Below are 53,462 nucleotides of genomic sequence, written 5' to 3' on the forward strand. Positions count from 1 at the left end.
ACCGAGACACCCGGGGAAGACAGATCGAGCACAGACAAGGCATCCAGCGAGAAGTCATACCGATTCGCAAAACCGTCCGCATCGCTGGGACAGGCCCATTCCTTAGCAAGATCCACATCTTCGGTGCAGTAAAACCCCGGCCCGTAGTCGTTGAACGGGCGACACAGCTCAAGGCGAGGAGTTCGTACGATATGAGGCGATCCGTGCCACAACAGCATACGCACCTCCTAGAACTTAGAGTATCACTATAGTGATAGTATCACAGAGTTCGATGCGGCGGGCGGTCATTTTACCGACAGCCCAACGACGGCGGATTGCATCGGGCAACACATGAATGGCGGGCTGCTTGCATGCGCTACAATGCCGGCATCGAACGAAACGTCTTGAGGAGCGCACCATGAGCGACGGGGCCATGATTCTATTGATCTTCGGGCTGATCGCGCTGCTCGGAGGCGGCACGACCGCCATCGTGCTGCTGGTTTCCAAGCGCGTCCGCGCGCACAAGGAGCGCACCTATACCGGCCAGACGGTGGGAACCATCGTCCGCGTGCGTCCCGGGAGCGTGGACCGCCCGACCACCGTGTACGTGCGCTACGAGGTCGACGGCGCGACGTACGAGCATCACGAGACCGTCAAGCTGACCAGCGAGGCGATCAAGCTCGGCCCCATCCCCATCGGTCAGCGCAAGCACGGCAAGATCCCCTCGCGCGTGGGCTGCACCGTACCCGTGGCGTATCTGCCCGAGGATCCGTCGAAGGCGATCTTGGTGGGGAACAGCGGGTTGATGAATGTGTAGGGTGAGCGTGCAAGCGGGCGCCTGCTGCAGCTTTGGCTGACATATCGGTCAGCTGCCCTGCCGCGTCCTGCAGGACGGATGACGGCGGGAGCGCCCCTTACGCCCCACCCCCGCCGCCTGCGCGATAATGGGATTCCGGACACGCTGCGAGCGACAGGGAGGCGGCCTATGCTGTACACGCCCGCAACCAAGCGCGCGCTGCGCTATTGCCTGGCTTGCCACGAGGGACAGCTCGACAAGACGGGCCTACCCTACGCCTTGCACCCCATCCATCTGGCGGAGCAGATGTACCGCGAGGACGAAACGTGCGCCGCGCTGCTGCACGACGTCATGGAGGACTGCGGCAAAACGCCCGACGACCTGCAGGACATCGGGATGAGCGAGCGCGTCGTGGAGGCGCTGACCCTACTCACGCACGACCCGGCACTCCCCTACCTGGACTACGTGCGGCGCCTGCGGGACAACCCCGTGGCGCGCGCCGTGAAGATCGCCGATTTGCGGCACAACTCCCAGCTTGCGCGCCTAGACGAAGTGCGCCCGCGCGACGTGGAGCGGCTGCGCAAGTACATGGAAGCGCGCGTGGTTCTTGGCGATATGGCTTACGAGCTCGTAACGCCGGCGGGATCCGTACGGGTGCTGGTGAACGGCAAGCCGTATCCGTTCGTTCTGGTTGACGAGACGTGCGAGGAGTTCACGTGTTGCCCTTCGTATGGCAAGGATTCTGGCACGGACGGCGTGCGCGTCGTCGGCGCGCCAGACGGAGCGTATCGAATGGAGATCGAGACGCTGCCGCTTGCCGTGGACGACGTCATCGAGGTCGCGCATGAATTCGGCACGGATATCGTCGACTACGGAAGTGACGAGTGGGTGGACTACGCGGTTTATGCGACGTGCGGGCATGTCATCGGCGTGGGATGCTATGTGGACGAGAAGGGCGGCGATCGGGCTCCGGGAAGCCGTTCCTTTGCCGAGGATGGCCGCGAGCGGTACGTCATCGCGCGCGACCCGGTGTCCCATCGGTTTTGCGAGCGCGAGCACGTCATTCCCATCAGGGTGGCGTGGAGGCGAGGTACGGACGCCGTGGCGGTGGAGGTCGTCGGATGGGCTGCTGGCTGGGGTGGGTGGTAGCGGACAACGAATCCTCATCCAGAGCCGTATCTCATAGCGCTATCCGTGATCGCTGCGAGACTCGCTTTGAATCTGGGGGCGCTCGTAAGCCGTCGAGCGATTTGTCCGACACCTCAATTATTGTTCCGTCTGCGCTCATAAGGTCCTCCTGCATATCCGGGTAGATGCAGCCCATGGATACAGGGCGCCTGCTCGTGTGGACACTGTTTTGAGAACTCGGCAAACACGACACCCCTTATTGTGAAGTGGAGTGAGCGTCGCACGCCTTAAATACAACCAAAGCCGCTCCCGGCTACCCTTCAGCTGATCCGCCACTGCTTGCGGAGCAAACCAGAAGGCCTTTACTTTACAATCGTAAGAGCGCTAAAGCCTTTGAATACCCTGAGGAATGATATGAAACTCGAACGAGATCTCTCTCACGACCTGCCCGAAATAGAAACAACAGGCGCCTCGACCATGCAGCAGCATGACGAGTCGCTTTCGCACGGTGAAATCAGGTCCGGCAAGCTTGCCTCTGATGTCGATGAATCGGAAATCAAACGTCTAAACGCAAAGCGCGAGGCCCTTGAAGCCGAATTCAAGCTCGAACAACAAAAGTTGGAAAGCATTAAAAGGCAGAATAAAATACAGAGGCGCAACGAGCGTAGGGATTTTCTTGCAGCAAACCTCACTCCAAAGCGAGCAATCACGATACTTGGTGCAATCGTCGTCGTTGTTCTCGTTGGCGCGTTCGCCGTATCCCAACTTTTCAAAGAAGAAACGAAACCCGTGACGATCACCTCATCACAGCTCGAGGAGATTGTCACGATCAGCAAGCTCTCGACCGCGGAATACGTCTACAACGGCATAGCTGAAGTAAAGAACGAAGACGGAGAGGTCACCCAACGAATCTACTACGGTTCGACGGTTCGAGCCGGCGTCGATATGAGCAAGATCAAGTTCGATATCGACGATGAGGCAAAGCTCGTCTACCCCATCCTCCCGGAAATCACGCTCGACGATCCGAGCGTGGACGAATCGTCCTTTGAATACATGCCCACGAATCCCGATATGAAACTCAATGACATCATCTCGGTGTGCAAGAAGGACGCACGCACGGAAATCGAGAAGAAGGGACAGATTTACGATACCGCCGAAGAGGGGCTGCGCACGGCTGTAGAAGCGCTCACGTTACCTGTACTCGAAAACGCGGACTACCGCATTTCTTGGGATGAGCCTCCGGCAGACAACGATCGGCAACCCGACAAAGCAGATGGTCAAGAGGTGACTACCAATGAGCAGTAAACACTTGCGCAAAAACCTCGTTCTCGTGTTCAGCGCGATTCTGGTTGCTGCAACCCTCCTCTGCGGCTGCCAAAACACAGAGGAACCCGAGGCCGAGAATCCCGATCTGTCCTCGAACGCCGGATATATATGCGATCTTGCCACGCTCGAGGTCTACTATCACAACGTTGCTCGGTACAATCAGGAAAGCGATTTTCCGCTCAAACTTGGCAACATCGGTTATAAGCGCATGTGGTTTGAATACAGTGGTATCGTCGAAATTGGTGTCACCGCTAGCAAAGTCACCATTTCTGAACCCGATGAGAACGGCGTCGTAACGATATATGTTCCTCAGGCAGAAATCCTAAATGTCAACTTGGACGAGAACTCAATCACCGATCCCGTCGTAGAAACCGGATGGTTCACGACCTTATCCACCGAAGAGAAAACCGAAGCTTTGAGTAATGCCCAAACCGGCATGGAAGAGGAAGCGGACAAAGACGATACGTTGAAATATCAGGCGCGCAAGCGGGCGAAGGATCTTCTGGAGTCCTATGTGCAGAACACGGGAGACCTTATCGGCAAGCGGTATACGGTTGAGTGGATAGAAGGATAGCATCCATAGTCAACTAACCTCTCTCCTCTCCACCATGAAAGGGTAAGTCGTATGAAGGCGGTTGAAGCTCAGTTTCTCTCATTGCTTGGGTCAGATCTGACGCAATTCGTTATTCCGGTATACCAGCGCGTCTATTCCTGGGACGAACGTGAGTGCCAAGACCTTTGGAATGACGTCATGCGTTCCGGAAAAAACGGCAAGCAGCACTTCATTGGCTCGTTCTTATACACGCCGCAGAGTGCCGCAACCGCAACGTCCCTGAAAAAGAAATTGCTCATCGATGGCCAGCAGCGCATGACTACGTTGTCCCTCCTTCTCGCCGCATTCTTCGAGTGGCTAGAAGAGGACGTCACTCGAGGCGGTTTTCTCGAAGACATCAAGGTAACCGCCCTGCGCAAACGTTATCTCTACAACGAGGACGACTACATCGGCGATTCGCGCTATCGCCTCGTTCTCTCTCAGGATGACCGTCCAACGCTTTTCGCCATCGTGGGAAAGACTCCCCTTCCTGACAATCCGTCCCAGCGTATCGTATCCAGCTACGAATTCTTCAGGCGCAAAATCCAAGCCAAGCACTTCGATGCCAAATCGCTTTGGAGCGGCGTAAAAAACCTTCTTATCATCGACACCGAATTGAGCGCAGAAACGGATAATGCACAGCTCATCTTTGAGTCGATGAACTCTAAAGGAAAGCCTCTCACTCCAATCGACCTCATCCGAAATTACATTCTCATGCGGCTCGATATGAACACCCAAACCACCCTTTACGAAAGCTACTGGCGTCCCATAGAGCTCATGTTTGGCCAGCAGCGGGAAGATGAGTTCAATGCGTTTATCTGGTACTGGCTTTGGCTCAAGATTCCCAAGAGAGCACCCAAGGAAAACGAGGCATATCAGGAGTTCAAGGGATACTGCGAGGATAACAAACTCGAAGATGACCCCAAAGCGCTCCTCGAAGAGTTGCGCCAGTATGCAACGCGCTATGTTCGCATGTTCATGGATAAGGAGTCGGATTCCGATCTTGCGCCAGTCTTTAGACGAATCGCGAGCTTGTGGGTCAAGCCCGTGCGGCCGCTCATGCTCTCGCTCTACGCGCTTTATGAATCTAATCGCCTGAGCAAGTCAGATTTCATTGAACTGTGTACATATCTTGAGTCGTTCCTCTTCAGACGTGCCGTGATTGGTCGTTTTACTACCGGCCTGAACAACTTCTTCGCGGGAATGTATCAAGACCTCGAAAAGGCGGAGAATCCCAAAGAATATGTTCTCGCCATGCTCCTTTCTCATACCGAAAACATGACGGCGTACTTCCCCACCGACGAAGTGTTTGCCGAAAGCCTCAAAACACGTGACCTGTATCATCGATTCTCGAAGGGACGGTACTGCCTCGAGCGCTATGAGTCGTTCTTTAATCCAAAAGAGCCCGTCCCGAGCAATTTGCAGATTGAACACGTTATGCCGCAAAACATCGAGACCTCTGCAGCTTGGCAGATAATGATCGGTAACGATTGGGCAGAAACTCACGAGGAGCTATGCAATACACTTGGCAATCTCACGCTCACCGGATATAACCAGGAATACTCAAACCGCCCCTTCGAAGAAAAGCTCAATCTTCCCAACGAAGGATTCAAATCGAGCAGCCTTCATTTGAATAAGTTCGTCGCGCAGCAAACAACCTGGAATAGGGAGACAATCGAGAAGCGAGGTGAGCTGCTCGCCAAAGAAGCCCTGCACATTTGGCCATATCCCGAGCTCGACGAATCAATCGTTGATCTCCATCGCCCCAAGAGTAAGCAGGAAAAGGGATCAAACTGGACACTCGAAGATGATCATCCGCTCCTCGCGAAAGGTGGCATTTGCGCCGGTTTCTTTGAGGAGCTTGTAGACGCAATAAGCAATGAATTCCCGGACTGGGAGATGTACGTCACAAAATACTATGTTGGATTCAAAGATAGGAAAAAGCTTCACCTATGTGTCAAGGGGCATTCGACCAAGGGAGGCTGGCTCGCGCTCGGGTTATCGCGACAAGCAGATGAATACCTAGATCCTCATGCACTTTGCCAAGACAAATCGATTGGCCCCAATATGCCTACGCGTGTCGACCTCGTGGATGATGGGCAGATTCCAGCGCTGGTGGAGCTGCTGAAACAAGAATAGGGATCAGGCGGGCAGCACGCGTTCATCCCCGGCACCGCAACCCTCACCGAGGGGCGTAACGGCTTATTCGATGCGAGCATCCCTGCCTCCTCCACGTCCATTACGTCGGCTAGCGGCTTGATGTCACGGTCGTAGTTGAACGTCTTGATCTCGAAGCCGTAAGCGACCGACCCCGTCTTGTAGCCGACTTTGCGCGTGTAGCCATCGAGGCCCGTGACCCATACAGGGCAAACGCCAGCCTCGTCTCATCATATGTCCAGCTGGCACGACCCGCCATGGCGCCCATCTCCTCGGCTCAAAGCGGCGCGATTGTTGCGCCGCTATCTCATTGCTCCCAGGATAGCGCATGGGGCTAATCCATTCCGAAATACGATGAGGCGAATCGGGGTACGAGGCGATCTGAACTACCAATTCCCGTCCAAAACCGCCCTACTCCTCATCGAGCGCTGCCATCGCATCCCTAACGGTGCGGTAGGGCCCGAACAGATTCTCACCCGTCGCGACATCGTCCATCGCGGCAAGCGTCTCGGAGCTGAACCCATGAGGACTCGAAGGCCCAACCGGACGATCATGCTCCCCGTCATCCACCAGCAGCACGTCATCCCGTTCCGCTGCCAGCTCGCGCAACGCGTCCGTAAACCCACTCACGCTGAAGAGCGCAAAAACGTCTTGCCTCTCGCCTTTCTTCCATGGCACGCGTGCCACCTTGTCTTCAAGATCACGCAGCACGTTGATACCAACCGGATCCTTCCAGAACTTGCACTCACCCCACACGGCACGTCCCTCGCCCACACTGAGGCCCGCAACGTCGATCTCGGTATCACCCGACCACCAACGCCCGATGCGCTCCGGAATAAAACCCAGCATGCCCGAGTCGGCCATATCCCATAACCGGTCTCGACAGACGTCCTCGTATACAAATGCTACGTGACCGTCGACAAAATGCTCACGGATACGCTTTTCGACCGCAGCCGTACGACCCGTCTCCAGATAGCTCAGATTGGGCAGCAGGAACCTGAACCAAAACTGGAGGAAGTTGTCCTTTATGAAATAGAGGCTCTTCTTGCTCTTATCGGGGTCGCTCTCCGTAACCGGCACCTGACGCTCCAGGACATCCAACTCGATGAGCGTCTTGAGATACTTATTCAGGCTCGTCTGCTTCATGCCGAACGCACGCGATATCTCGTTCGGCCGATGCGCGCCGCCCGCAATCGCGCGGATAAGCGCGAAATACGTACCCACGTCGGGTACCTCGCGCTGGAGCAGGAAATTCGGCTCATCGTAGAGAAACCCGTTGCGATCGAGTATGTTCGCGGAAATCGCAGCGAAGATATCGTCCTGGTCTTCGAACAGCTCGATGTACTTGGGAACACCACCGGTCACGGCATAGCGCTCCACCAGCTCGCGCGTCGAACGCCCCGGCAGGAACTCGCGGTAATGCGAAAATGGAATCTGCCCCATCCTGATTTGCGCCGTCCTGCGTCCATACAGGGGGCTTTCCTCAGACAGCACCTGATCTTTCATGAGCGAGATGAGCGACCCGCACAAGACGAGCATGACATTTGCGTCTTTGAGCATCGTGTCCCAGATGCGCTGAAAAACCGAGGGATACGCCGGGTTCGCCTTGCCGAGGTATTGGAATTCGTCGATGACGATCACCGCGCGCTCATGCGTCGAATCGCACGATTGCGCGAGTTCGCGGAAGATGTCCTCCCAGCGCGTGATGCGCGCGGAGCGCAGCAGGTCGCTCTGCAGGAAGTCCGCCGCGACCGCTTGGAAGCTTTCGAGGTTCTGGAGCTCGGGCTCCTCTGTCGCGAGGTAATACAACGCGCGTTTGTCCCGAATGAAACGCGAGATGAGCTCGGTCTTGCCCACCCGACGTCTGCCGTAGACAACAACGAAGGAGGATTCCTCTCGCGCATATTCGCGCTCAAGGGCCTGCAACTCCCGCTCTCGATCAACAAAGGTGCGCACTGCAACCTCCCTTGCGGTAGGCATTTTGCAAAGATTATTCTGTACAGAATTATTCTATTTGGAATAATCTTCAGCTTCAAGTGTCTATCGTCGGAGTATGATGCATCGGGCAGCGAGCGGGGAGGCACTCCCTACGACCAAAGGGGTTGAACGGAACACGTCCCCGATCAACCCAGTGGAACTTTCTACTGACAGCTGGAACTCTGTACTGACACGGAAAACTCCCAGCTGACACAACTCGGCAGAAACACCTCGTTTGTGTCAGCTGGGAGTTTTAACTGTCAATAGTGAGTCTCGGCTGTCAATAGTGAGCCCCGGCTGTCAGCACTGAGCCGAAGCGCCCCGGCAGCCCAAACGGGTTGAAACGAACACGTCCCCAACCAACCCGTTACTTGTCGCGGAACGCCAACATCTCGCTGTAGTCCGTGTCGCGCGGGCGACGACGGTCGGGGTCGCGGAAGAAGTCCGCAGCAAGTCGGCGGATCACGGGCGAGAGGGCGATCAGCGCGATGAGGTTCGGGATCGCCATGAGGCCGTTGAAGCAGTCTGCGAACTCCCACACCACGTCGAGATTCGCCACGCAGCCCGCGAACACCATGGCAACATAGGCGACCTGGTAGAGGCGCACGGCCACGCGACCCGCCTTAGGCACGCGGCGGAACAGGTACTCGACGCACTTTTCGCCGTAGTAGTACCAGGCGATGAGCGTCGCGAACGCGAACAGCATGAGGCCCACCGTCACGATGTACTCGCCGAAGGGAATGCTCTGCCCAAAGGCCTCCGAGCTCATGGCACCCTCGGACATCATGGGGTCGGCGCACCACAGCCCCGAGGTGATGATCACGAGGCCCGTGACCGTGCACATGACGATGCTGTCGAAGAACACCTCGAACGTACCCCACAGGCCCTGACGCGCAGGGTGGTCGGTGTCGGCGGAGGCGTGCGCGATGGGCGCCGAACCCATGCCCGCCTCGTGCGTGAACACGCCGCGCGACATGCCCACGCGGCACGCGTACATGACCGTGGCGCCCAAAAAGCCGCCCGTGGCCGCCGTGCCCGTGAAGGCGTCGCGGAAGATATGGGCGATCGCCGCGGGAATCTCGGCGGCATTGACGACGAGCACCGCCGCGGCGCCGACGAGGTAGAAGATGGCGGCAAACGGCACGAGCTTCTCGGTGATCTGCGCGATGCGGGTGATGCCGCCGATGAGCACCAGGCCCGCGAGCAGCGCCACCACGGCGCCGATGACGGGCAGCGGCACGCCGAAGGTCGCGTTCACGCTGCCGGCGAGCGAGTTGGCCTGCACGCTCGCGCCGATACCGAACGACGCGAGGAAGCCGAAGATGGCGAACAGCACCGCAAGCCAGGTGACGCCCAGGCCGCGCGAGATGTAGTACATGGGACCGCCCACGATTTCGCCCCGCTCGTTACGCGTGCGGTAGGCGACCGACAGCGTGACCTCGCAGAACTTGATGACCATGCCTGCCAGCGCGGAGAGCCACAGCCAAAAGATCGCGCCTGGGCCGCCCGTGGCCACCGCGAGCGCCACGCCCACGATGTTGCCGGTGCCGAGCGTCGCGGCAAGCGCGGTGCACACCGCTTGGAACGGCGAGATGGTGCCCTCCCCTGCCTCAGATGGGTCGGCGCGCTGGAAGAGCGTCTTGGTGGTGTAGCGCATCACCACGTTGAAGCGCGTGAACACGACGCCCTTGGTGATGAAGAGCAAAAACATGCCGGTGCCGAGCATCAGCACGACCATGGGAACGCCCCACAGCACGTTGGTGTTCAATGCAGCGATAGCGGACATGAAGTAATCGAACATACGGTATCCCCCCGACGGTGGCGCACGTCGGCGCCGCTGTTTGGGGGCTTACTTTACACCCCCTGTGTTTCCAACACATGTCGGGAGCAGCTTGGAAATCTGGCTGCAAATGTCCCAAAAGGGGCCAGGGGAAAATTGGGACAGGGCGACCAAAGACGCGGGCCATGTCCCAAAAGGGGCCAGGAGAAAAATGGGACATCCCTCCCCGCGAAGGCGCCCCTCGCGTGCGACCGCGCACCGTCCGTCCCCTCCCCGCGCGCGGTCACCGGCAAGCGCCTCACGCGGTCTCAATTTAGTCATACTATTATGACTATCTATCAGCACACCGAAAGGAGCTCACCTATGGGACGTCTTGCAGGAAAGGTCGCCATCGTCACCGGCTCTACCAGCGGCATCGGCATCGGCATCGCGCGTCTGTTCGTGCGCGAGGGCGCCACGGTCGTGGTCTGCGGCCGTCGCAAGGAGCGCGGCGAGCAGGTCGTGGCCGAGATCACGGCCGACGGCGGCACCGCGAGCTACCACTACCTGGACCTCACGGACCTCGATACCGTCAAGACCCTCATCGACGACACCGCGGAAACCTACGGCCACCTCGACATCCTGGTCAACAACGCCGCCAACGTCGGCTTGGCCGACGGCTCGGTCGAGGAGCTCACCCTCGAGATGTGGGACGCCATCTTCGCGAGCGACCTGCGCGGCACGTTCTACGCCATCAAGTGCGCCCTGCCGCACCTCAAGGCGGCCGGCGGCGGCTCCATCGTCAACATCGGCTCCATGGCGTCGTGCGGCGGCGACCTGGGCGCCACCGCGTACGCGTGCGCCAAGGCCGGCGTCGACATGCTCACCTCGAGCGTGGCCCTGCAGTACGGCAAGGACAACATCCGCTGCAACTGCGTGCGCCCCGGCCTGATCGTCACCCCGCAGAACGAGGACGTCGTGCCCCAGATGCTGCGTGACATCTTCCTGTCGAACATCGAGGTCAACCGCTACGGCAACCCCGAGGACATCGGACACGCCTGCGTGTACCTCGCCTCCGACGAGGCCGAGTTCGTGACCGGCCAGGTCTTCAACGTCGACGGCGGCATGAATTCGCACGCCCCCACCGTCGCCCAGTTCCGCGCCGCGGGCTCCCGCACGTGGTAGTAGCATAGGAACACCCGACCTATCGCGAACCCGGAGAGCCCATGTCCCAACAGCGCGCCGACCACGAACACGACTACGCCCGACTTGCCTACCGGCTGCAGGTCCTCTTTGACGACCTCGTGATATCGGGCTATCGGGACTCGTTTCGCGGCGAGCTGGGGCGCACGCAGGCCGAGTTGCTCGCACGCCTCTGCGAGCACGGACCTGCGTGCGCCCAGGACCTGAGCCGGGCGCTCCACATCCCCAAACAGCACGTCTCACGCATCGTCGACGCCTTTGCGCGCGCCGGGATGGTGAGCATGACGCCTTCGACGACCGACCGTCGCTCCAAGGTCATCGACGTTACCGACGAGGGCCGCTCCCTCATCGACCGCCACGTGCAGGAGAGCGGCGAGCGCTACCTTACCCTCATCGAACGGCTCTCCGACGACGAGCGGACAGAACTCGCCGACGCCATGACCCGCCTGATCCGCCTGTTCGAAAAGCTCAGCTGACGGGCACCGCTGCGCCTCATGCCCAGCGGGACCCTGTCCAAAAGGAGCCAGGAGAAAACTGGGGCATCGCCAACAGGCGGAGCTCCGTGCCGATACGGGACTCCGCGCTGACAGCCGGTGCCCTGTACTGACAGTCGGGACTCCGTACTGACAGGTAGAACTCACTACTGACAGTGAGAACTCACTACTGACAGCCGGAACTCCGTACTGACACAAACGGGGCGTTTTAACCAAGTTCTGTCAGTACGGAGTTTCCGCTGTCAGTACGGAGCCCCAATTGTCAGTACGGAGTCCCCCATGTCAGCACAGAGTCCCAGCTGTCAGTACGGAGCCCGGCAAGCCGCCGAGCACCTATCCGCCCGCAAATCTCACCCGAGCACGGACGCGCCGAACGGCAGCAGCGAGAGTTTCGCCATCTTGAAGCTCTGCAGCCCGAATGGGATCCCGATGATCGTGATGCAGTTCAGCACGCCGGCGATCAGATAGGCGATGCACATCGGGATGCCGGCGAAGATCACCCAGAACACGTTCGCCACAAACGACGGCGCACCGCCACCGTACTCGATCGTCTTGCCGAACGGTGCGAGGGTGAGCGTCGCCATCTTGAAGCACTGCAACCCCAGGGGGATTCCCACGACGGTGATGCAGAAGACGATTCCCAGCAGCAGCCAGCCGATCGCCGTCCAGATGCCGCCGAGCAGAATCCAGATGATGTTGCCGAGAAGGCTCATCGCCCACCCCTCCTTTGCCGCGCGCGGACGGCACCGTCGCCGCCCGCGCGCCTGTGTTCCATACGCCACGATTATCTCAAACGACCCCCGGACGTCGGTGAACGCCTCGTGCAGCGGACCTTGCATTTCCCTTAAGGGAAGCTCGGCGGCACTCGGCAGAACTCGCCCGTGCTCGGCGCGCGCCCGGGCAGGCCCACACCCGTCCACACTCGTCCACGCTCGCCCGCGCTCGAACTACGACCGCCCGCCACGTGTGCGCATGTCCTCGTCCAACCCGAAGCGCCACGCTTCCGACAGCGGCGCCGAGGGCTCCGCCGCACGAGCCAACCCGATCGCCGTCGACATCGCCTGGTAGACGACCCCGGTCCCCTGTTCGTCGGCCAGGTAGTCAGCCGCGTACTCGCGCGCGATGCCCAGCCGCTCGGCCTCCGCCGCCGCATCGATGTTCGCGCCGATGAACAGGAACTCCCAGCCGCGCTCGCGATGCTCCTCGATCATGTGCTTGACGCGCGGGTAGGTGAAGGTTCGGCTCGCGTTTTCCATGCCGTCCGTCGTGATCGCGAACAGCACGCGGTCGGCGCGGTACTCGTCCGGCAGAATGCTCTGCACAAGGTCGACGTGTTTGATGGCGCCGCCCACCGCGTCCAGCAGCGCCGTGCAGCCGTAGCAGCGATATTGCTTACGCGTAAGGCGCGGCACCTTGCGGATGTCCACGCGGTCGTGCAGCACGCGGCTCTTCTCGTTGAACAGGATGGTCGAAACGGTCGCCTCGCCGGGCTCCTCGCGGTTCTCGGCGATCATGGCGTTGAAGCCGCCGACCGTATCGGGCTCCAGCCCGCTCATCGACCCACTCGCGTCCAGGATGAAGACGATCTCGGTTCGGTTGGGGCGCTTTTTGTCGTGGCGATCGCGGCTCTCGTTCTCCTCACCCGAACGCTCGATGCGCTCCGCGCGCGTCTCCCGCTCGTCATGCTCGTGCTTGCTCATGGTTGCCTCCTCGGTGTCGGGGTTTCCTTTTGACACTTTGGAGATTACCGAGCGGACACGCATGGCAGGTAAACCGCCAGGCGACAAATCACGCGCGGGCTACTTCGCGAGCGAATGCCCAGCCCAGAGCCGGCAAGCGGAGCGGAAGGCGCGAGCACGCGCCCCCGACGACGGCACCGGCAAGAACCGAGCCCCTGCCTTGATCCAGGTGGCATCCGAGCCCCTACATCGACACCGACAGCACCAGCGCTCCTACATCGACGCCAACAGCGCGCAAACCCCCTACATCGATCCCAGCAACGGCTGGTCGTAGGCGAACAGTGCCTCGTTGACGCGGAAGATGTCGTAGACGCCGCGGTCGATGAAAAACTCGATGATCACGTCGAACTTGCTGCTGCGCGACAGCGTGAGGCCCGCGCGCGACAGCAGGTCCTGCGTCTGGTCGTAATCGAGCTCGAGTGCGAGTGCGAGCGCCACCGCCGTGGGCTTGGTGGGCCGATAGCCCGCGTTCGCGCGAATCTTGGCGAACAGTTGCCGACTGATGTTGGCGCGCTTGTATACCTGCGCGTCCGTCATGCCGCGCGCATCGATGAGGGCGAGCAGGGTGGTCGAGAACGGCTCGTCCAGATGGTCGAGGAGATCGGCCAGATCGGCGGGTTGCGACTGGGGCTCGGATCCAAACGACATGTACTCGAGTGCAGCCGCGGTATATGGGGACGAGGGCGCGGACATCTGGGCGGACGGAGCAGGAGCCGTCGGGGCCAGCGCCTCGTCTTCGAGCACCCAATCCGGCAGGCTCTCCCGCTCCTCCATACGACGACGGATATGGGGGCTCGCCTCAACATAGGCGTCGTCGATATACTCCTGCAGATCGGCGAACAGGCTGCCGCCGGCGCTGATCACATCGCGGCTGAACACCACGAGCGTCACCCGGACGTCATCATCAACGCGGTCGAGGAAGGCCGCCGTCTCCTCGCGCGCGATGCGCAACGCCTCGGCCTGCGGGTACCCGTAGATACCCGCCGAGATGAGCGGATAGGCGACCGAGCTCGCCCCCAGGCGCTCGACCTCGGCGAAGATGCTTTGGTAGCACGACCTGAGCTGCTGCTCCTCGCCGTGCGCGCCACCGCGCCATACCGGCCCGACCGCGTGCACGACCCACCGGCACGGCAGGTTGAAACCGGGCGTTGCAACCGCGCTTCCCGTGGGACACTGGCCGATCGCGCGGCACGCCGCGTCCATGCGATCGAAGCCCGCCACGGAAAACAGCGCGCCGCACACGCCCCCGCCCGGCGCCAGCTGCTCGTTAGCGGCATTGACCAGCACGTCGGCGCGGACGCGCGCGATATCGTTGCGCTCGATGGAAAACGGCACGGCAGGCTCCCCTCACTCGCTACGCACGATTGTACCCGCGCCCGAGTCCTCGCGATGTCCCCGAAAAGGGCCAGGAGTGTTTTGGGACATCCTTGCATCCGGAACTCAGTATTGACAGTGCGGACTCTCTATTGACAGTTGGAACTCCGTATTGACACAAACGGGGCGTTTTAGCCAAGTTCTGTCAGTACAGAGTTTCTGCTGTCAGTACTGAGTCCCCCGTGTCAGTACGGAGTCCCGGCTGTCAGTAGTGAGTCTCAGCTGTCAGTACGGAGCCCCGACGTCAGTACGGAGTTCCCAGTCGCGAGCTTCGACCGCCAGAAAGACGGCGCCCCGCCCGGCACGAAAGCCGAACGGGGCGCCGCGAGATGGGTTGGACGGAACACGTCCCCGATCATCCGATGGGTTGGACGGAACACGTCCCCGATCATCAAAGATGGGTTGGACGGAACACGTCCCCGATCATCGAACACGTCCCCGATCATCCACCTAGCGCGTGTAGTACGTGTCCTCCAGCGGCAGCTTGGTGCGGTAGACGCCGTCGAGCGCGTAGTAGGCGCCCGCCACGGCCTGGGCCGTGGGGATCGTGGCGATCTCGCCGATGCCCTTGGCACCGTAGCCCACGGGCAGTAGCTCGTCTTTCTCCACGTAGATGGCGTTGATGAACGGGATGTCCGTGGAGCGGAAGAGCCCCAGCGTACCGAACTTGGCCTGCGGGACGCCATCGACGAGCGGGAAGTCCTCGGTCAGCGCGTAACCCATGCCCATGAGCACACCGCCCTCGATCTGACCCTGGATGGCGATGGGGTTCACCACCTTGCCGGAGTCGTGCGCGGCGTGGACCTCGGTCACGCGGCCGTCGTCGTCCAGGATCACGACGTGCGTCGCGTAGCCGTAGGCCACGTGGCTCTTGGGGTTGGGCACATCGGCACCCAGCTTGTCGGTCTTCTCCAGGTACTCGTAGGAGAACTCGCGGCCCTCGAGCGCCGCCAGCGAGGTGGTCGGGTCGGCGGGGTGTATCGCGGAGCCCGGACCCGCATACGGCGTGCCGTCGGCGTACTCCACGACGAAGCCGTCACCGTGGGCAACGACGGGCTCGCACGAAACCTCGTCGCCCGCCTCGACCGCCAGCATGGCGTCGCGCAGCAGGAAGGCGGCGCCGCGCACGGCCTCACCGGTGATGAGGGTCTGGCGCGAGCCGGAGGTGGTGCCGGAGTCCGGCGCGTTCTCGGTGGAGCACTCGCCGTTGACGATGTGCGACAGCGGCAGGCGCGTGGCCTCGGCCACGTCCTGCAAAAAGACGGTGTTGCAGCCCTGGCCGATGTCGGAGGTCGCCGAGTACACCACGGCGCGGCCGTCCTCCACGCGGATCTTGCAGCGGCCCGCGTCGGGCAGGCCCACGCCCACGCCGGCGTTCTTCATGGCGCAGGCGATGCCGGCATGACCCGGATGCGCGTCAAAGACGTCCTTCACGGCGAGCAAGGTCTCCTTGAGCGCCGTCGAGCAGTCGGCGATCTGGCCGTTGGGCAGCACCTTACCGGGCTCGATGGCATTGCGGTAGCGGATCTCCCACGGGCTGATGCCGACCTCCTCGGCCAGCAGGTTGATGAGCATCTCGAGGGCAAACTCGCTCTGGCACACGCCGAAGCCGCGGAAGGCGCCCGCCGGCGGGTTGTTGGTGTACCAGCCAAAGCCGCGGATGTCGGTGTTCTGGTAGCAGTACGGACCGACCGAGTGTGTGCAGGCGCGCTCGAGCACCGGGCCGCACAGCGACGCATAGGCGCCCGTGTCGAAGTTGATCTCGCAGTCCAGGCCCGTGAAGATGCCGTTCTCGTCGCAACCGAGCGTGAATGTGCCCTCCATGGCGTGGCGCTTGGGATGGAACTTGATGGACTCCTCGCGCGTGAGACGGCACTTGACCGGGCGATTCACCGCGAGCGCGGCGAGCGCCGCCAGGTGCTGGACGGACACGTCCTCCTTGCCGCCGAAGCCGCCGCCCACGAGCATGGTCTCCACGACCACGCGCTCCGGGGTGGCATCCCAGCCGAGCATGTGGGCGATCTCCTTGCGGGAGTCGTAGGCACCCTGGTCGGACGAGCACACCTTGACGCCGTCCTTGTAGGGGAAGGCCACGGCGCACTCGGGCTCCAAGAAGGCGTGCTCGGTGAAGGGTGTGGTGAAGGTGCGTGTCACCTTGTGCGCGGAGTTCGCGAGCGCCGTCGCCGCGTCGCCGCGGACCACGTGGCGCTGCTGGCAGATGTTGTTCTCGAGTTCGACCCAGTTACCGAAGGCCAGGAACTTATCGTGGAGCACCGGGGCGTCGTCGGCGCGGGCCTCGGCGATGCTCCGCACGGGCTCGAGCTCCTCGTAGGTGATCTTGACGAGCTTCTTGGCGCGCTCGAGCGTGGCGGCATCCTCGGCCACCACAAGGGCGATGGCGTCGCCCACGCAGCGGGTGACGTCGCCCTCGGCGATCATGACGTCCCAGTCGTAGATGAGGTGGCCCACCGCGTTCACCGGCACGTCGGCCGCGGTCAGGACGGCGAGCACGCCGGGCAGGGCGCGGGCACGGTCCGCATCGATCTTGACCACGCGGGCGCGCGGGTACTTGGAGCGCACGGCGGAGGCGTACGTGAGGTCGGGGAAGTCCGTCTCGTCGATGTCGTCGGGGTACTTGCCGTAGCCGAGCACCTTTCGGCGCACGTCCACGCGGAAGGCTCGCTCGCCCACGCCGTAGCGCTCGCCGCGCTCGAGCTCGGAATCGATCTGGGCCTCGCCGCGCAGGATGGCGGCGGCGAGTGCTATGCCCTCGATGATCTTCTTGTATCCCGTGCAGCGGCAGACGTTGCCCTTGATGGCTTCCTTGATCTGGTCCTCGGTGGGGTCGGCGACCTTGTGGATGAGGCCCGCACCCGCCATCACCATGCCGGGGATGCAAAAGCCGCACTGCACGGCGCCCACCGCGCCGAAGGCGTAGACGAAGGCCTCCTGCTCGGCTGTGGGCAGGCCCTCGACGGTCACGATGTCGCGGCCGGCGGCGAGCTCGGTGGTGAGCACGCAGGCCTTGACGGCGTGATCGTCGACGAGGATCGTGCAGGTGCCGCACGCGCCCTCCGAGCAGCCGTCCTTGGCGGAATGGATGTGCAGGTCGTCACGCAGGTAGCGCAGAAGCGGCTTCTTCTCGGTGACCGTGCGCTCGACGCCGTTGACGGTGAAGGTATAGCTCACCGGCTGTTTTGCCATGGCGATACCCCTCTCTATTCAGCTGCGGCGAAGATGCCGAGCGTATCGTGGATGACGTGCTTGGGGCACTTGGTCGCGCACATGCCGCAGCTGATGCAGCGGGCGTAGTCGATGGCGGCCTGCTTGTCGACGACGTGCATGGCGCCGCAGGGGCACACGCGCTCGCACATGCCGCAGCCGATGCAGCCCTCATCGGCGACCCAGATCTGATGGGTGGTCTCGGTCATGATTCCCCTCCATTGGGACGGTACCGGACACCGGGGATGTCCCGAAACGCCCCGGCCCTTTTGGGACATCGGGCGCGGGAACATCCCCGAATACGTGGCGGACGTTACTCGCAGAACAGGTAGCCGTAGGAGTCGCGCACCGCGGCGATGGTGCGGCGCACGGCGTCGGGCACGCCGCAGCCGGCGTCGTCCACGTCCACGACGCGGATCTCGCCGCCCAGACGCACGGAGAACTTCCCGTCGGCGAGCTTCATGAAGCCGTCGTTCTCGGAGGCGAGCATGTCGTCGCCGCTCCAGAACAGCGTGAGTTTATCCTTGTAGGGACGGCCGGTCTCATACGGGCAGAACACGGCGCAGTTGCCGCACTCGTTGCACATGCCGTCAACATGGACGACCTGCTGCTTGTCGAGGCCGGGCACCTCGATCGCCACGTTGGCGCGGTTGGGGCACACGTCGCAGCAGACCTCGCACACCGCGGCGCAGCCGAGGCAGCGGGTGTGGGTGCAGGTTGCCTTGTCGCGGCAGAGGTTGCCCTTCTTGGCGATGGAGGCCGCGACATCCAGCTGCTCGTTGGCGTCCGCGTAGTGGTTGAAGTCGACGTTCGCGATCGCGCGGGCGACCTCGGCGGCGTCGGCGATGGCCTCGACGACGGTCGCCGGACCGCGACGGCAGTCGCCTGCGGCCCACACGCCGGCCACACCGGTGGCCACGCCGGCCGGACGGCCGCGGCGGTCGACCTCGACGCCGGCGCCCTCGTAGAGCGACGCGTCGATGCGCTCGCCCACCGCGCAGATCACGGTGGTGGCGGGCACGGTCACGGTCTCACCGGTCGGCTCGGGCGCACGGCGGCCGGAGGCGTCCGGCTCGCCGAGGCGCATGACGTTGCAGGTGAGCTCGCCGTCGGCCAGCGACACCGGGGCGAGCAGCTCCATGAACTCCACGCCGTCTTCGAGCGCGAAGTCCAGCTCCTCCTCGTCGGCGGGCATCTGGGCCTTGGTGCGGCGGTAGACCAGGCGGACGTTCTCCACGCCGGCGGCGCGCTTGGCCACGCGGGCGGCGTCCATGGCGGTGTTGCCGGCGCCGATGACCACGACGTCGGTGCCGAGCGACAGCGTCTCGGGCGCCTTCTTGGCGGCCTCGAGGAACTCGAGGACGTCGAGCTCGGCACCCTCGCCCAGGCCCGCGGAGCCGGGCAACCAGGCGCCGGTCGCCACGACGACGTCGGTGTAGCCCTCGGCACGCAGGGCGTCGATGGACTCGACGCGGGCGTTCAGCTTGACCTCGACGCCGAAGGCGCGGCAGAGCTCGACGTCGGCGTCGATGTCGGCGCTCGCGATGCGGAACTCGGGGATCACGTGGCGCACGATGCCGCCGAGTGTGTCCTTGGCCTCGAAGATCGTGACGGGCACGCCCGCGCGCGACAGGAAGAACGCCACGGCGAGGCCGGCCGGGCCGCCACCGATGACGGCGACGTTCTTATCGGAGACCTTCTCGGAGGCCCCGGCCTTGAGGCGCGGCAGCACGCTGTTGAACGCCTCGTGCGCGGCGCGCAGCTTGCTCGCGCGGATCTGGGCGCCCTCGGGCTCGTAGAAGGCGCGCTCGCAGCTCTTGCCGCAGGGGTGCGGGCAGATGGTGCCGGTGATGTGCGGCAGCGCGTTGCGCTCGATGATGATGGAGAACGCGTCCTCGAAGCGGCCCTCCTCCACGGCGGCCAGGTAGGCCGGGATGTCCTGCGAGATGGGGCAGCCGGTGCGGCAGGGCGCGGTGAAGCAGTCCATGAGCGGCGTGCCGCCGGGCACCTTGGCCGAGGGCAGCTTGCGCAGCGGGTTGCGGTAGAGCGGGCTCACGAGCGAATCCTCCTGGATCGCCACGACGGCGTCGAGCGAGATGCCCTCGAACGCGCGACCGTCCAGATCCTCGAACTCGCCGGCGATCTGACTCATGCGCTCATAGCCGCCGGGCTTGAGCACGTCGGTCGCCATGGTGATCGGCCAGATGCCCGCGTCGTACAGCGAGCGGATGTTGTAGACCGTCGCACCGCCGGAGTAGGAGATGCGCAGCTTGCCACAGAACTGCTCGGTGATACGGCGCGCCACCTCGATGGTGAGCGAGAACAGCGTGCGACCGGACATGTACATCTCGTCGCTCGGCAGCTCGCCGCGGGTCACGTCGACCGGGAAGGTGTTGGTGAGCTTGACGCCGAAGTCCAAACCGCGCTCGGCGCACAGGGCCATCAGGCGCTCGAACATAGGCACGGCATCTTCCCATTGCAGGTCCTCGACGAAATGGCGGTCGTCGAAGGCGATGTAGTCGAAGCCGAGCTCGTTCAGGCGCGCACGGGCGAAGTCGTAGCCCAGAAGCGTCGGGTTGCACTTGATGTAGGTGTTGAGGTTCTTCTCGGTGATGAGGTAGGTGGCGATGCGCTCGATCTCGGCGGGCGGGCAGCCGTGCAGCGTGGACTCGGTGATGGAGTTGGACACGCGCGCCGGGATGGAGTCGACAAACGCGGCGTCGACGTTCTGGAAGCGGTCGAGGTTGGCCAGCGCCCACTCACGGCACTCGGCCCACACCTCGGAGCCGGAGGCGTCCTTCATGCCCTCGATGTAGGCGTCGACCTTCGGCGACTTGATGCCCTCCAGATCGTATCCCACGCTCATGTTGAACACGAAACCGTCGGGTTCGCCCAGGCCGTACTCGCGGGCGATCAGGTGGCAGGCGAACCAGGCCTTGACGTACTCGGCATAGGCCTGCGGCACCTCGAGCTCGGTGGACCACTCGCAGTTGTAGCACTCGTCAGCGGCGGTGATGCAGGGCTTGTTCACGCAGGCCGACAGCTCCTCACCGTCCATGACCTGGACGGTCTTGAGCTCGAAGAAGCGCGAGCCGGCCACGTAGGCGGCGATGATGTTCTGCGCGAGCTGCGTGTTGGGGCCGGCGGCCGGGCCGAAGGGCGTCTCGATCTTCTCGTCGAAGATCGGCAGGGCGCCGGCGGCGTTGGCGCGCACGATCTTGCGCACGCCGAAGATCGAGCCGGACTCGTCGTGCTCGGTCATCACCCAGTTCATCAGATTCGAAAACGGAATGGGCCTCATGATGTCGCTCATTGTCATATCCCCTCTTATCGATGGGTTGGTTGGGGACGTGTTCCATCCAACCCCTTCAATCCCTCTTGATGGGTTGGAGGGAACACGTCCCCCAACCAACCCGTTCACGTCTTTAGTAGGTGCGACCGTTCAGCTCGCCCCAAAGCTTCTTGCTCTGCTCCATGGTCCAGGCGTTGATGCGCTCCTCGTCGAAGGCCACGAACTCGCGGTCGCGGTAGAGCACCTTGCCGTTGACGATCGTGGTGCGGCAGTTCTTGCCCATCATGCCGAACAGCATATGGCCGTCGACGTTCTCCTCGGAAAACGGCGTGAACTTGTTGTAGTCCATCACGATCACGTCGGCGGCGGCACCGGGCGCCAGCACGCCGATCTTGCGACCGAAGTATTCGCTCGCCATGGCGGGGTTGTTCTGGAAGAGCATCGTCATGGCCTCGCCCCAGCCCACGTTGGGCATGGCGGCGTTGTGACGCTGGATGACGAGGAAGACCTTCAGGCTCTCGAGCATGTCGTGCGTGTAGGCGTCGGTGCCCATGTGCACCGGGATGCCGCGACGGAAGAACTCGAGCACCGGCGCGCAGCCCACGGCGTTGCCCATGTTGGACTCGGGGTTGTTGACGATATGGGTACCGGTCTCCTTGATGATGTCCATCTCGGCGGGCGTGACGTGGATGCAGTGACCGAGCATCGTGCGCGGGCCGAGCAGGTCGTGCTGCAGCAGGCGCTCGATCGGCGAGATGCCGCCGCGGTTCTTCCGGCTGTCCCATACGTCGTTCATGCCCTCGCACACGTGGATGTGGAAGCCGGTGAGGCCGCCATTGGCCTCGGCCATCTTGTCCATCGTCTCGTCGGACAGCGTGAAGGTGGCGTGTCCGCCGAACATCGCGGCGATCATGGAGTTGCCCTCGGCCTGGGCCTTCGCGGCCCACTGCGCGAACTCGGCGTTCTCGGCGATCGACTGGTCGCGCTTGGCATCGCCGCGGCGGTCGGAGGTCTCGTAGCACAGGCACGCGCGGATGCCCGTCTCCTCGCAGACGTCCTTGATGGCAAAGAGGGACCCCGGGATCTCGCAGAAGCTCGCGTGGTGGTCGAAGATCGTGGTCACGCCGTCGCGCAGGCTGTCGAGCACCGTGGCGTAGGCGCTCGCGCGGGTGCCATCCAGTGTGAGGTTGTCATCGATCTTCCACCACTGCTGCTCGAGGTTCTCGAGGAAGTTGGTGGGGTTGCAGCCCTTGATGGCAAGGCCGCGAGCCAGGCCGGAATAGATGTGGGTATGGCAGTTCACGAGACCCGGCATGATGATGCCGCCGTGCGCGTCGACGTACTCGGCGCCGGGGTTGGCGGCGGTCAGCTCGCCTTCATCCCCCACCGCAACGATGGAATCTCCGTCGATCAGGACCGCGCCGCGCTCCAGATACGGCATCTCCTCGTCGCGAGTGACGACCGACCCGTTACCTACGATAAGCATGGGTTCTCCCTTCGTCGTCAAGGCGGGGTTTAACACCTCGGACATATGTTGTTGCGACGCGTCTCGGCCCGAGCCGGCGGGCGGGCACCTCCCCCGTCCTACGCGCACGCCCGGCGCGGTGTGCCGGGCGGATTATCCCTCGTCGCGCACGGTGCGGCGGATGGGACGCCGGACCGCGCGAGAGGGCGCCCTGCCGCACGGGACCGGGCGCCTGAGTCGCCTACTTCTTGTGATCGGGCAGCACGGCGCCGACCGCGGCCTCCTTGGCGGCGTCGACATGGCGGTCGACCGGAGGCGTCGGGGGAAGGATGAGGTTCAGGATGATGGCCATGATGGCGCAGGGAGTGATGGCGTTGGAGCCGACGACCGTCGAGATCCACGTGGGCATGCCCTCGCCGGCAAGGCAGCCGGAGGCCATCCAGATGCCGAGGCCGAACACGACGGACGTGCCGACGATGGTGGCGACGCGCTGGGTCAGGCCCTCCTTGGTGAACATGCGGATGCCGTTCATGGTGATGGTGCCGAACACGCCGACGGTCGCGCCGCCGATGACCGGCTGCGGGATGGCGGTCAGCAGGGCGGACAGCTGCGGGAAGAGGCCGGCGAGCGCGAAGACCGCCGCCACGATGGCGAACACCCACTTGTTGATGACCTTGTTGGAGGCGATGATGCCGACGTTCTGGCCGAGCGCGCTGGTGGGCAGGCCGCCGATGAAGGCGGAGATGATGCTCGTCACGCCCTGCGACACGATGGCGCCGGACAGCTCGCGCTCCTCAGGCATGCGGTCGATGGAACCCAGGCAGGCGGCGGAGACGTCGCCGATGACCTGGATGGCGACCATCGGGTAGACCACGGCGAGCGTGATGCAGACCTCGGGATGGAACTCGAGGGCATAGGGCATGAGCTTGGGCAGGGCGAAGACGCCGGCGCTGCCCACGCTCGAGAAGTCGAGCATACCGAAGGGCGCGGACACGATAATGCCCACGATCATGCCGAAGAACACGCTGCCGAGCTTGAGGGTGCCCTTGGTGAAGTTGGACAGGAAGAACACGACCGCGAACGTGATGAGCGCCACGATCCAGCTCTGCGGGGTGCCCCAGATGGGCGTGCCCTCGCCGCCGGCCATGTACTTGACGGCCGTCGGGTACAGCGACACGCCGATCGTGAAGATGACCGTGCCGGTCACGACGGGCGGGAACAGGTTCTTGAGCTTGCTGTAGAACAGACCGAACAGGATCGCCGCGATACCGCCGACGATCTCGCCGCCGAGCAGGGAGCCGAACGAGAAGTCGGCACCCATGGCCTGCAGCGCCGGCAGGAAGGCGAACGAGACGCCCATGACGATGGGCAGGCCGCCGCCGATGCGGCGGAACGGGGCGAACGCTTGGAGCGCTGTGTCGATCGCCGACAGGATCAGCGCCACCTGGATGATGTCGGTGCGCGCCTGGGCGTCCCAGTTGTACACCGACGCGATGATGATCGCCGGGGTGATGATGCCCGCGAACGAGGCCAGCACGTGCTGGAGCGCGCAGGGCACCATATCCTTGATGGGGGGCATTCCCTCGCGCGTGAACAGCGCATCATGCGAGGAGGCCGTGATGCCGTTTGCCATATCAGACCACTACTTTCTTCCAGGCCGCGGGGTGCCGTACCCGCAGCATTCCAGTTGCACCAATCGTAAGATAGGAAATTCTCATGTTCAATAATAATTTTTTACCACTCGCCAAACGGTAGGTTGAAGCCCGTAAGTGCGACCGATACGGAATGTGCCCGCAGAGCGTGAAAACACCCCGGCGACTTTTTTACATTGGCCTATGTCCGCATAGGCCAATGTAAAAAAGTCGCCGGGGTGTTTTCACGCGCAGGGCCTCCGCGCGACCGCTCGCCGACCATAAGCAACCGCTCACGTGGGTTGAAGCGCTCGGCATGGGTCCTGCCGGTGTCCTTTCCACCTTCGCTTCTTCTCATTACCCTCGCGTGCGTATAATAAAACCTAACCGATGAAAAATTGTTATCGCAGTAGCATATATTCGGTTCTGCGCCGTCGAATGGAGCATCATGAACGCGACCGTCAAGAGTTTCGTACCCCTCGTCGACTTCCTCGAGGCCGTCTTGGGCGCAAACAGCGAGATCGTCCTGCACGACTTCACCGATCCCGACCACTCCATCGTCGACATCCGCAACGCGCACGTCTCCGGCCGCACCATCGGCGCGCCCGCGACCGACCTCGCCGTCAAGATCATGAACGGCGCCTATGCCGACCGCGATTTCGTCGCCGGCTACACCACCCGCAGCGCGGGCAACAAGGCGCTGCGCTCCGCATCATTCATCATCCGCGAAGACGGCCGCTGCGTGGGCATGATGTGCATCAACACCGACGTCTCGCTGCTCAACCGACTCGACGCCCTCGTGCAGCAGATCGTGACGGCCTACGGCGGCGTCCCGACATCCGAGTCCGCCGCCGGCACCGAGGCGCCCACCGCACCCGTCCTGCCGATCCACACCGCCGCCTCGGGCGCCCACGAGGTCGAGAGCCTCACCGACTCGACGCAGGACCTCATCGCCCGCAACATCGAGGACCTCGTCGCCGAGCGTGGCCTTTCCATCGACAAGCTCGGGCAGGCCGAGCGCGTCGACATCATCCGCACGCTCAACGCCAACGGCATGTTCCTGCTCAAAGGTGCTGTCGCCAGCTGTGCGGAGACCATGGGGATCTCGGAGCCGAGCGTCTATCGCTACCTGCAGAAGGTTCGCAAAGAGGGCTGATCACACGGAGCTGGCAGGACGCCGCAACGCGTTGTGCTGCGTTTTCGCCCGATTCGTCGTCCTTTCTTCCCACGTTTCGGCGCTACTCCGTTTACGGTTCGGTTTTGCGGGCGCCTCTCGAGTACACGCGCGTTCCGCGTTCACGTTTGCGCAGGTCACGGCCTTGTCCGTTGTTCGTCTATATTACGAGATCGCTCAAAACCGAACCCTAAACGTCATCACGGCTCCTGGCACCCTGCGTGCGACACGTATCCGCCGTTTTCCCACCTTCGTTTCCTGCGATTTCGGCGCAGCGTGACCTTCCAAACCAGAACAAGGGGCCGTGCACATGCACGACCCCTTGTACCGTTTGCCTGTTTGCGGGGAAATCCGCGACTACAGCGCGGCGATGACCTCGATCTCGACCAGGCCACCGGCGGGAAGCGCGCCCACCTGCACGGCGCTGCGCGCCGGGAACGGCTGGGAGAACTTGGAGGCGTAGATCTCGTTCACCTTGGCGAAATCGGCGATATCGGCCAGGAAGACCGTCGTCTTGACCACGTTGTCGAAAGTGGCGCCGGCGGCGGCGAGCAGGGCCTCGACGTTGGCGAGCGACTGGGTCGCCTGCGCCTCGACGCCCTCGGGCATCTTGCCGGTCGCAGGGTCGATGCCGAGCTGGCCGGACAAAAAGACCATGTTGCCCGTCTTGATGCCGGCGGAATAGGGGCCGAGCGCCGCGGGGGCCTTGTCGGATGCGATGACGTTCTTGTCCATGATCTGCTCCTTCGTTGCAGGTTGCCTACGTGCATCCACAACGGACGCCGGAATCCGGAGGCTATGGTGGACTTCGGCATCCGTTGCGTATCGGGCCTAAAGCACGAACGGCCCGGCGCTTTCGCGCTGCTTCCGATGCTAGCTCACGCTCTCACCGGTTGCAAGAAAATTATCACGTGTGAGAAAGTTTTATCCGTAGGCGGCGGCGTGCGACGGTTGAATGGGAAAAGCGCCGACCCCCCTCGCTCCCCAGGGCTGTCCGGCATGCGTCCGGACAGCGCTGCGCATCCCGTTGCGTGCTCGTCGGTGAACATACCGCTCGACCCGTGGCGAAATGGTACGGCCCTGCGCACCACACGGCTCTTGCGCGGGGCGCACGGTATACTCAGGGGCTGGAAAACCCGAACGATCAGCTGGAAAGAAGCGTATGAGCACATCTTCTGCCGAACGGCTCACGTCCGCACGCCATCCCGAACTGCTCTCCCCCGCCGGCGGGCCCGAGGCCTTCGCCGCCGCCGTCGCCGCGGGAGCCGATGCCATCTACTGCGGCATGGGCGCGTTCAACGCCCGGCGCAAGGCGACGAACTTCACCGACGAGGCCTTCGAGGCGGCCTGCCGCATGGCGCACCTCGCCGGCACGCGCGTCTACGTGACCGTGAACATCGTCATCAAGGACGCCGAGATGGCCGATGCGCTCGAACTCGTCCGCCGCTGCGCGCAGCTGGGCGCCGACGCCTTCATCATCCAGGACTGGGGCCTGTTCTTTGAGATCGGTCGCCTCATGCCCGACCTCGAGCTGCACGTATCCACGCAGGCGAACATCCACGACCTGCGCGCGACCCGCTGGTGCCGCGACGCGGGCGCCGACCGCGTGACGCTGTCGCGCGAGCTGTCGATCCCCGAGATCGCCAAGATCTCGCAGGCGGGCGTGGACCTCGAGGTGTTCGCCCACGGCTCGATCTGCTTCTCGTACTCGGGCGTGTGCCTGCTGTCGAGCTTCGCTTGCGCGGGCCGCTCGGCGAACCGCGGCATGTGCGCGCAGCCCTGCCGCCTACCCTACGAGCTGCTCGACGAGAACGGCGCACCCATCCCCACACCCGGCCGCGAGCGCGCCCTGTGCCCACGCGACAACTGCACCGCCGAGCTGCTGCCCGAACTGATCGAGGCCGGCGCCGGCGCCCTCAAGCTCGAGGGTCGCATGAAGGCATCCGACTACGTCCACTCGGTGACCCGCGCCTACCGCGAGGCCCTCGACGACGCGCTGGGACGCACCACGTCCGCCCCCGATGACCTGCGCGACCGTGCGCGCCGCCTCAAGCGCTGCTTCAATCGCGACTTCACGAGCGCCTACCAGCACGGCACCTCGGGCGACGAGATGATGAGCTACGAGCGCTCCAACAACCGCGGCCAGACCGTGGGCGAGGTGCTGGACAGCCGTCGCGCCAACAACCCCGCCGGCCTGCACCCGGACGACCGGCGCGTGCGCGCGGCCATCGTGCGCATCCGTCTCGACGAGCCGGTCGGCAAGGGAGACCTGCTCGAGCTGCGCCACGATGACGAGTTCGACCGGTTTTTGACCGTCACCGTCCGCGAGGACGCGCCGGCGGGTTCCGTCATCGAGTGCCGCGCCGCCCGTGCCATGCCGCGCGGCGCCATCGTGCGCCTCATCCGCAGCCAGGCCGCGCTCGACGAGGCCGCCGCTGCGCTCCATCGCGACGTCCCGCGCAAGCGCGCCGTCGACGTGCGCATCCGCGCCCGTATCGGCGAGGCCTTCTCGGTCGAGCTCGCCTGCAGCGACGATCCGGCCTTCACCGCGGCGGCAAGCGGCTTTACCGTCGAGCCGGCGCGCACCCGCCCCGTCACCGCCGACGATCTGATCGAGCATGTGGGACGTATGGGGTCGTCGCCCTTCGAGGCGGCATCCTTTACGGTCGAGCTGGACGAGGGCTGCGGCATGGGCTTTTCCGCCGTGCACAAGGTGCGCGCCGCCGCATGCGAGGCGCTCGAGCGGGTCATGCTCGACGGCTGCCGCATGCGCGCCGAGCGCCTGAGCGAGCTGCCCGCGTTCGAGCGGACCGCCCTCACCGCAGCCACCGATGAGGCCTGCGGGCAAAGTGATTCCGTAGGTGCCGTCATCTGCGCCATCGCGCCGACGCTCGACGCCGCCGACGCCGCCCGCGCGGCGGGTGCCGAGCGCATCTACATGACCGCCGACGCGCTCGCCGAAGCCGGCCTGACGCCTGACGAGGCGCGTGAGCGCGACATCATCCCGATCCTCGACGAGATCTGCCGCGAGGCCGACCACACCCACGTGGATCCCTGGCTGCAGTCGGGTGCACCCGCCGCGATCGGCAACATCTCCGAGCTCGCCCTCGCCGTCGAACGCGGTGCCGCGCCCGAAGTGCGCAGCTGCGTCCCCGTGCACAACGTCGCGTGCATCCATGCGCTCGAATCGCACGGGGCGGCGGGCCTGTGGCTTTCGCCGGAGCTCACCTTGGACGAGATCGTACGCATCGCCCCGCACGCCGCGGTGCCCGTCGGCATCGTGGTCTCGGGCAAGCCGCGCGTCATGACGAGTGAGCACTGTATCCTGCAGGTCGCCGGCGGCTGCATCCACGACTGCGCGCACTGCCGCCTGCGGGCCCGCGACCTTTCCCTGCGCAACATCGACGGCAAGGTGCTACCGATCCGCACCGACATCCACGGCCGGTCGCGCCTGTACGACGGTATCCCGCTCGACATCACGCCGCAGCTTCCCCGGCTGCTCTCCGCAGGCCTCACGCGCTTCGCCGTGGATGGCACGCTGATCGACGCCGACGAGCTCGCCCAGCTGGTCTCCCGCGCGCGCCGCGCCCTCGATGCGGCGCAGGCCGGTCGCAAGCCGGCCAAGCGCCTGCCCGGCACCTCGGCCGGTTGCCTGTTCGTGGGGGTCGAGTAATCCATGGCGGGCCCGGTCGTCCTCTTTGAGAGCCCGACGCTGCTGGCGGTCGACAAACCCGCCGGCATCATCGTGCACGGCGACGGCACGGGCGCGACTACGCTCACCGACGAGGTACGCACCTTCCTGCGCGACCGCGGCGATGCAGACGACGCACAACGCGCCAGCGAGCTGCAGGCGCTCCAGCGTCTGGACCGCGATACCTCGGGCATCGTGCTGTTCTCGACCTGCAAGCAGACCCAGCCCGCCTACGACCGCATGATCGCCGAGCATCGGCTCACCAAACGCTACCTCGCGGTCGTCTGCGGGGCGCCCGCGTGGCGCGAACGCACCTTCACGGGGCCGATCGGCCGCGACCGGCACGATGCCCGACGCATGCGCGTGAGCCGTACGGGCAAGCCGGCGACCACGCATGCCCGCGTCCTTGCCCAGGCCCGCATTCGCGGTCAAGTGCTCACCTTGCTCGACGTCTCGATCGAAACCGGCCGCAAGCACCAGATCCGCGTGCATCTTTCCCATGCGGGGCTGCCCATTGTAGGTGACGTCCTCTACGGTCGTCCCGATCCCGCAGGCCTCATGCTCCACGCGGCACATCTCGCCTTCACCGACCCCATCGACGCCGCACAGGTACGCATCACCTCCCCCACCCCCGCCCGCTTCCCCGTGGGAAAATAGGGACAGTCCCTAATTTCCCACGGCAGGAGCGGATATGAGACGGTACGTGACAACCGGCGATGGGCAGCGGACCTTTGCCGAAGAACCCCTTCGTTGGCGCCATGACGACACGAGCGAGGGGCGGCAGATCGTCTTGTATCCCAAGGCGCCCCGCCAGCGCGTCATCGGGTTCGGCGGCGCGCTGACCGAGGCGTCCGCCTGGGTGTTCGCCCAAATGCCCGCCGCGCTCCAAGATGAGGTCCTCATCCGCTGCTTCGGCCCCGCCTCGCACAGAGGCAACGACTACACCTTGTGCCGAACGCATCTGCAGAGCTGCGATTTTGCGCGCGACAACTACGCCTACGTGACGCGCCCGCGTCGCGGGCAAGACGTGCTCGACACCTTTACCATCGAGCACGACCGCGGCCTGCTCATCCCCTTCATCCGCTGTTGTCGGGCATTGGCGCCCGAGCTCTCGCTCGTCGCGGCACCGTGGTCGCCACCCGCGTTCATGAAGACGAACCGCTCCATGAACCACGGCGGGAAGCTCCGCGCACGCTATGCCGACGCCTGGGCGCGCGTGCTCGCCCGCACTGTCGCCGCTTGGCGCGCCGAAGGGGTACCCATAGAGCGCCTCGCCGTCCAAAACGAACCGATGGCGACCCAGACCTGGGACTCCTGCGTCTATACCGCGCAGGAGGAGGCGTGCTTCGCCGCACGGCACCTCAAACCAGCCCTCGCCGTCGAAGGGCTCGACGACGTCAAACTCCTCGTATGGGACCACAACAAGGAGCGGCTCGTATCCCGTATGAGCGATATCGATGCTGTGCTCACGGCCGACGGCGGCCTTCCGGCGACGTTTGCCGGCGCGGCGTTCCACTGGTACACCGGCGACCACTTCGACGCCGTACGACTCGCCCGCACCCTGTATCCGGACTGCGAGCTCATCCATACCGAAGGTTGTGCCGCGTTCTCCGATGGCAAGGGCGAGCACACCGCCACCGACGCCGAGCACTACGCGCACGACATGATCGGCGACCTCAACGCCGGTGCGAACGGCTACATCGACTGGAATATCCTGCTCGATGAGCAGGGCGGCCCCAACCACGTGGGCAACTACTGCGACGCGCCGCTCATGTACGACCGCGCCTCCGAGCGGCTGATCGTCAACCGCAGCTTTTACTACATCGGGCACATCACGCGCTTCGTGCAGCCCGGCGCACGCATCGTCCCCACCTCGAGCTACACCGATAGGCTCGAGACCCTAGGCGCTCTCAACGTTGATGGTACGCACGCCCTTGTCATCCTCAATCGCGGTACGCGAGATCGATCTGCCATCGTACGGCATGGGGATCGAACCGCACGCGTGACCGCACCCGCCCATAGCATCCAGACGCTTGTGTGGTAGAAGCTTCATCCCCGATAGGCGTCGGCTCGCCAGCACGCGCCGGACGCCTCGCCTGCACGGCACCGCCGGTGAGATGGCCCTCTACTGACAGTCGGAACTCTCTATTGACAGCTGGAACTCTCTATTGACAGTGGAAACCCAGTACTGACAAAACGTCGGTTTCTAGGCCATGTTCTGTCAGTAGTGAGTTCTCACTGTCAGTAGGGAGTTCCTGTTGTCAGTAGTGAGTTTTGGCTGTCAGTGGCGAGTTCTTGCTGCCAGCAGGGAGTTCCGACTGTCAGTAGGGAGTTTCACGGTCACGGGGGCTGCCGTTGTCAGCAGTGAGTTCCTTCCATCGGGAGAGAACCCGTGCCGCCAGCAGCTCACCCGCCTCCAGCGACAGCCCCCGCCCCCTGCAGCACCCCGCAGCCAGCAGCGCCCCGCGCCGCCCGTAGCCAGCCACCGAACGAAAAAAGCGCCCCTGGACCGAAGTCCAAGGGCGCAATCACGAGCGATATGCTCAGGCGGTTTAGAACTCGGCGCCGCACTTCTTGCAGACGCGCAGCTTGTTCTTGCCGTCCTTCTTGTGGCCGACGCGGGTGGCCTGGCCGCACTTGGGGCAGATGAGCATCACGTTGGAGGCGTCGATGGCAGCCTCCTGGGACACGATGCCGCCCTGCTGGTTCTGCGCGGTGGGCTTCATGGCCTTCTTGACGATGGCCACACCCTCGACGACGACCTTGCCCTCAGCGGGAAGCGCACGCAGGACGGTACCCGTCTTGCCGCGATCCTTGCCGGAGAGCACCTTGACGTTATCGCCCTTCTTGATGGACATAGACATAACGGTCTCCCCTTACTACAGGGTCTCGGGTGCAAGCGAGACGATCTTCATGTACTTCTTGTCACGAAGCTCACGAGCGACGGGCCCGAAGATACGGGTGCCGACGGGCGAGCCGTCCTTGTTGATGACGACGGCGGCGTTGTCATCAAAGCGGATGTAGGAACCGTCCTTGCGACGGATCTCCTTCACAGTTCGGACGACGACGCAACGCACGACGTCCTTCTTCTTGACGTTGGCGCCCGGGGTGGCCTCCTGGACGGCGGCGATGATCACGTCACCGATGCCGGCGTAACGACGCTTGGAGCCACCGAGCACCTTGATGCAGCGAACCTTGCGCGCACCGGAGTTGTCAGCAACCGTGAGCATGGTTTGCATTTGAATCATGGTAGTTCCTCCGAATGAGAGAACGATGAGAGGTACGCCGGCCATATCTGGGCCCTGGGGGCGCCGGCGCGGCGCACATCATCGAAAGAAGCGTACGGTCGTGTTACTTGGCGCGCTCGATGATCTCGACAAGACGCCAACGCTTCATCTTGGACAGAGGACGGGTCTCCATGATGCGAACGGTGTCGCCCACGCCGGCCGTGCACTCCTCGTCGTGCGCGTGAAACTTCTTGGTGCTGGTCATCATCTTGCCGTACTTCGGGTGACGCTTGCGCTCCGTGGTCTGGACAACGATGGTCTTGTTGCCCGAGATGGAGACGACGACGCCCTGGCGGACCTTGCGCGCGTTACGCTCAGTCGTTTCAGTCATGCTTCACTCCTGCGATTCTACTCGGTGACAGCGGACTTCTCCGCTGCGATCTGACGGGCGCGCTGCTCCGTGAGGACGCGAGCGATGTCCTTCTTCACGGTCTTGACGCGAGCGGTGTTGTCCAGCTGGCTGGTGGCCATCTGGAAACGAAGGTTGAAGAGCTCGGCGCGCAGCTCCTTCAGCTTGTCAGCAAGCTGGGCATCCGAAAGCTCACGAATCTCTGCGGGCTTCATTTACTTATCCTCCCCGTCCTGAGTAGCGCGGGTAATGACCTTGGTCTTGATCGGCAGCTTGTGCTGGGCCAGACGAAGAGCCTCGCGGGCGATCTCGTCGGAGACGCCGGAGATCTCGAACATGACACGGCCGGGCTTGACGACGGCCACCCACTCCTCGGGGTTACCCTTACCGGAGCCCATGCGGGTCTCGGCGGGCTTCTTGGTGATGGGCTTGTCAGGGAAGATCGTGATGAACACGCGGCCACCACGCTTCATGTAACGGGTCATGGCGACACGGGCGGCCTCGATCTGGCGGTTGGTGATCCAATGCGCCTCGAGGGCCTGCAGACCGTAATCACCGAAGTGAAGTTGGGTATGACCCTTGGCGCGACCCTTCATGGAGCCACGCTGCACCTTACGGTGGAGAACACGCTTAGGGGCAAGCACTACTGACCCCTCCTCTCGGAATTACGACGGCGAGGACGCGAAGGACCCTCGAGGGCCGGGTTGGGGACCGGCTGGCCGGGGAGCTTCTCGCCCAGATAGATCCAGACCTTCACACCGCAGGAACCCATGGTGGTGCGGGCGACGGCGGTGCCGTAGTCGATCTTGGCACGCAGGGTGTGCAGAGGCACGCGACCCTCGCGGTACCACTCGCGACGGCCCATCTCGGCGCCGCCGAGACGACCGGAGCACTGGATACGGATGCCCTTGGCGCCGGACTTGCGGGCGGTCTGGACGGCCTTGCGCATGGCGCGACGGAAGGCGACGCGGCCCTCGAGCTGCTCGGCGATGGACTGGGCGACCAGGGTGGCGTCGAGCTCGGGACGCTTGATCTCGATGACGTCGACGGACAGGTGACCGCGGTCGACACCGACGACCTTCTCGAGGTCGTGACGCAGGTTGTCGATCTCGGCGCCCTTCTTGCCGATCACGATGCCGGGGCGGGCGGTGAAGATGACGATCTTCACCTTGTCGCCGGCGCGCTCGATCTCCACGCGGGAGACGGCGGCGCGGGACAGGCGCTTCTTGAGATACTTGCGGATCTCAAGGTCATTGCCGAGGGTCTCGGCGTAGTTCTTGTCGGCGAACCAACGGGAACGCCAGTTCTCGGTGATGCCGAGACGGAAGCCAGTGGGGTAGACTTTCTGACCCATAGCTTAGGCCTCCTTTCCGGGGGCAACGACGATGGTGATGTGGCTCGTGCGCTTGAGGATGCGCGAAGCGGAGCCCTTGGCGCGGGGACGGATACGCTTGAGCGTGGGGCCCTCGTCGACGTAGGCATACTTCACGACCAGGTTGGCGGCGCGCATACCATTGTTGTTCTCGGCGTTGGCCACGGCGGACTTCAGGACCTTCTCCACGTCCACGGCGATCGCGCGCTCGCAGAAGTGAAGGATGTCGAAGGCCTGGGCCACGGACTTGTTGCGGATCAGATCGACCACGAGGCGAGCCTTGCTGGGGGACACGCGAACATACTTGGCCGTCGCGCGGACCTCACGGGTCTCGGTGTCGGTAGACTTAGTTGCCATTTACTGTGAACCCCCCTATTTGGCCTTGTGACCACGGAACGTACGGGTCGGCGCGAACTCGCCGAGCTTGTGACCGACCATGGACTCGGTGACATACACGGGAACGTGCTTGCGGCCGTCGTGGACGGCGATGGTGTGACCGACCATCTCGGGGAAGATGGTGGACGCGCGGGACCAGGTCTTCACGACGTCCTTCTTGCCGGCCTCGTTCATCGCGACGATACGCGAGAGAAGGCGAGCTTCCACGAACGGGCCCTTTTTGAGACTTCTGCTCATAAGTGCTAACTCCTAAAACTCGGTATCGACTACTTGCGACGACGACGGATGATGAGGGCGTTGGAGACCTTCTTCTTGTTGCGGGTGCGATAGCCCTTGGTCGGCTTGCCCCACGGCGTGACGGAAGGACGTCCAGAGGTGTGGTTCTTGCCCTCGCCACCGCCGTGCGGGTGGTCGACCGGGTTCATGACCGTACCGCGGACGGTAGGACGGACGTTCATCTTGCGCTTGCGGCCGGCCTTGCCGATGACGATGTTGGAGTGATCGGCGTTGCCGACCTCACCGATGGTCGCGCGGCAGGTGAGCAGGATGCGGCGCATCTCGGAGGACGGCATGCGCACGATGGCGTACTTGCCCTCCTTGCCCATGAGCTGGCAGGCGGTGCCGGCGGAACGGGCGATCGCGGCGCCCTTGCCGGGCATGAACTCGATCGCGTGGATGAGCGTACCGACGGGGATCTCGGACAGCGGCATGGCGTTGCCCGGCTTGATGTCGGCGCCGGCGCCGGACAGGATCTGGTCGCCGACCTTCAGGCCCTTCGGGGCGAGGATGTAGCGCTTCTCGCCGTCCACGTAGTGGAGCAGGGCGATGCGGGCGGAGCGGTTCGGATCGTACTCGATGGTAGCGACCTTGGCTGGCACGCCGTCCTTGTTGCGCTTGAAGTCGATGATGCGGTAACGACGCTTGACGCCGCCACCCTGATGACGGGTCGTGATACGACCCTGGTTGTTACGACCGGCCTTCTTGGGCAGGGGCGCGAGAAGCGACTTCTCGGGCTTGGTCGTCGTGATCTCGGCGAAGTCCGAGATCGTCTGCCAACGCCTGCCGGCGCTGGTCGGTTTGAGGTGCTTTACAGCCATTACCTATCCCTTTCGAATCTATCCGCTCGCCACCGCAAGCAGGGATGCGGGTGCGGTGACACCGGATGTACCACGGTACCGGGCGGCTCCATCTTGTGGGCCCGGTACGCCTTGCCCCGTCTGTCGACGGGAAGCGTTCGGGTCGAGCCTTAGGCCTGAGCGCCGAAGATCTCGATGGAATCGCCCTCGGCCACCGTGATGATGGCCTTCTTCCAGGAGCGGGTCTTGCCGGCGACGTAGCGGACGCGCTTGGTCTTGGGCTTGACGCTCATGGTGTTGACGCGGACGACCTTCACGCCGAAGATCTCCTCGACAGCATCCTTGATCTGGTGCTTGTTGGCGTTCTTGTGAACCTCGAACGTGTACTTGTTCTCCTCCATGGCGGAGTAGGAACGCTCGGACACGATCGGGCGGATGATGATCTCGTGAGCGGTCATTTATGCGAGCACCTCCCCGAAGTGAGTCGCGACGTCAGCGGTCATCAGCAGCGCGCCGTTGTTGATGAGGTCGTAGGTGTTGGCCTCGGACGGCGTGATGATGAACGTCTTGGGGATGTTGCGGAACGACAGGTAGGCGTTGATGTCGTCCTCGCGCACGATGATCGTGAGGCGCTTGCCCTCGAGGCCCAGGGCCTTGAGCAGGGCGACGGCGGCCTTGGTGGACGGCTTCTCGAAACCGTAGTCGTCGACGAGGACGAGCTCGTTGTCGCGCACCTTCGCGGAGAGCGCGGAGCGCATGGCGAGCTTGACCTCCTTGTTGTTCATACGCTTGGTGTAGGTGCGGGGCTTGGGCCCGAAGATGACACCACCGTGACGCCACTGGCCGGCGCGGGTCGAACCCTGGCGGGCGCGACCGGTGCCCTTCTGGCGATAGGGCTTCTTGCCGCCACCGGAGACCTCGGAACGGCCCTTGGTGGACTGGGTGCCCTGACGCCAAGAGGCCATCTGGCACTTGACGATGTGGTGCATGACGTGCATGTTCGGCTCGATGCCGTACACCGCAGACGCGAGCTCGACCTCGGCCGTAGCCTGGCCCTCGCTGTTCTTTACTTCAAACTTAGACATGCTGTTCTCCTTGGTATGACGTTAGGACCAACTGGTACTAAGGGGCCCTTAGGCCATACGGATGGCGACCAGAGCGTTCTTGCCACCAGGGACGGCACCCTTGATGAGCATGAGGTTCTGCTCGGCATCGATGCGGACAACGGTGAGGTTCTTCACGGTCACGCGCTCATCGCCCATGTGACCGGCCATCTTGACGCCCTTGAGGACGCGGGCGGGGTAGGCGCACTGGCCGATGGAGCCCGGATGACGCTTGAAGTGGGAACCGTGAGTCATGGGACCGCGGCGCTGACCCCAGCGCTTGATGCGACCCTGGAAGCCCTTACCCTTGGAGGTGCCGATGACGTCGACCTTGGTGACGTCGGCGAAGTCGGCGACAGTGACAGTCTCGCCGACCTTGTGATCCTCGCCGTTCTCGACGCGGACCTCACGGAGGTAACGGACGGGCTCGACGCCGGCCTTGGCGAAGTGACCAGCCATGGGCTTGTTCACGTTCTTGGCCTTGATGTCGCCGAAGCCGATCTGGACGGCATCGTAGCCGTCGGTGGCCTTGGTTTTAACCTGCGAGACCGCGCAGGGGCCAGCCTGGATGACCGTGACGGGGACGACGTTGTCGTTCTCGTCCCACACCTGGGTCATACCGATCTTGCGGCCGAGAATCATGCTGATCATTCAATGATCCTAACTCTCGGTGGTCTTGGGACACTGCGTCCGCCCCTTGCGGACGCCCCTAGAGGACCACTACTGACGTGCGTGCCCGAAGCTTTGCATCCCGTCCGGCCGGTCGCGTGCGCGGCAACCCGTTCGCGCGCATACGCTGAGCAGGCAGAATCCTCCCCTATCGAGGCACAGCTTGTTCAGTATACACGCGCACGGGCGTCTCCATGTTTTCTTAACAATGTTTTCGCAGGTCATCGCGGACTCACCGCTGCGCCCGGTGCAAAATCACCCCAGCGACTTTTTTACATTGGATGGGGCCGGCCCCATCCAATGTAAAAAAGTCGCTGGGGTGATTTTGCACCGGGCGCAGCGGCCGTCATACCTGGTTGACGATGGCGGTGTTGGCGAACGTGCGGGCCTCGGGATCGAACTCGAATACGAGGATGCAGCAGTTGCCGAGCGGCACATCCTGATCGCAGCGCGCCGCATGCTCCCATGCACGCTTGAACTGCAGTGTGGCCGACCCATGGCTCACCGCGAGCACCTGCGCGGTTTCACCCGCCTGCGCCATGCTATCCGTCAGCGCACCGACGATGCGCGCCCTGAGCGCACGGCTCCCCTCGCCCCCGTAGGGCACGAGCGCCTCGCCCGGATCCCACAGCTCGCAGGGAACCTCGCGTGCCGGCCCGGCCTCGAAGGGCCCGTAGCTACGCTCCTGCAGATCCTCGACAAGCTCAACCTCAGGCACTTGGGACACGCCGGCCGCCAGCAGGTCGCCACGCACGAGCTCGGCGGTGCTACGCGCACGGCCCAGCGGCGAGGAGCAGATCCGATCGAAGCGGACACCCTGCGCGACCAGCCACGCCGCCGCGCCGTGCGCCTGCTCGACACCCAACTCGGTCAACGGCGCATCACAGCGACCCTGCACACGCCCCTGCAAGTTGAACTCCGTCTGCCCATGCCTCAACAGATACAGCCTCGACACGTCTCTCCCCCACCTCATCATCGGTCACCGTACTGCCATCCATGTTATGCCCATGGGTTTGTTTCAGAAACAACCCTCTATCTAGAACAAACCCATGGGCAGAAAACCGGACGACCCAATCAAGGTACCCCGATCCGCGAACGCGGCCGAAGATCTCCAACCCAACCATCCGCCCGGCGACCCCTAAGGGCCGTAAACGCAGGAAGCCCCCGGAGGGCTTTCCTTGACGGTCGTTTGAGCGCCAACGGCGCGATCGACCGGCAAGGGAACACTCCGGGGGCTTCCAGACGAAGCGTTAGGACCTTATCGCCTACAGCTTGATCTCGATGTCGACGCCAGCGGGCAGATCGAGGCGCATGAGCGAGTCGACGGTGCCGCTGGTGGGGTCGAGGATGTCGATGAGGCGCTTGTGGGTGCGCATCTCGAACTGCTCGCGGGAGTCCTTGTCCTTGTGCGGCGAGCGAATGACCGTGTAGAGGTTGCGCTCGGTGGGCAGGGGGATGGGGCCGGACACGCGGGCACCGGTCTTCTGAGCGGTGTCGACGATGAGCTTCGCGGACTGGTCAACGACCTCGTGGTCGTAGCCCTTGAGGCGAATCCTGATCTTCTGGCTAGACAACGTTACCTCCAAATGGAATGCGAGGACGCCCTCGCGATGAAACTAGTACGTGCGAGGGGCCTTAGGCGTTGCCGCCGGCCTTGGAAACGACCTCGTCCACGATGGACTTGGGCGCGGGCTCGTAGGAGTCGAACTGCATGGTGTAGGACGCGCGGCCCTGGGTCTGCGAACGCAGGTCCGTAGCGTAACCGAACATCTCGCCCAGCGGCACCTTGGCGCGGATGAGCTTGGTGTTCTTGCGGTCCTCCATGCCCTCGATCTTACCGCGACGGCCGGACAGGTTGCCCATGACGTCGCCCATGTACTGCTCGGGGGTCTCGACCTCGACGGACATGATCGGCTCGAGCAGCTGCGGGTCGGACTTCTTGAGGGCGTCCTTGATCGCCATGGAGCCGGCGATCTTGAAGGCGGCCTCGGAGGAGTCGACCTCGTGGTAGGAACCGTCGAAGAGGGTCACCTTGACATCGAGCACGGGGAAGCCGGCGATGGTACCCGTCTGCAGGGCCTCCTGGATGCCCTTGTCGATCGAGGGGATGTACTCCTTGGGCACGACGCCGCCGACGATGGCGTTGACGAACTCGTAGCCGAAGCCCTCCTCCATCTTCTCGAGCTTGATGACGGCGTGACCGTACTGGCCGCGGCCACCGGACTGACGGACGAACTTGCCCTCAGCGCGCTCGACGTCGTGGCCGGCGGTCTCGCGGTAGGCGACCTGGGGCTTACCGACGTTGGCCTCGACCTTGAACTCGCGCAGCAGGCGGTCGACGATGATCTCGAGGTGCAGCTCGCCCATGCCGGCGATGATGGTCTGGCCGGTCTCGTGGTTGGTGGACACCTGGAAGGTCGGGTCCTCCTCGGCGAGCTTGGTGAGCGCGAGGCTCATCTTGTCCTGCTCGGCCTTGGTCTTGGGCTCGATGGCGATGTCGATGACGGGCTTGGCGAACTCCATGGACTCGAGCACGATCTCGTGGCCCTCGGCGCACAGGGTGTCACCGGTGGTGGTGTTCTTGAAGCCCACCGCGGCGACGATGTCGCCGGCGGCGCAGGCGTCGCGGTCGATACGCTCGTTGGCGTTCATCTCGAGGATGCGGCCCAGACGCTCACGCTGGCCGTTGGTGGCGTTCACGACGTAGGAGCCGGACTCGGCCTGGCCGGAGTACACGCGGAAGTAGGTGAGCTTACCGACGTAGGGGTCGGTCATGATCTTGAACGCGAGCGCGGAGAACGGCGCGTCGAAGTCCACCGGACGGGAGTCCTCCTCGCCGGTGTCGGGGTTGGTGCCCGTGATGGCGGGGATGTCGAGCGGGCTCGGCAGGTAGTCGACGACGGCGTCGAGCAGCTCCTGGACACCCTTGTTCTTGTAGGCGGAGCCCACGAGGACCGGGTTCAGGTCGTTGGCCAGCACGCCCTTGCGGATGGCGGCCTTGAGCATGTCGACGGGGATCTCCTCGTCCTCGAGGACCATCATCATGAGATCGTCGTCGTAGTTGGCGGCGGCGTCGAGCAGCTCGGCGCGCTTCTCCTCGGCGATCTCCACGAACTCGGCCGGGATCTCGTCCATCGGCTCGGGGTAGGTCATGCCCTTGTCGTCGGCCTTGAAGTCCCACGCGGTCATGGTGACGAGGTCGATGATACCCCAGAACTGATCCTCAGCGCCCATGGGAACCTGGATGGCCACGGCGTTGGCGTCGAGGCGATCCTTCATGGTCTGGATGGCGTTGAAGAAGTCCGCGCCGATGCGGTCGTACTTGTTGATGAACGCGATGCGGGGGACGTTGTAGTTGTGGGCCTGACGCCACACGGTCTCGGACTGCGGCTGAACGCCGGCGACGGCGTCGAACACCGCGACGGCACCGTCGAGGACGCGCAGGGAGCGCTCGACCTCGGAGGTGAAGTCCACGTGGCCCGGGGTGTCGATGATCTGGATGCGGTAGGTCTTGTCGTCCTTCTTCCAGAAGCAGGTGGTGGCAGCGGACGTGATGGTCACGCCGCGCTCCTGCTCCTGAACCATCCAGTCCATGGTCGCAGCGCCCTCGTGCACCTCGCCGATCTTGTGGGTCTTGCCGGTGTAGTACAGGATGCGCTCGGTCGTGGTGGTCTTACCGGCATCGATGTGGGCCATGATGCCGATGTTACGGGTCTCGGACAGCTTGTACTTAGGCTTAGCCATGAAAATCTATCCTTCCTGGAAGATTACCAGCGGTAGTGCGAGAACGCGCGGTTCGCCTCGGCCATCTTGAAGACGTCCTCGCGACGCTTGACGGAGGCGCCCACGCCGTTGGAGGCGTCGATGATCTCGTTGGCGAGACGCTCGGCCATGGTCTTCTCCTTGCGGGCACGCGCGAAGTTGACCATCCAGCGGATGGCGAGCTGGGTGGCACGACGGGAGTTGACCTCCATGGGCACCTGGTAGGTGGCGCCACCGACGCGCTTGGGCTTGACCTCGAGGGTCGGGCGGACGTTGTCCATGGCCTTCTTGAAGACGGCCAGGGCGTCCTGCTCGGTCTTGGTGGCGACCATGTCGAACGCGCCGTAGACGATGCGCTCGGCGGTGGCCTTCTTGCCATCGAGCAGGATCTTGTTGATGAGCTGGGTCACCAGGCGGTTGTTGTACACGGAATCCGGCTGGATCTCGCGATGAAGATTCTTAGTCTTGCGACGAGGCATAGTGTGATTCTCCTCTGGTATCGGTTCGCATCGAAGCGGCGGTCACGCCGCGCGCCGATGCGCGGAACGGTTCTGTTGAGACCTGTTGCTACTTCTGCTTGGGACGCTTGGCGCCATAGCGCGAACGAGCCTTCATGCGGTTGTTCACGGGAGCGCAGTCATAAGCGCCGCGGATGATCTTGTAGCGGACACCAGGGAGGTCGCGCACGCGGCCGCCGCGGACGAGCACGATGGAGTGCTCCTGGAGGTTGTGGCCCTCACCGGGGATGTAAGCGGTGACCTCGATGCCGTTGACCAGGCGCACACGGGCGACCTTACGGAGAGCCGAGTTCGGCTTCTTGGGCGACGTGGTGAACACGCGGGTGCACACGCCACGCTTCTGCGAGTTGTGCTGCAGGGCAGCGTTCTTGGACTTGGCCGGCTTGGACTTGCGGCCCTGACGAACCAGCTGGTTGATAGTAGGCAAAGCGTACTCCTTCTCGTGATGATTCCAGCTTTATACTTGGTGCAACGGCTTGAATCGAGGCGTCAGCATCCACCTTCGAAACACGCAGTTCGATAGGGTACGCGCGCGGGGCTGCGGTGTCAACAGACCACGCGTCCGGGCGTATCCTTATTTTGGGGTGATTGCGCGAAATCTCCACATGCGTGATAGGCCAAGTGATAGGTCGACCCCTCTCCATCGCTCTGCCACAGTGCGATCGTCTGCGACGAGCATGCGGCCTCCGTGCATATAATGGTGCAATCCGTATCCATCCGGCACCGCGCCCGCATGCGCGCGGTCGCCGCACGAGGAGGTTTCGCATGAGGGTCATCATCCCCGTTGAATCCGAGCAGGGCCTTGCCGCCCCGCGCTCCGGCCACTTCGGCCACGCCGCCTACTTCACCATCGCCACGATCGAGAACGGCGAGGTCACGTCCGTCGAGACCATCAAAAACGTCGACCACGACCAGTTCGGCTGCGGCGGCGTGATCGACTTCGCCCTCTCCCAGAACGTCGACGCCATCATCGCCACCGGCATGGGCATGCCCCCGTACAGCCGCTTCACCGCCGCCGGCGTCGCGGTGTACGCCGAGCGCGAGACCCCGCTCGCCGGCGACGTGCTCGCCAAGTTCATCGCAGGCGAGGTCGCACCCATGGATCCCAACGCCGCCTGCCGGCACTAGGCGCAGCGACGACAACCGCACGCACCGACAAGGCGGCAACAGAAGCCGCACGATGGCGGTGCGTTAACGGCGACGCGATAGCATCGACGCCGCGGCAACGGCGATAACGCCGCACCTTCCGGGGCGGTCGGGCATTCAAGCTCGACCGCCCCGTTTCCTTGGCTTTCGATGGAGTTGTACCGATCTCCTCGCACCCACAAGAAGGCCTCCGCCGGTGCTTCCGAGACTCTCTACTGACAGTCAAAACTCACTACCGACAGTTTGAACTCAGCACTGACAACTGGAACTCCGTACTGACAGCTTGAACTCACAACTGACATCTGGGAACTCCGTATTGACAGCTTGAACTCAGCGCTGACAGGTGGAACTCAGTACTGACACCTGAGACTCAGCACTGACAGTGAAAACTCAGTACTGACAGTGAAAACTCAGCGCTGACACAAGATGGCGAAAAACGACTCGTTGTGTCAGTGCTGAGTTCGAGCTGTCAGTACGGAGTTCCACCTGTCAGCGCTGAGTCTACGCCGCCTGCGCCATGGGCATTGAGAGCGCGGTCATCGACACCGACACCAACCGGCATAGTCGGTCCCCCTCACTCCTCTCTTTCGCTCGAATTCACCCATAGCCCGTTTAAGCCTCTTTCCAAACGCCGAGGTAGAACGATCGCATCACATACCCACCATACGACCGGCTCCACTGGATCACGTCAAACGGCCCTGTTTACCGGCGCTGTTGTCCCGCTGTCGGGGATTTGTCGGACCGCGTCGGAAAACCTCAGATTCCCGCATCGCCATACACGCCGTCCCGCAACAATGACAGCATGGATGCCTTGATCATCTCCCACGCAACCGCGCGGCTCTACCACAACGCGCCCCGCCGTCCGCCCTCCGCCCGTCTGCTGCCGGAGAGCACCAATCCCCTTGTCACTACACCGCCCAACATCGCACATGTCTCGCGTGCGCGCAGGGTGCTCGCATCACACGGCATCCCGACGGAACTTCTCACGTCGATCGATTTCCTGATCACGAACCCATCTCAAAAGCGCCACGCCATGGGCGCCCGCTGCCATCTCTGGCTCGAAAGCATCCCCGCAAGGTCGCTCATCGAGCTGGAACCGGGCATCTACGTTGCAGGGGTCGAGCTGTGCGCGTTCCAGATGGCGGCCGAGCTGCCCGAGCGCATGCTCATAGAGCTTTACTACGAGCTCTGTTCGAAGTATTGCATGCCGTTTTTCGATGAAGACGATTACCGGGACCTGTCCTCGCCCCGGACAACCAAACGCAAGCTCAAGCGCTTCTTTTCCGAGCTTCCGCCGGGCGTCGATGGGCGGCGGAAGGCCCTCCGCGCGCTCCCCTGCGTACGGGAGGGATCGCGCAGCCCTTTGGAAACCGCCATGGTCATGACACTCGCCTGCCCGAAGCGCCTCGGAGGAATGGGCCTGCGTGATATCCGGATGAACCATCACCTTCCGCTGCCCCCGCGCATCCGCCAGCTCACGCGACGCTCGTCCCTCATATGCGATGCCTACATCGATCGGGGCGCGCAGGACGTGGAGTACCAGGGGTTCCTGCACGACGAGCCCGAGCAGAAGGCGATCGACAACGAGCGGCGGCAGGCTATGCAGGCCATTGGCCTGACCGTCATCGAGCTGAACAAACAGCAGTTTTTCGATACGGATGCCTATCGGCGCGTGCTTGCCGCCATACGCCTGAACGCGGGGATCCCCGTTCCGAAAGATGCCGAGGCATACGCCGCCGAACAGGAGCGCCTCAGGCGATTCGTCTTGCGCAGATGGCTGCACGACGCCGATGAGGGCGAAGGGGGCGCAGGCGAGCAGGACGGCGAGAGAATCTGATGGCGCGCTATCGGCTGGCAGGGCTTCGGGTGGACGTATGGGCGAGATTCTGGACCTGTGGGCGTGAGACACCATCAGCCGATCAGGCTCCCTCATACCGGCCGGAGCTCAGCACTGGCCGGTGATACTCTACACCGACTGCCGAGACTCCATACCGACAGCCAAAGCTCCGCGCTGATAGCCGGGGCTCAGCACTGGCAGCGGGGCTCCCTGCTGACAGCCGAGACTCTGTATTGACAGCCGGGACTCAGTACTGACAGGCGAGACTCTGTATTGACACATGAAACTCTGTACTGACACAACCCGGCTCATTCTTTTGGATTATGTCAGTGCTGAGTCCCGGCTGTCAGTGCTGAGTCCCGGCTGTCAGTGCTGGCTCTTTGCCGTCAGTACGGGGTCCCGGCTGTCAGTACAAGGACTCAGCTGCCAGCGTGGGGTCCCGGCTGTCAGCGTGGGGTCCCGGCTGCCGGTAGCGAGTTTCGGCTGTCGGCACGGGGCCTCGGCTGTCGGCACAAAGCCCCTCCGCCAGCAAAAAGCCCGCCTCCCCCGGACGGGGAAGGCGGGCTTCACTCAGACGGTCACGAGACGGAAGACCTTAGTCCTCCTGCTCCTCGGGATGGTTGTCGTCGTTGTCGACGAGCTGGTTCAGCAGCTCGTCGAGGGACGCCATGTCCTCGTTGATCACGCCGGGCGTGGTCTCCTTCTTGGAGCTGTCGACGGGGGCGCCGAGCATCTCCTCCTCGGTGTCGAGGTGGTGGCGCGGAGCGCTGGTGCCGAGCAGGATGTCGTCCGGACCGTCCGGGCTGAACACCATCTGCAGCAGCTGGGAGAGGTCCTCCTCGTCCGCCACGTCGTCGTTGTTGTCGAGGATGTACAGCAGGTTGTGGGCCTCCAGGCCGTCACGCAGCTCCTCGATCGCCTTGGCGCCGATGCCGTCGATGCGCAGCAGGTCCTCCTCGGACTTGCCCACCAGGTCGCCGACCGTCTCGATGCCGACCTCGCTGAACTTGTTGGTCCAGCGCTGTGACACGTTGAGGTCGTCGAACAGGTACAGGCGGGCATCCTCGGCGGAGATGGTGCGGCCGTTGCGGGTGAACGAGCCGTCGCCGCCGCCGAAGTCGTCGTAGCCGGTCCAGTCGAGCTGCTGCGGGAGCTGCTCGTCGAGCTCCTTGAGCTCGTCGGGCGCCCAGTCGGGCAGCGTCTTGGCGTTCGGCGAAGTGGGACCGTCGATGTTCACGTAGCCGTCGGCCGTGCGGTAGGTCAGGCCGGCGTTGGCGTACGCCTTGAGGCCGGTGCCTGCGGGCACCTTCTTGCCCACGATGACGTTGGACTTGAGGTCGAGCAGGTGGTCGACCTTGCCCTCGATGGCCGCCTCGGTGAGCACGCCCGCGGTGCGGATGAACGACGCGGAGGACAGCCAGGAGTCGATGGAGGACGCGACCTTGAGCGTACCCAGGATGGCAGGCTCGGCGACCGGCGCGGTGCCGCCCAGGCGGGCGACGCGCTCGACCTCGTCGGCGAACTCGTAGCGGTCGACGTACTGACCGAGCAGGTACTTGGAGTCACCGGGGTTGGTGATCTGGACGCGACGCAGCATCTGGCGCGCGATGACCTCGATGTGCTTGTCGTTCAGGTCGACGCCCTGGCTGGTGTAGACGTCCTTCACGCTCTCCACGAAGGTATGCATGGTGGACTCGATGTCGGTGAGCTTGCGCAGGTTGCGGAAGTTCACGAAACCCTTGGTGATCTGGTCGCCGGCGCGGACGGTACAGCCGTCCTCGATGCCGGGCATGAAGCGGACCGACGCGGGCACGCGCTTCTCGTCCAGGATGCGGGAGGCGTCGTCGGCGTCCGTGATGGTCAGGACGTACTCGGACTTCTCGGGCCTGATGGACAGCGTACCGGAGTACGGCGCCAGATCGGCCTCGCGGCCGAGGATCTTCTCGTTGACGTTGCCGACGACGTCGAACATACGGCCGACCGTAGGCAGACCCTGGGTGATGTCGTCGACGCCCGCGACGCCGCCGGAGTGAATGGTACGCATCGTCAGCTGCGTACCGGGCTCGCCGATGGACTGGGCGGCGATGATGCCGACCGCGGTGCCGATGGCGACCGGACGACGCGTGGACAGATCCCAGCCGTAGCACTTCTGGCACACGCCGTACTTGGAACGGCAGGTGAGCAGGGCGCGCAGCTTGACCTTCTTGAGGCCGGCGTCGACCATCTTCTTGAGGTCGTCGACGCTCTCGATGTAGCCGTCGGCCTCGAACAGCACGGTGCCGTCGGGTGCCACGACGTCCTCGATGAAGCAACGGCCCACGAGGTCGGCGTTGATGTCCTCGGTGCCCGGGATGATCAGGTTGTAGGTCACGCCCTCGGTCGTGCCGCAGTCCTCCTCGCGGACGATGACGTCCTGGGCCACGTCGACCAGACGACGGGTCAGGTAGCCGGAGTCCGAGGTGTGGGACGCGGTGTCGACCAGGCCCTTACGGGCGCCGTAGGTGGAGATGAAGTACTCGAGCGGCAGCAGGCCCTCGCGGAAGTTCGCCTTAATGGGAAGGTCGATCGTCTCGCCGGACATGTCGGCCATGAGGCCGCGCATGCCGCCGAGCTGACGCAGCTGCGTCTTGGAACCACGGGCGCCGGAGTCGGCCATCATGTAGATGGGGTTCTCCTCGTCGAACATGTCGAGCATCTTGGACGCGACCTCGTCGGTGGCAGCCGTCCACTCGTTGACGACCTCGATGTGGCGCTCCTGCTCGTTGATGAAGCCGTCCTCGTAGTACTCGTTGATCTGGTCGACGCGCTTCTGGGCGCGGTCGAGGATCTGGGGCTTGTCATCGGGGATGAGGGCGTCCCACAGCGAGATGGTCAGGCCGGCGCGGGTCGCGAAGTGGAAGCCCGCGTACTTGATGGCGTCGAGGATCGGGCCGACCTCGGCCTGCGGATAGCGGTCGCAGCAGGCGGCCACGAGCTTGGACACGTCGCCCTTGACCATCTTGTAGTTGATGAACTCGTAGTCGGCCGGCAGGCACTGACGGTTGAAGATGATGCGGCCGATGGAGGTCTCGAAGCGCGCGGTCTTGCCGTCGGTCACGTCGTAGTCCACCACGTCGCCGCGGCCGTTGAGCACGCGGAACAGCTTGCGGCCGTCGTCGGTGAAGACGTTGGCCTCGGCGGCGCTCACGCGCACGATGATCTTGGCCTGCAGGTCGACCTCGGTGCGGGCGTCGTAGGCGTTCAGCGCGTCGTCGAAGCTCGCGAACACGTGGCCCTCGCCGGACAGGCCGTCACGGACCTGGGTGAGGTAGTACACGCCGATGATCATGTCCTGCGACGGCACGTTGACGGGCTTGCCCGACGCCGGGGAGCGCAGGTTGTTGGCGGACAGCATGAGGACGCGGGCCTCGGCCTGCGCCTGCTGGGACAGCGGCACGTGCACCGACATCTGGTCGCCGTCGAAGTCCGCGTTGAACGGGGCGCAGACGAGCGGATGCAGGTGGATGGCCTTACCCTCGACGAGCACGGGCTCGAAGGCCTGGATGGACAGACGGTGCAGCGTCGGGGCGCGGTTGAGCAGCACCAGACGGCCGTCGATAACCTCCTCGAGGATGTCCCACACGAAGCTGGCGGAACGGTCGATGGCGCGCTTGGCACCCTTGATGTTCTCGACCTTGCCGAGCTCCACCAGGCGTTTCATGACGAAGGGCTTGAACAGCTCGAGCGCCATGGTCTTGGGCAGGCCGCACTGGTGCAGCTTGAGCTTGGGGTCGGTCACGATGACCGAACGGCCGGAGTAGTCGACGCGCTTGCCGAGCAGGTTCTGGCGGAAGCGGCCCTGCTTGCCCTTGAGGGCCTCGGCGAGCGACTTGAGCGGACGACCGCCGCGACCCGACACCGGGCGACCGCGACGACCGTTGTCGAACAGGGCGTCGACGGCCTCCTGGAGCATGCGCTTCTCGTTGTTCACGATGATCGCGGGAGCGTCCAGGTCGAGCAGGCGCTTCAGGCGGTTGTTGCGGTTGATGACGCGACGGTAGAGGTCGTTCAGGTCGGAGGCGGCGAAGCGGCCACCGTCGAGCTGGACCATCGGGCGCAGATCGGGCGGGATGACCGGGATGACGTCCAGGATCATGTTGGCGGGGTCGTTGCCGCCCTTGAGGAAGGCGTCGACGACCTCGAGGCGCTTGACGGCCTTCTCGCGCTTCTGCTTCTGGCCGTCCTCGTCGGCGATGACGGCCTTGAGGCGCTCGGCCTCCTTCGGCAGGTCGATGGCGGCGAGCAGGTCGCGGATGGCCTCGGCGCCCATGCCGCCCTCGAAGTACATGGAGTAGTAGCGCTTCATCTCGCGGAACAGCGGCTCGTCGGAGATGAGGTCGCGCTCGGTCAGCTGCATGAACGCCTGGAAGGCGTCGGAGCGCAGCTGCTTCTCGTCCTTGGTCTCCTCCTCGATGTCCACGATGCCCGCGGCGATCTCCTCGGGGGTGAGGGGCTCCTCATCGGAGAACTCGTCGAAGTTCTCGGGATCGCCCTGCTCCTTCAAGCTCTCGATCTGGCGGGCGCACTCGGCGTCGATCTCCTCCAGGTCGGCGGCCAGCTCCTCGCGCAGGTCCTCGGCGTCGGCCTCGCGGGCCTCGTAGTCGACATGCGTGATGATGTAGCTGGCAAAGTAGAGCACCTTCTCGAGGTCCTTGGACTTGATGTCCAGAAGACGGCTCATGGGGAAGCTCGTGGGGCTCTTGAAGTACCAGATGTGGCTGACGGGGGCCGCCAGCTCGATGTGGCCCATGCGCTCGCGGCGGACCTTGGAGGTGGTCACCTCGACGCCGCAGCGCTCGCACACGATGCCCTTGAAGCGGATGCCCTTGTACTTGCCGCAGGAGCACTCCCAGTCCTTGGCGGGACCGAAGATCTTCTCGCAGAACAGGCCGTCCTTCTCGGGCTTGAGGGTACGGTAGTTGATGGTCTCGGGCTTCTTGACCTCGCCGTGGGACCACGAGCGGATCTGGTCGGCGGAGGCGAGCGAGATCTTTACCGCGTCAAAATCAGTAGCTTCGAAATCTGCCACAGTCAACTACTCCTTATCAGTCGTGGAGGCGGCGAAGGCACCCAGCAGGGCGTCGACCGCGTCGGCGGAGGTGTCGGCCTCATCGATGGAGGGAAGGTTGGAGAGCACGTCGGAGACGTCCGCATCCTCGGCGGGCTGGGCGACGACCGGCTCGGCGTCGGTCAGCGGCTCGATGTCGAGCGCGAGCGAGCGGATCTCCTTGACAAGCACCTTGAAGGACTCGGGGATGCCGGCCATGGGGACGTTCTCTCCCTTGACGATGGCCTCGTAGGTCTTGACGCGGCCCACGGTGTCGTCGGACTTGACGGTCAGGATCTCCTGCAGCACGTTGGCGGCGCCGTAGGCGTACAGGGCCCAGACCTCCATCTCGCCGAAGCGCTGGCCGCCGAACTGCGCCTTTCCGCCCAGCGGCTGCTGGGTCACGAGGCTGTAGGGGCCCGTCGAGCGAGCGTGGATCTTGTCGTCGACCATGTGGCCGAGCTTCAGGATGTAAGAGGTGCCGATGGTGATGGGCTCGCGGAACTCCTCACCGGAGCGGCCGTCGTAGAGCTTGGTCTTGCCGCGCTCGTCGAGCTGCGTCACGAACTCGGGGCGCATGTGCTCGCCGTAGCGCTCGCGGGCGAGGTTGATCATGTTGCGGTTTGCGCGACGGATGACCTCGGCGATCTCGTCCTCGGTGGCACCGTCGAAGACCGGCGTGGCCGTGAAGAACGGACCCGGCACGTAGGTGTCGGACTCGGCCGAATCGGGATCCCAGCCGCAGGCGGCGGCCCAGCCGAGGTGGCACTCGAGCAGCTGGCCGACGTTCATACGGGAGGGGACGCCCAGCGGGTTCAGGATGACGTCGACCGGGGTGCCGTCGGCCATGTAGGGCATGTCCTCGACGGGCAAAACCTCGCAGATGACGCCCTTGTTGCCGTGGCGACCGGCGATCTTGTCGCCCTGCTGGATCTTACGGCGCTGCGCGACGTAGACGCGCACCTGCTCGTTGACGCCCGGGGCCAGGTCGTCGCCGGCCTCGCGGCTGAAGCGGACCACGTCGATGACGCGGCCGTAGGCGCCGTGCGGCATCTTGAGGGAGGTGTCGCGGACGTCGTGGGCCTTGGCGCCGAAGATGGCGCGCAGCAGGCGCTCCTCGGCGGTCAGCGCGCTCTCGCCCTTGGGCGTGACCTTACCGACCAGGATGTCGCCGGGGCCGACCTCGGCGCCGATGCGGATGATACCGTCCTCGTCGAGATTGGCGAGCATGTCCTCGGACAGGTTCGGGATCTCGCGGGTGATCTCCTCGGGACCGAGCTTGGTGTCGCGCGCGTCGATCTCGTGACGGGAGATGTTGATGGAGGTCAGCAGGTCCTCGGCCACGAGGCGCTCGGACACGACGATGCCGTCCTCGTAGTTGAAGCCCTCCCACGGCATGTAGGCGATGGTGAGGTTCTGACCCAGCGCCAGCTCGGCATGGTCGGTCGACGGACCGTCGGCGAGCGGCTGGCCCTCGACGACCTCGTCGCCCACGTGGACGAGCGGACGGTGGTTGATGCAGGTGGACTGGTTGGAGCGCTGGTACTTGGGCAGGTGGTACTCCTCCAGGCCCTCGGAGCTCTTGACCGTGATCTTGGACGCGTCGGCGAACACGACCTCGCCGGCGTGCTTGGCCAGGGTCACCTCGCCGGAGTCGATCGCGGCACGACGCTCCATGCCGGTGCCCACGTAGGGGGCCACGGGATGCAGCAGCGGCACGGCCTGACGCTGCATGTTCGCACCCATGAGGGTACGCTTGGCGTCGTCGTGCTCGAGGAACGGGATGAGCGTGGCGGCCACGGACAGCATCTGGCGCGGCGAGACGTCCATGTAGTCGATCTCGTCCACCGGGACGTCGGCCGGGGCGCCGAAGGAGCCGTCGAAGTCACGCGTACGGGCGACGATGGTGTGCGGACGGGTCACGTTGCCCTCCGCGTCGACGGTCACGAACTCGTGGGTCGCCGGATCGATCGGGGTGTTGGCCGGCGCGATGATGTGGTTCTCCTCCTCATCGGCGGTCATCCAGTCGATCTGGTCGGTGGCCACGCCGTTCTCCACGCGGCGGTACGGGGCCTCGATGAAGCCGTACTCGTTCACGCGGGCGTAGAGCGCCAGCGAGCCGATCAGGCCGATGTTGGGGCCTTCGGGCGTCTCGATGGGGCACATACGGGAGTAGTGCGAGTTGTGGACGTCGCGCACGGCGGTCGGGACGTTCGTGCGGCGGCTGGAGCCCGACTTGTGGCCGGCGAGGCCGCCGGGGCCGAGCGCGGACAGACGGCGCTTGTGGGTAAGGCCGGTCAGCGGGTTGGCCTGGTCCATGAACTGCGAAAGCTGCGAGGAGCCGAAGAACTCCTTGATGGCGGCCACGATCGGACGGATGTTGATGAGCGACTGCGGGGTGATCTCGTCGATGTCCTGAGAGCTCATGCGCTCGCGAACGACGCGCTCCATGCGGCTCATGCCGATGCGGAACTGGTTGGCCACCAGCTCGCCGACCGTGCGGATACGGCGGTTACCGAAGTGGTCGATGTCGTCGGTCTTGAAGCCGGGCTCACCGGCTGCCAGCGCCAGCAGGTAGCGCAGGGTCGCCACGATGTCCTCGTCGGTGAGGATCGTGACGGTCTCCTCGGTGGTGAGGCCGAGCTTCTTGTTGACCTTGTAGCGGCCCACGCGCGCCAGGTCGTAGCGCTGCGGGTTGAACAGCAGGCCCTCGAGCAGGCTGCGGGAAGCGTCCACGGTGGGCGGCTCGCCCGGGCGCAGACGGCGGTAGATCTCGATGAGGGCGTCCTCGCGGGTGAGCGCGGTGTCGCGCTCGATGGTGCGCTTGACCACGTCGGAGTCGCCGAGCAGCTCGATGATCTCGTCGTTGGTGGTCGCGATGCCGAGAGCGCGCAGGAACATGGTGGCGGACTGCTTGCGCTTGCGGTCGATCGACACGACGAGCTGGTCGCGCTTGTCGACCTCGAACTCGAGCCACGCGCCGCGCGCGGGGATGACCTGCGCCTTGTAGACGTCCTTGCCGCCGTCGACGTCGGCGGAGTAGTACACGCCGGGCGAGCGGACGAGCTGGGAGACGACGATGCGCTCGGTACCGTTGATGATGAAGGTGCCCTGCTCGGTCATCATGGGGAAGTCGCCCATGAACACGAGCTGCTCCTTGATCTCGCCGGTCTCCTTGTTGGTGAGACGGACGTCGGTCAGCAGCGGGGCCTGGTAGGTCATGTCCTTCTCGCGGCACTCCTCCACGCTGTGCGAAGGATCGCCGAACTGGTGCTCGCCGAACGTCACCTCCAGGACATGGTTCTGGCTCTGGATGGGGCTCGACTCGCGAAACGCCTCGCGAAGCCCTTCGTCCATGAAGCGGGTGAAGGACTGCTTCTGCACCGAGATGAGGTTGGGCAGCTCCATCGTCTCGGGGATCTTCCCGAAGTTGACGCGCGTGCGCTCTGTTGCCGTGACGGCCTGTGTAGACTTCTGCACCAGGTGTTTCCTCCTTCGCGGGAAAAACGGTTGGTCGGTCGCCCGGGCGGTTCTTCCGAGCGAGCCAGTTATCGCAACCTATTAGTTTAGCAGGTGACTTTTTTTGAGCAAGAAAAGTCTTGACTCGTGAGGACATTTGGGGTAGCAAAAAAGTTCACCACGAAACACGCTGGTAAACACCATTATCACGAACATATGTTCATGGGTTTTCCGTGGACCGGCCACAAGGGACTCCTCCCGCTCACAGCCCCATGCCCACCGTCCGGCGTGAACGCTGGCCAGCGTTGGCCCGCTGTCGGGGATCCGGGCGGGGCGCCGGGGCGTAATTTCACCCCAGGGGTTTTGTTGCACCGGGCAGCCCCGGGGCTGCCCGGTGCAACAA

The 53,462-nt window shown here is 63.8% G+C and carries 44 protein-coding genes (1 of these 44 running past the window's edge); 13 read left to right on the forward strand and 31 right to left on the reverse strand.

What is annotated here, in order from left to right; genetic code table 11:
• Positions 1–218 carry the beginning of a DUF3990 domain-containing protein gene (locus I6E04_RS03440; RefSeq protein ID WP_235421772.1) on the reverse strand. 451 nt of this gene lie to the left of the window's left edge, so the window shows 218 of its 669 coding nt (coding positions 1–218); the start codon lies at positions 216–218; the stop codon falls past the left edge of the window.
• A 179-nt stretch (positions 219–397) separates the two neighbouring features.
• Here I6E04_RS03440 and I6E04_RS03445 point away from each other — a divergent pair, with 179 nt between their 5' ends.
• The 5 genes from I6E04_RS03445 (at position 398) to I6E04_RS03465 (ending at position 5,960) form a co-directional block, all read left to right on the forward strand.
• Entirely contained in the window at positions 398–796 is a 399-nt protein-coding gene (locus I6E04_RS03445; RefSeq protein ID WP_235421773.1) for a DUF3592 domain-containing protein, read from the forward strand.
• Positions 797–964: 168 nt separating this feature from the next.
• Positions 965–1,924 (forward strand): hypothetical protein, encoded by a 960-nt coding sequence (locus I6E04_RS03450; RefSeq protein ID WP_235421774.1) that lies wholly within the window; start codon positions 965–967, stop codon positions 1,922–1,924.
• Between the two features lie 393 nt (positions 1,925–2,317).
• A complete protein-coding gene (locus tag I6E04_RS03455; protein WP_235421775.1) occupies positions 2,318–3,208 on the forward strand; it encodes a DUF4230 domain-containing protein in 891 nt (296 codons plus the stop codon).
• Entirely contained in the window at positions 3,198–3,803 is a 606-nt protein-coding gene (locus I6E04_RS03460) for a DUF4230 domain-containing protein (RefSeq protein WP_235421776.1), read from the forward strand. The genes I6E04_RS03455 and I6E04_RS03460 overlap by 11 nt, the downstream gene beginning before the upstream one ends.
• A gap of 51 nt (positions 3,804–3,854) precedes the next feature.
• Positions 3,855–5,960: a DUF262 domain-containing protein gene (locus I6E04_RS03465; protein WP_235421777.1), complete on the forward strand. Its 2,106-nt coding sequence runs from the start codon at positions 3,855–3,857 to the stop codon at positions 5,958–5,960.
• A 429-nt stretch (positions 5,961–6,389) separates the two neighbouring features.
• On the opposite strand, the gene I6E04_RS03470 is transcribed toward I6E04_RS03465, so the two are convergent.
• Positions 6,390–7,934 carry an ATP-binding protein gene (locus I6E04_RS03470; RefSeq protein ID WP_235421778.1) on the reverse strand — a complete coding sequence of 515 codons (1,545 nt, stop codon included), beginning with the start codon at positions 7,932–7,934 and terminating at the stop codon, positions 6,390–6,392.
• 388 nt (positions 7,935–8,322) lie between these two features.
• Positions 8,323–9,756 carry an alanine/glycine:cation symporter family protein gene (locus I6E04_RS03475; RefSeq protein WP_235421779.1) on the reverse strand — a complete coding sequence of 478 codons (1,434 nt, stop codon included), beginning with the start codon at positions 9,754–9,756 and terminating at the stop codon, positions 8,323–8,325.
• A 342-nt stretch (positions 9,757–10,098) separates the two neighbouring features.
• Between I6E04_RS03475 and I6E04_RS03480 the strand changes: the two genes are divergently transcribed.
• Positions 10,099–10,899 (forward strand): SDR family NAD(P)-dependent oxidoreductase, encoded by an 801-nt coding sequence (locus I6E04_RS03480; RefSeq protein WP_235421780.1) that lies wholly within the window; start codon positions 10,099–10,101, stop codon positions 10,897–10,899.
• Positions 10,900–10,940: 41 nt separating this feature from the next.
• The gene (locus I6E04_RS03485) at positions 10,941–11,393 is read left to right on the forward strand and encodes a MarR family winged helix-turn-helix transcriptional regulator (RefSeq protein WP_235421781.1); all 453 of its coding nucleotides are present in this window, start codon (positions 10,941–10,943) and stop codon (positions 11,391–11,393) included.
• 368 nt (positions 11,394–11,761) lie between these two features.
• On the opposite strand, the gene I6E04_RS03490 is transcribed toward I6E04_RS03485, so the two are convergent.
• The 8 genes from I6E04_RS03490 to I6E04_RS03525 form a co-directional block, all read right to left on the reverse strand.
• Entirely contained in the window at positions 11,762–12,124 is a 363-nt protein-coding gene (locus I6E04_RS03490; protein WP_235421782.1) for a YccF domain-containing protein, read from the reverse strand.
• 234 nt (positions 12,125–12,358) lie between these two features.
• Positions 12,359–13,111, reverse strand: coding sequence for a vWA domain-containing protein (locus tag I6E04_RS03495; RefSeq protein ID WP_235421783.1), 753 nt, complete (start codon positions 13,109–13,111; stop codon positions 12,359–12,361).
• A gap of 282 nt (positions 13,112–13,393) precedes the next feature.
• The gene (locus tag I6E04_RS03500; protein WP_235421784.1) at positions 13,394–14,485 is read right to left on the reverse strand and encodes a macro domain-containing protein; all 1,092 of its coding nucleotides are present in this window, start codon (positions 14,483–14,485) and stop codon (positions 13,394–13,396) included.
• A gap of 489 nt (positions 14,486–14,974) precedes the next feature.
• Positions 14,975–17,728, reverse strand: a complete 2,754-nt coding sequence (gene xdh / locus I6E04_RS03505; protein ID WP_235421785.1) for a selenium-dependent xanthine dehydrogenase — start codon at positions 17,726–17,728, stop codon at positions 14,975–14,977.
• 14 nt (positions 17,729–17,742) lie between these two features.
• Positions 17,743–17,955, reverse strand: a complete 213-nt coding sequence (locus I6E04_RS03510) for a 4Fe-4S binding protein (RefSeq protein WP_235421786.1) — start codon at positions 17,953–17,955, stop codon at positions 17,743–17,745.
• Between the two features lie 104 nt (positions 17,956–18,059).
• The gene (gene ygfK, locus I6E04_RS03515) at positions 18,060–21,059 is read right to left on the reverse strand and encodes a putative selenate reductase subunit YgfK (protein WP_235421787.1); all 3,000 of its coding nucleotides are present in this window, start codon (positions 21,057–21,059) and stop codon (positions 18,060–18,062) included.
• 112 nt (positions 21,060–21,171) lie between these two features.
• Positions 21,172–22,524, reverse strand: coding sequence for a putative aminohydrolase SsnA (gene ssnA / locus I6E04_RS03520; protein ID WP_235421788.1), 1,353 nt, complete (start codon positions 22,522–22,524; stop codon positions 21,172–21,174).
• 220 nt (positions 22,525–22,744) lie between these two features.
• A complete protein-coding gene (locus I6E04_RS03525) occupies positions 22,745–24,136 on the reverse strand; it encodes a uracil-xanthine permease family protein (RefSeq protein ID WP_235421789.1) in 1,392 nt (463 codons plus the stop codon).
• A 446-nt stretch (positions 24,137–24,582) separates the two neighbouring features.
• Between I6E04_RS03525 and I6E04_RS03530 the strand changes: the two genes are divergently transcribed.
• Entirely contained in the window at positions 24,583–25,290 is a 708-nt protein-coding gene (locus I6E04_RS03530) for a helix-turn-helix transcriptional regulator (RefSeq protein ID WP_235421790.1), read from the forward strand.
• Positions 25,291–25,665: 375 nt separating this feature from the next.
• Here the strand turns inward: I6E04_RS03530 and I6E04_RS03535 are convergent, their stop codons facing one another.
• Entirely contained in the window at positions 25,666–26,043 is a 378-nt protein-coding gene (locus I6E04_RS03535; RefSeq protein ID WP_235421791.1) for a RidA family protein, read from the reverse strand.
• A 427-nt stretch (positions 26,044–26,470) separates the two neighbouring features.
• Between I6E04_RS03535 and I6E04_RS03540 the strand changes: the two genes are divergently transcribed.
• From I6E04_RS03540 to I6E04_RS03550, 3 genes are read left to right on the forward strand one after another with little or no spacing between them, the layout of a single operon-like run.
• Positions 26,471–28,981 (forward strand): U32 family peptidase, encoded by a 2,511-nt coding sequence (locus I6E04_RS03540; protein WP_235421792.1) that lies wholly within the window; start codon positions 26,471–26,473, stop codon positions 28,979–28,981.
• Between the two features lie 3 nt (positions 28,982–28,984).
• Positions 28,985–29,656, forward strand: coding sequence for an RluA family pseudouridine synthase (locus I6E04_RS03545; RefSeq protein ID WP_235421793.1), 672 nt, complete (start codon positions 28,985–28,987; stop codon positions 29,654–29,656).
• A 34-nt stretch (positions 29,657–29,690) separates the two neighbouring features.
• A complete protein-coding gene (locus tag I6E04_RS03550) occupies positions 29,691–31,043 on the forward strand; it encodes a glycoside hydrolase family 30 protein (RefSeq protein WP_235421794.1) in 1,353 nt (450 codons plus the stop codon).
• 508 nt (positions 31,044–31,551) lie between these two features.
• Here the strand turns inward: I6E04_RS03550 and rplX are convergent.
• The 17 genes from rplX to rpsL all read right to left on the reverse strand — a co-directional run bounded on the left by rplX (position 31,552) and on the right by rpsL (position 41,958).
• A complete protein-coding gene (gene rplX / locus I6E04_RS03555) occupies positions 31,552–31,863 on the reverse strand; it encodes a 50S ribosomal protein L24 (RefSeq protein ID WP_235421795.1) in 312 nt (103 codons plus the stop codon).
• Positions 31,864–31,878: 15 nt separating this feature from the next.
• Complete coding sequence (rplN, locus tag I6E04_RS03560; protein ID WP_204616093.1) at positions 31,879–32,247, reverse strand: 50S ribosomal protein L14; 369 nt, start codon at positions 32,245–32,247, stop codon at positions 31,879–31,881.
• 103 nt (positions 32,248–32,350) lie between these two features.
• Entirely contained in the window at positions 32,351–32,617 is a 267-nt protein-coding gene (gene rpsQ, locus I6E04_RS03565) for a 30S ribosomal protein S17 (RefSeq protein WP_235421796.1), read from the reverse strand.
• A gap of 17 nt (positions 32,618–32,634) precedes the next feature.
• Positions 32,635–32,850, reverse strand: a complete 216-nt coding sequence (rpmC, locus tag I6E04_RS03570) for a 50S ribosomal protein L29 (RefSeq protein ID WP_235421797.1) — start codon at positions 32,848–32,850, stop codon at positions 32,635–32,637.
• Entirely contained in the window at positions 32,851–33,279 is a 429-nt protein-coding gene (gene rplP, locus I6E04_RS03575; protein WP_235421798.1) for a 50S ribosomal protein L16, read from the reverse strand.
• Positions 33,279–33,989, reverse strand: a complete 711-nt coding sequence (gene rpsC / locus I6E04_RS03580; RefSeq protein ID WP_235421799.1) for a 30S ribosomal protein S3 — start codon at positions 33,987–33,989, stop codon at positions 33,279–33,281. The genes rplP and rpsC overlap by 1 nt, the downstream gene beginning before the upstream one ends.
• A 3-nt stretch (positions 33,990–33,992) precedes the next feature.
• Positions 33,993–34,364: a 50S ribosomal protein L22 gene (rplV, locus tag I6E04_RS03585; protein WP_235421800.1), complete on the reverse strand. Its 372-nt coding sequence runs from the start codon at positions 34,362–34,364 to the stop codon at positions 33,993–33,995.
• Positions 34,365–34,379: 15 nt separating this feature from the next.
• On the reverse strand, positions 34,380–34,640 hold the full coding sequence (rpsS, locus tag I6E04_RS03590) for a 30S ribosomal protein S19 (protein ID WP_022349932.1): 261 nt from the start codon (positions 34,638–34,640) through the stop codon (positions 34,380–34,382).
• A 29-nt stretch (positions 34,641–34,669) separates the two neighbouring features.
• Complete coding sequence (gene rplB, locus I6E04_RS03595) at positions 34,670–35,500, reverse strand: 50S ribosomal protein L2 (protein WP_235421801.1); 831 nt, start codon at positions 35,498–35,500, stop codon at positions 34,670–34,672.
• 149 nt (positions 35,501–35,649) lie between these two features.
• A complete protein-coding gene (rplW, locus tag I6E04_RS03600; RefSeq protein WP_235421802.1) occupies positions 35,650–35,937 on the reverse strand; it encodes a 50S ribosomal protein L23 in 288 nt (95 codons plus the stop codon).
• Positions 35,938–36,564 carry a 50S ribosomal protein L4 gene (gene rplD / locus I6E04_RS03605; protein ID WP_235421803.1) on the reverse strand — a complete coding sequence of 209 codons (627 nt, stop codon included), beginning with the start codon at positions 36,562–36,564 and terminating at the stop codon, positions 35,938–35,940. It lies immediately after the preceding gene.
• 48 nt (positions 36,565–36,612) lie between these two features.
• A complete protein-coding gene (gene rplC / locus I6E04_RS03610) occupies positions 36,613–37,233 on the reverse strand; it encodes a 50S ribosomal protein L3 (protein ID WP_235421804.1) in 621 nt (206 codons plus the stop codon).
• 364 nt (positions 37,234–37,597) lie between these two features.
• Positions 37,598–38,227, reverse strand: coding sequence for a histidine phosphatase family protein (locus I6E04_RS03615; RefSeq protein WP_328225362.1), 630 nt, complete (start codon positions 38,225–38,227; stop codon positions 37,598–37,600).
• A gap of 289 nt (positions 38,228–38,516) precedes the next feature.
• Positions 38,517–38,825, reverse strand: coding sequence for a 30S ribosomal protein S10 (rpsJ, locus tag I6E04_RS03620; protein WP_066829356.1), 309 nt, complete (start codon positions 38,823–38,825; stop codon positions 38,517–38,519).
• A gap of 61 nt (positions 38,826–38,886) precedes the next feature.
• Positions 38,887–40,995: an elongation factor G gene (gene fusA, locus I6E04_RS03625; protein ID WP_235421806.1), complete on the reverse strand. Its 2,109-nt coding sequence runs from the start codon at positions 40,993–40,995 to the stop codon at positions 38,887–38,889.
• A 23-nt stretch (positions 40,996–41,018) separates the two neighbouring features.
• The gene (rpsG, locus tag I6E04_RS03630) at positions 41,019–41,492 is read right to left on the reverse strand and encodes a 30S ribosomal protein S7 (RefSeq protein WP_235421807.1); all 474 of its coding nucleotides are present in this window, start codon (positions 41,490–41,492) and stop codon (positions 41,019–41,021) included.
• 88 nt (positions 41,493–41,580) lie between these two features.
• Complete coding sequence (gene rpsL / locus I6E04_RS03635; protein WP_235421808.1) at positions 41,581–41,958, reverse strand: 30S ribosomal protein S12; 378 nt, start codon at positions 41,956–41,958, stop codon at positions 41,581–41,583.
• A gap of 338 nt (positions 41,959–42,296) precedes the next feature.
• Between rpsL and I6E04_RS03640 the strand changes: the two genes are divergently transcribed.
• Both I6E04_RS03640 and I6E04_RS03645 read left to right on the forward strand, forming a co-directional pair.
• Complete coding sequence (locus tag I6E04_RS03640; protein WP_235421809.1) at positions 42,297–42,659, forward strand: NifB/NifX family molybdenum-iron cluster-binding protein; 363 nt, start codon at positions 42,297–42,299, stop codon at positions 42,657–42,659.
• Between the two features lie 820 nt (positions 42,660–43,479).
• Positions 43,480–44,514: a hypothetical protein gene (locus tag I6E04_RS03645; protein WP_235421810.1), complete on the forward strand. Its 1,035-nt coding sequence runs from the start codon at positions 43,480–43,482 to the stop codon at positions 44,512–44,514.
• A 595-nt stretch (positions 44,515–45,109) separates the two neighbouring features.
• Here the strand turns inward: I6E04_RS03645 and I6E04_RS03650 are convergent.
• Positions 45,110–49,582, reverse strand: coding sequence for a DNA-directed RNA polymerase subunit beta' (locus I6E04_RS03650; protein ID WP_235421811.1), 4,473 nt, complete (start codon positions 49,580–49,582; stop codon positions 45,110–45,112).
• Between the two features lie 6 nt (positions 49,583–49,588).
• Complete coding sequence (rpoB, locus tag I6E04_RS03655) at positions 49,589–53,080, reverse strand: DNA-directed RNA polymerase subunit beta (protein WP_328225365.1); 3,492 nt, start codon at positions 53,078–53,080, stop codon at positions 49,589–49,591.
• Positions 53,081–53,462: the final 382 nt, after the last annotated feature.

This window comes from Collinsella tanakaei (assembly GCF_021531055.1).
GTDB lineage: Bacteria > Actinomycetota > Coriobacteriia > Coriobacteriales > Coriobacteriaceae > Collinsella > Collinsella tanakaei_B.

What these genes read in the sequence shown, in the direction of transcription:
- I6E04_RS03445 (WP_235421773.1), top strand. Translation starts at nt 398, where the DNA reads ATGAGCGACGGGGCCATGATTCTATTGATCTTCGGGCTGATCGCGCTG.
- I6E04_RS03450 (WP_235421774.1), top strand. Translation starts at nt 965, where the DNA reads ATGCTGTACACGCCCGCAACCAAGCGCGCGCTGCGCTATTGCCTGGCT.
- I6E04_RS03455 (WP_235421775.1), top strand. Translation starts at nt 2,318, where the DNA reads ATGAAACTCGAACGAGATCTCTCTCACGACCTGCCCGAAATAGAAACA.
- I6E04_RS03460 (WP_235421776.1), top strand. Translation starts at nt 3,198, where the DNA reads ATGAGCAGTAAACACTTGCGCAAAAACCTCGTTCTCGTGTTCAGCGCG.
- I6E04_RS03465 (WP_235421777.1), top strand. Translation starts at nt 3,855, where the DNA reads ATGAAGGCGGTTGAAGCTCAGTTTCTCTCATTGCTTGGGTCAGATCTG.
- I6E04_RS03475 (WP_235421779.1), bottom strand. Translation starts at nt 9,756, where the DNA reads ATGTTCGATTACTTCATGTCCGCTATCGCTGCATTGAACACCAACGTG.
- I6E04_RS03480 (WP_235421780.1), top strand. Translation starts at nt 10,099, where the DNA reads ATGGGACGTCTTGCAGGAAAGGTCGCCATCGTCACCGGCTCTACCAGC.
- I6E04_RS03485 (WP_235421781.1), top strand. Translation starts at nt 10,941, where the DNA reads ATGTCCCAACAGCGCGCCGACCACGAACACGACTACGCCCGACTTGCC.
- I6E04_RS03490 (WP_235421782.1), bottom strand. Translation starts at nt 12,124, where the DNA reads ATGAGCCTTCTCGGCAACATCATCTGGATTCTGCTCGGCGGCATCTGG.
- I6E04_RS03495 (WP_235421783.1), bottom strand. Translation starts at nt 13,111, where the DNA reads ATGAGCAAGCACGAGCATGACGAGCGGGAGACGCGCGCGGAGCGCATC.
- xdh (WP_235421785.1), bottom strand. Translation starts at nt 17,728, where the DNA reads ATGGCAAAACAGCCGGTGAGCTATACCTTCACCGTCAACGGCGTCGAG.
- I6E04_RS03510 (WP_235421786.1), bottom strand. Translation starts at nt 17,955, where the DNA reads ATGACCGAGACCACCCATCAGATCTGGGTCGCCGATGAGGGCTGCATC.
- ygfK (WP_235421787.1), bottom strand. Translation starts at nt 21,059, where the DNA reads ATGAGCGACATCATGAGGCCCATTCCGTTTTCGAATCTGATGAACTGG.
- ssnA (WP_235421788.1), bottom strand. Translation starts at nt 22,524, where the DNA reads ATGCTTATCGTAGGTAACGGGTCGGTCGTCACTCGCGACGAGGAGATG.
- I6E04_RS03525 (WP_235421789.1), bottom strand. Translation starts at nt 24,136, where the DNA reads ATGGCAAACGGCATCACGGCCTCCTCGCATGATGCGCTGTTCACGCGC.
- I6E04_RS03530 (WP_235421790.1), top strand. Translation starts at nt 24,583, where the DNA reads ATGAACGCGACCGTCAAGAGTTTCGTACCCCTCGTCGACTTCCTCGAG.
- I6E04_RS03535 (WP_235421791.1), bottom strand. Translation starts at nt 26,043, where the DNA reads ATGGACAAGAACGTCATCGCATCCGACAAGGCCCCCGCGGCGCTCGGC.
- I6E04_RS03540 (WP_235421792.1), top strand. Translation starts at nt 26,471, where the DNA reads ATGAGCACATCTTCTGCCGAACGGCTCACGTCCGCACGCCATCCCGAA.
- I6E04_RS03545 (WP_235421793.1), top strand. Translation starts at nt 28,985, where the DNA reads ATGGCGGGCCCGGTCGTCCTCTTTGAGAGCCCGACGCTGCTGGCGGTC.
- I6E04_RS03550 (WP_235421794.1), top strand. Translation starts at nt 29,691, where the DNA reads ATGAGACGGTACGTGACAACCGGCGATGGGCAGCGGACCTTTGCCGAA.
- rplX (WP_235421795.1), bottom strand. Translation starts at nt 31,863, where the DNA reads ATGTCTATGTCCATCAAGAAGGGCGATAACGTCAAGGTGCTCTCCGGC.
- rplN (WP_204616093.1), bottom strand. Translation starts at nt 32,247, where the DNA reads ATGATTCAAATGCAAACCATGCTCACGGTTGCTGACAACTCCGGTGCG.
- rpsQ (WP_235421796.1), bottom strand. Translation starts at nt 32,617, where the DNA reads ATGACTGAAACGACTGAGCGTAACGCGCGCAAGGTCCGCCAGGGCGTC.
- rpmC (WP_235421797.1), bottom strand. Translation starts at nt 32,850, where the DNA reads ATGAAGCCCGCAGAGATTCGTGAGCTTTCGGATGCCCAGCTTGCTGAC.
- rpsC (WP_235421799.1), bottom strand. Translation starts at nt 33,989, where the DNA reads ATGGGTCAGAAAGTCTACCCCACTGGCTTCCGTCTCGGCATCACCGAG.
- rplV (WP_235421800.1), bottom strand. Translation starts at nt 34,364, where the DNA reads ATGGCAACTAAGTCTACCGACACCGAGACCCGTGAGGTCCGCGCGACG.
- rpsS (WP_022349932.1), bottom strand. Translation starts at nt 34,640, where the DNA reads ATGAGCAGAAGTCTCAAAAAGGGCCCGTTCGTGGAAGCTCGCCTTCTC.
- rplB (WP_235421801.1), bottom strand. Translation starts at nt 35,500, where the DNA reads ATGGCTGTAAAGCACCTCAAACCGACCAGCGCCGGCAGGCGTTGGCAG.
- rplW (WP_235421802.1), bottom strand. Translation starts at nt 35,937, where the DNA reads ATGACCGCTCACGAGATCATCATCCGCCCGATCGTGTCCGAGCGTTCC.
- rplD (WP_235421803.1), bottom strand. Translation starts at nt 36,564, where the DNA reads ATGTCTAAGTTTGAAGTAAAGAACAGCGAGGGCCAGGCTACGGCCGAG.
- rplC (WP_235421804.1), bottom strand. Translation starts at nt 37,233, where the DNA reads ATGATCAGCATGATTCTCGGCCGCAAGATCGGTATGACCCAGGTGTGG.
- I6E04_RS03615 (WP_328225362.1), bottom strand. Translation starts at nt 38,227, where the DNA reads ATGATGAGGTGGGGGAGAGACGTGTCGAGGCTGTATCTGTTGAGGCAT.
- fusA (WP_235421806.1), bottom strand. Translation starts at nt 40,995, where the DNA reads ATGGCTAAGCCTAAGTACAAGCTGTCCGAGACCCGTAACATCGGCATC.
- rpsG (WP_235421807.1), bottom strand. Translation starts at nt 41,492, where the DNA reads ATGCCTCGTCGCAAGACTAAGAATCTTCATCGCGAGATCCAGCCGGAT.
- I6E04_RS03640 (WP_235421809.1), top strand. Translation starts at nt 42,297, where the DNA reads ATGAGGGTCATCATCCCCGTTGAATCCGAGCAGGGCCTTGCCGCCCCG.
- I6E04_RS03645 (WP_235421810.1), top strand. Translation starts at nt 43,480, where the DNA reads ATGGATGCCTTGATCATCTCCCACGCAACCGCGCGGCTCTACCACAAC.